53 protein-coding genes and 1 tRNA gene (1 of these 54 running past the window's edge) are annotated in these 57,142 nt (G+C 56.4%); 25 read left to right on the forward strand and 29 right to left on the reverse strand.

The features are described from left to right. Window positions 1-934: the 3' portion of an inosine/guanosine kinase gene (locus AC0TNG_RS12730; RefSeq protein ID WP_024906855.1), read on the forward strand. Its footprint begins 371 nt before the window's first position; 934 of the gene's 1,305 nt are visible here — the last part of the coding sequence; its start codon lies beyond the left edge, outside the window; its stop codon occupies window positions 932-934. A 92-nt stretch (window positions 935-1,026) separates the two neighbouring features. On the opposite strand, the gene ybaL is transcribed toward AC0TNG_RS12730, so the two are convergent. Together ybaL and AC0TNG_RS12740 are read right to left on the reverse strand one after the other, a co-directional pair. Next, window positions 1,027-2,703, reverse strand: a complete 1,677-nt coding sequence (gene ybaL, locus AC0TNG_RS12735) for a YbaL family putative K(+) efflux transporter (RefSeq protein WP_024906856.1) — start codon at window positions 2,701-2,703, stop codon at window positions 1,027-1,029. 229 nt (window positions 2,704-2,932) lie between these two features. Beyond that, a complete protein-coding gene (locus AC0TNG_RS12740; protein ID WP_473713245.1) occupies window positions 2,933-4,144 on the reverse strand; it encodes an MFS transporter in 1,212 nt (403 codons plus the stop codon). 169 nt (window positions 4,145-4,313) lie between these two features. On the opposite strand from AC0TNG_RS12740, the gene ushA reads away from it, so the two are divergent. Further along, on the forward strand, window positions 4,314-5,966 hold the full coding sequence (gene ushA / locus AC0TNG_RS12745; RefSeq protein ID WP_024906858.1) for a bifunctional UDP-sugar hydrolase/5'-nucleotidase UshA: 1,653 nt from the start codon (window positions 4,314-4,316) through the stop codon (window positions 5,964-5,966). A gap of 92 nt (window positions 5,967-6,058) precedes the next feature. On the opposite strand, the gene ybaK is transcribed toward ushA, so the two are convergent. The 3 genes from ybaK to copA all read right to left on the reverse strand — a co-directional run bounded on the left by ybaK (window position 6,059) and on the right by copA (window position 10,081). Further along, window positions 6,059-6,538 (reverse strand): Cys-tRNA(Pro)/Cys-tRNA(Cys) deacylase YbaK, encoded by a 480-nt coding sequence (ybaK, locus tag AC0TNG_RS12750; RefSeq protein WP_023343509.1) that lies wholly within the window; start codon window positions 6,536-6,538, stop codon window positions 6,059-6,061. Window positions 6,539-6,737: 199 nt separating this feature from the next. Beyond that, a complete protein-coding gene (locus AC0TNG_RS12755) occupies window positions 6,738-7,532 on the reverse strand; it encodes a TraB/GumN family protein (protein ID WP_248163508.1) in 795 nt (264 codons plus the stop codon). Between the two features lie 50 nt (window positions 7,533-7,582). Further along, on the reverse strand, window positions 7,583-10,081 hold the full coding sequence (gene copA / locus AC0TNG_RS12760) for a copper-exporting P-type ATPase CopA (RefSeq protein WP_248163510.1): 2,499 nt from the start codon (window positions 10,079-10,081) through the stop codon (window positions 7,583-7,585). Window positions 10,082-10,189: 108 nt separating this feature from the next. Here copA and cueR point away from each other — a divergent pair, with 108 nt between their 5' ends. Further along, the gene (gene cueR / locus AC0TNG_RS12765; protein ID WP_024906861.1) at window positions 10,190-10,600 is read left to right on the forward strand and encodes a Cu(I)-responsive transcriptional regulator; all 411 of its coding nucleotides are present in this window, start codon (window positions 10,190-10,192) and stop codon (window positions 10,598-10,600) included. On the opposite strand, the gene AC0TNG_RS12770 is transcribed toward cueR, so the two are convergent. Genes AC0TNG_RS12770 through AC0TNG_RS12780 form a run of 3 tightly spaced genes read right to left on the reverse strand, consistent with a single transcriptional unit; the run spans window position 10,597 to window position 12,844 of the window. After that, a complete protein-coding gene (locus AC0TNG_RS12770; RefSeq protein ID WP_473713246.1) occupies window positions 10,597-11,049 on the reverse strand; it encodes an NfeD family protein in 453 nt (150 codons plus the stop codon). The genes cueR and AC0TNG_RS12770 overlap by 4 nt on opposite strands. After that, window positions 11,046-11,960, reverse strand: coding sequence for an SPFH domain-containing protein (locus AC0TNG_RS12775; protein ID WP_024906863.1), 915 nt, complete (start codon window positions 11,958-11,960; stop codon window positions 11,046-11,048). Before AC0TNG_RS12775 ends, AC0TNG_RS12770 begins: the two co-directional genes overlap by 4 nt. Before the next feature lie 44 nt (window positions 11,961-12,004). Beyond that, complete coding sequence (locus tag AC0TNG_RS12780) at window positions 12,005-12,844, reverse strand: hypothetical protein (RefSeq protein ID WP_024906864.1); 840 nt, start codon at window positions 12,842-12,844, stop codon at window positions 12,005-12,007. A 143-nt stretch (window positions 12,845-12,987) separates the two neighbouring features. Here AC0TNG_RS12780 and fetA point away from each other — a divergent pair, with 143 nt between their 5' ends. Together fetA and fetB are read left to right on the forward strand one after the other, a co-directional pair. Next, a complete protein-coding gene (gene fetA, locus AC0TNG_RS12785; protein WP_024906865.1) occupies window positions 12,988-13,659 on the forward strand; it encodes an iron efflux ABC transporter ATP-binding subunit FetA in 672 nt (223 codons plus the stop codon). Then, entirely contained in the window at window positions 13,652-14,434 is a 783-nt protein-coding gene (gene fetB, locus AC0TNG_RS12790) for an iron efflux ABC transporter permease subunit FetB (protein ID WP_024906866.1), read from the forward strand. The genes fetA and fetB overlap by 8 nt, the downstream gene beginning before the upstream one ends. Before the next feature lie 48 nt (window positions 14,435-14,482). Here fetB and AC0TNG_RS12795 read toward each other — a convergent pair whose 3' ends face one another. Genes AC0TNG_RS12795 through tesA form a run of 3 tightly spaced genes read right to left on the reverse strand, consistent with a single transcriptional unit; the run spans window position 14,483 to window position 16,818 of the window. Further along, window positions 14,483-15,337, reverse strand: coding sequence for a co-chaperone YbbN (locus tag AC0TNG_RS12795; protein WP_473713247.1), 855 nt, complete (start codon window positions 15,335-15,337; stop codon window positions 14,483-14,485). A gap of 58 nt (window positions 15,338-15,395) precedes the next feature. After that, window positions 15,396-16,166, reverse strand: coding sequence for an SDR family oxidoreductase (locus AC0TNG_RS12800; RefSeq protein ID WP_014882827.1), 771 nt, complete (start codon window positions 16,164-16,166; stop codon window positions 15,396-15,398). 28 nt (window positions 16,167-16,194) lie between these two features. After that, window positions 16,195-16,818 (reverse strand): multifunctional acyl-CoA thioesterase I/protease I/lysophospholipase L1, encoded by a 624-nt coding sequence (gene tesA, locus AC0TNG_RS12805; RefSeq protein WP_047347391.1) that lies wholly within the window; start codon window positions 16,816-16,818, stop codon window positions 16,195-16,197. On the opposite strand from tesA, the gene ybbA reads away from it, so the two are divergent. The 3 genes from ybbA to AC0TNG_RS12820 all read left to right on the forward strand — a co-directional run bounded on the left by ybbA (window position 16,789) and on the right by AC0TNG_RS12820 (window position 21,215). Then, on the forward strand, window positions 16,789-17,475 hold the full coding sequence (gene ybbA, locus AC0TNG_RS12810; protein ID WP_063955353.1) for a putative ABC transporter ATP-binding protein YbbA: 687 nt from the start codon (window positions 16,789-16,791) through the stop codon (window positions 17,473-17,475). The genes tesA and ybbA overlap by 30 nt on opposite strands. Further along, on the forward strand, window positions 17,472-19,886 hold the full coding sequence (ybbP, locus tag AC0TNG_RS12815; RefSeq protein WP_473713248.1) for a putative ABC transporter permease subunit YbbP: 2,415 nt from the start codon (window positions 17,472-17,474) through the stop codon (window positions 19,884-19,886). Before ybbA ends, ybbP begins: the two co-directional genes overlap by 4 nt. Window positions 19,887-20,069: 183 nt before the next feature. After that, window positions 20,070-21,215 (forward strand): porin, encoded by a 1,146-nt coding sequence (locus AC0TNG_RS12820; RefSeq protein WP_024906872.1) that lies wholly within the window; start codon window positions 20,070-20,072, stop codon window positions 21,213-21,215. Between the two features lie 88 nt (window positions 21,216-21,303). Here AC0TNG_RS12820 and mnmH read toward each other — a convergent pair whose 3' ends face one another. The 6 genes from mnmH to ppiB all read right to left on the reverse strand — a co-directional run bounded on the left by mnmH (window position 21,304) and on the right by ppiB (window position 25,770). After that, on the reverse strand, window positions 21,304-22,374 hold the full coding sequence (gene mnmH, locus AC0TNG_RS12825) for a tRNA 2-selenouridine(34) synthase MnmH (RefSeq protein WP_024906873.1): 1,071 nt from the start codon (window positions 22,372-22,374) through the stop codon (window positions 21,304-21,306). An 84-nt stretch (window positions 22,375-22,458) separates the two neighbouring features. Continuing rightward, window positions 22,459-23,526, reverse strand: coding sequence for a 5-(carboxyamino)imidazole ribonucleotide synthase (purK, locus tag AC0TNG_RS12830; RefSeq protein ID WP_024906874.1), 1,068 nt, complete (start codon window positions 23,524-23,526; stop codon window positions 22,459-22,461). Beyond that, complete coding sequence (gene purE, locus AC0TNG_RS12835) at window positions 23,523-24,032, reverse strand: 5-(carboxyamino)imidazole ribonucleotide mutase (RefSeq protein WP_290094546.1); 510 nt, start codon at window positions 24,030-24,032, stop codon at window positions 23,523-23,525. The genes purK and purE overlap by 4 nt, the downstream gene beginning before the upstream one ends. A 171-nt stretch (window positions 24,033-24,203) precedes the next feature. Further along, the gene (locus tag AC0TNG_RS12840) at window positions 24,204-24,413 is read right to left on the reverse strand and encodes a YdgH/BhsA/McbA-like domain containing protein (protein WP_024906875.1); all 210 of its coding nucleotides are present in this window, start codon (window positions 24,411-24,413) and stop codon (window positions 24,204-24,206) included. 136 nt (window positions 24,414-24,549) lie between these two features. Continuing rightward, the gene (gene lpxH, locus AC0TNG_RS12845) at window positions 24,550-25,272 is read right to left on the reverse strand and encodes a UDP-2,3-diacylglucosamine diphosphatase (RefSeq protein WP_463727003.1); all 723 of its coding nucleotides are present in this window, start codon (window positions 25,270-25,272) and stop codon (window positions 24,550-24,552) included. Between the two features lie 3 nt (window positions 25,273-25,275). Next, window positions 25,276-25,770 carry a peptidylprolyl isomerase B gene (gene ppiB / locus AC0TNG_RS12850; protein WP_023334762.1) on the reverse strand — a complete coding sequence of 165 codons (495 nt, stop codon included), beginning with the start codon at window positions 25,768-25,770 and terminating at the stop codon, window positions 25,276-25,278. A 174-nt stretch (window positions 25,771-25,944) separates the two neighbouring features. Between ppiB and cysS the strand changes: the two genes are divergently transcribed. Next, window positions 25,945-27,330, forward strand: coding sequence for a cysteine--tRNA ligase (gene cysS, locus AC0TNG_RS12855; RefSeq protein WP_417927011.1), 1,386 nt, complete (start codon window positions 25,945-25,947; stop codon window positions 27,328-27,330). Window positions 27,331-27,416: 86 nt separating this feature from the next. Here the strand turns inward: cysS and AC0TNG_RS12860 are convergent, their stop codons facing one another. The 5 genes from AC0TNG_RS12860 to folD all read right to left on the reverse strand — a co-directional run bounded on the left by AC0TNG_RS12860 (window position 27,417) and on the right by folD (window position 31,975). Further along, window positions 27,417-27,938, reverse strand: coding sequence for a metal-dependent hydrolase (locus tag AC0TNG_RS12860; RefSeq protein WP_032646207.1), 522 nt, complete (start codon window positions 27,936-27,938; stop codon window positions 27,417-27,419). A gap of 73 nt (window positions 27,939-28,011) precedes the next feature. Beyond that, complete coding sequence (gene malI, locus AC0TNG_RS12865) at window positions 28,012-29,028, reverse strand: Mal regulon transcriptional regulator MalI (protein WP_023310638.1); 1,017 nt, start codon at window positions 29,026-29,028, stop codon at window positions 28,012-28,014. Between the two features lie 83 nt (window positions 29,029-29,111). After that, window positions 29,112-30,611, reverse strand: a complete 1,500-nt coding sequence (locus AC0TNG_RS12870; RefSeq protein WP_024906880.1) for a PTS transporter subunit EIIC — start codon at window positions 30,609-30,611, stop codon at window positions 29,112-29,114. A 283-nt stretch (window positions 30,612-30,894) separates the two neighbouring features. Then, window positions 30,895-31,107 (reverse strand): ribosome-associated protein YbcJ, encoded by a 213-nt coding sequence (gene ybcJ, locus AC0TNG_RS12875; RefSeq protein WP_023310640.1) that lies wholly within the window; start codon window positions 31,105-31,107, stop codon window positions 30,895-30,897. 1 nt (window position 31,108) lies between these two features. Continuing rightward, window positions 31,109-31,975 (reverse strand): bifunctional methylenetetrahydrofolate dehydrogenase/methenyltetrahydrofolate cyclohydrolase FolD, encoded by an 867-nt coding sequence (folD, locus tag AC0TNG_RS12880; protein WP_008499332.1) that lies wholly within the window; start codon window positions 31,973-31,975, stop codon window positions 31,109-31,111. Between the two features lie 309 nt (window positions 31,976-32,284). Between folD and fimA the strand changes: the two genes are divergently transcribed. The 6 genes from fimA (at window position 32,285) to sfmF (ending at window position 38,296) form a co-directional block, all read left to right on the forward strand. Continuing rightward, a complete protein-coding gene (gene fimA / locus AC0TNG_RS12885) occupies window positions 32,285-32,848 on the forward strand; it encodes a type 1 fimbrial major subunit FimA (protein WP_023310641.1) in 564 nt (187 codons plus the stop codon). A 68-nt stretch (window positions 32,849-32,916) separates the two neighbouring features. Beyond that, window positions 32,917-33,462, forward strand: coding sequence for a type 1 fimbrial protein subunit FimI (fimI, locus tag AC0TNG_RS12890; RefSeq protein ID WP_024906881.1), 546 nt, complete (start codon window positions 32,917-32,919; stop codon window positions 33,460-33,462). A gap of 34 nt (window positions 33,463-33,496) precedes the next feature. Next, entirely contained in the window at window positions 33,497-34,189 is a 693-nt protein-coding gene (gene fimC, locus AC0TNG_RS12895) for a type 1 fimbria chaperone FimC (protein ID WP_024906882.1), read from the forward strand. A 14-nt stretch (window positions 34,190-34,203) separates the two neighbouring features. Then, window positions 34,204-36,765, forward strand: coding sequence for a fimbrial biogenesis usher protein (locus tag AC0TNG_RS12900; RefSeq protein ID WP_024906883.1), 2,562 nt, complete (start codon window positions 34,204-34,206; stop codon window positions 36,763-36,765). Further along, complete coding sequence (gene fimH / locus AC0TNG_RS12905) at window positions 36,758-37,765, forward strand: type 1 fimbria D-mannose specific adhesin FimH (protein WP_024906884.1); 1,008 nt, start codon at window positions 36,758-36,760, stop codon at window positions 37,763-37,765. Before AC0TNG_RS12900 ends, fimH begins: the two co-directional genes overlap by 8 nt. A gap of 9 nt (window positions 37,766-37,774) precedes the next feature. Next, the gene (sfmF, locus tag AC0TNG_RS12910; protein WP_024906885.1) at window positions 37,775-38,296 is read left to right on the forward strand and encodes a fimbria assembly protein; all 522 of its coding nucleotides are present in this window, start codon (window positions 37,775-37,777) and stop codon (window positions 38,294-38,296) included. A gap of 51 nt (window positions 38,297-38,347) precedes the next feature. Here the strand turns inward: sfmF and fimZ are convergent, their stop codons facing one another. From fimZ to AC0TNG_RS12925, 3 genes are all read right to left on the reverse strand, one after another. Beyond that, the gene (gene fimZ, locus AC0TNG_RS12915) at window positions 38,348-38,980 is read right to left on the reverse strand and encodes a fimbria biosynthesis transcriptional regulator FimZ (RefSeq protein WP_024906886.1); all 633 of its coding nucleotides are present in this window, start codon (window positions 38,978-38,980) and stop codon (window positions 38,348-38,350) included. 800 nt (window positions 38,981-39,780) lie between these two features. Further along, window positions 39,781-40,509, reverse strand: coding sequence for a helix-turn-helix transcriptional regulator (locus tag AC0TNG_RS12920; protein WP_048991448.1), 729 nt, complete (start codon window positions 40,507-40,509; stop codon window positions 39,781-39,783). A 24-nt stretch (window positions 40,510-40,533) separates the two neighbouring features. Next, window positions 40,534-41,232: an EAL domain-containing protein gene (locus AC0TNG_RS12925; RefSeq protein ID WP_048991446.1), complete on the reverse strand. Its 699-nt coding sequence runs from the start codon at window positions 41,230-41,232 to the stop codon at window positions 40,534-40,536. A gap of 278 nt (window positions 41,233-41,510) precedes the next feature. Between AC0TNG_RS12925 and AC0TNG_RS12930 the strand changes: the two genes are divergently transcribed. Next, a tRNA-Arg gene (locus AC0TNG_RS12930) sits at window positions 41,511-41,587 on the forward strand. 7 nt (window positions 41,588-41,594) lie between these two features. On the opposite strand, the gene AC0TNG_RS12935 is transcribed toward AC0TNG_RS12930, so the two are convergent. Further along, window positions 41,595-42,503: a LysR family transcriptional regulator gene (locus tag AC0TNG_RS12935; RefSeq protein ID WP_417927016.1), complete on the reverse strand. Its 909-nt coding sequence runs from the start codon at window positions 42,501-42,503 to the stop codon at window positions 41,595-41,597. 100 nt (window positions 42,504-42,603) lie between these two features. Here AC0TNG_RS12935 and AC0TNG_RS12940 point away from each other — a divergent pair, with 100 nt between their 5' ends. From AC0TNG_RS12940 to pheP, 7 genes are all read left to right on the forward strand, one after another. Continuing rightward, window positions 42,604-43,602, forward strand: coding sequence for an aldo/keto reductase (locus AC0TNG_RS12940; RefSeq protein ID WP_473713249.1), 999 nt, complete (start codon window positions 42,604-42,606; stop codon window positions 43,600-43,602). A 304-nt stretch (window positions 43,603-43,906) separates the two neighbouring features. Continuing rightward, on the forward strand, window positions 43,907-44,923 hold the full coding sequence (locus AC0TNG_RS12945; RefSeq protein WP_473713250.1) for an iron ABC transporter substrate-binding protein: 1,017 nt from the start codon (window positions 43,907-43,909) through the stop codon (window positions 44,921-44,923). Between the two features lie 24 nt (window positions 44,924-44,947). Next, window positions 44,948-46,522, forward strand: coding sequence for an ABC transporter permease (locus tag AC0TNG_RS12950; RefSeq protein ID WP_473713251.1), 1,575 nt, complete (start codon window positions 44,948-44,950; stop codon window positions 46,520-46,522). A gap of 1 nt (window position 46,523) precedes the next feature. After that, the gene (locus AC0TNG_RS12955; protein ID WP_024906893.1) at window positions 46,524-47,555 is read left to right on the forward strand and encodes an ABC transporter ATP-binding protein; all 1,032 of its coding nucleotides are present in this window, start codon (window positions 46,524-46,526) and stop codon (window positions 47,553-47,555) included. Window positions 47,556-47,705: 150 nt separating this feature from the next. Further along, window positions 47,706-47,981 (forward strand): DUF1471 family periplasmic protein YahO, encoded by a 276-nt coding sequence (yahO, locus tag AC0TNG_RS12960; RefSeq protein ID WP_024906894.1) that lies wholly within the window; start codon window positions 47,706-47,708, stop codon window positions 47,979-47,981. Window positions 47,982-48,166: 185 nt separating this feature from the next. After that, entirely contained in the window at window positions 48,167-50,350 is a 2,184-nt protein-coding gene (locus tag AC0TNG_RS12965) for a TonB-dependent receptor (protein WP_473713252.1), read from the forward strand. A 103-nt stretch (window positions 50,351-50,453) separates the two neighbouring features. After that, entirely contained in the window at window positions 50,454-51,842 is a 1,389-nt protein-coding gene (pheP, locus tag AC0TNG_RS12970; RefSeq protein ID WP_032646221.1) for a phenylalanine transporter, read from the forward strand. 86 nt (window positions 51,843-51,928) lie between these two features. Here the strand turns inward: pheP and AC0TNG_RS12975 are convergent, their stop codons facing one another. Both AC0TNG_RS12975 and AC0TNG_RS12980 read right to left on the reverse strand, forming a co-directional pair. After that, the gene (locus AC0TNG_RS12975; protein ID WP_024906897.1) at window positions 51,929-53,173 is read right to left on the reverse strand and encodes a mechanosensitive ion channel family protein; all 1,245 of its coding nucleotides are present in this window, start codon (window positions 53,171-53,173) and stop codon (window positions 51,929-51,931) included. A gap of 65 nt (window positions 53,174-53,238) precedes the next feature. After that, window positions 53,239-54,675 carry an MFS transporter gene (locus AC0TNG_RS12980; RefSeq protein ID WP_473713253.1) on the reverse strand — a complete coding sequence of 479 codons (1,437 nt, stop codon included), beginning with the start codon at window positions 54,673-54,675 and terminating at the stop codon, window positions 53,239-53,241. 107 nt (window positions 54,676-54,782) lie between these two features. Here AC0TNG_RS12980 and AC0TNG_RS12985 point away from each other — a divergent pair, with 107 nt between their 5' ends. Together AC0TNG_RS12985 and AC0TNG_RS12990 are read left to right on the forward strand one after the other, a co-directional pair. Further along, window positions 54,783-55,652 carry a helix-turn-helix transcriptional regulator gene (locus AC0TNG_RS12985; RefSeq protein ID WP_473713254.1) on the forward strand — a complete coding sequence of 290 codons (870 nt, stop codon included), beginning with the start codon at window positions 54,783-54,785 and terminating at the stop codon, window positions 55,650-55,652. Between the two features lie 150 nt (window positions 55,653-55,802). Beyond that, complete coding sequence (locus AC0TNG_RS12990; RefSeq protein ID WP_473713255.1) at window positions 55,803-56,405, forward strand: hypothetical protein; 603 nt, start codon at window positions 55,803-55,805, stop codon at window positions 56,403-56,405. 27 nt (window positions 56,406-56,432) lie between these two features. Here the strand turns inward: AC0TNG_RS12990 and nfsB are convergent, their stop codons facing one another. Beyond that, on the reverse strand, window positions 56,433-57,086 hold the full coding sequence (gene nfsB / locus AC0TNG_RS12995) for an oxygen-insensitive NAD(P)H nitroreductase (protein WP_157188718.1): 654 nt from the start codon (window positions 57,084-57,086) through the stop codon (window positions 56,433-56,435). Window positions 57,087-57,142 lie beyond the last annotated feature (56 nt).

Raw genomic sequence — 57,142 nt, forward strand, 5'->3', positions numbered from 1 at the left:
CTACGCTTACCGCTATCTGTGCAACACCTCCAGCCGTACCGATCTGAACTATCTTCAGGGCGTCGACGGCCCGATTGGCCGCTGCTTTACGCTGATCGGCGAGTCCGGGGAGCGTACCTTTGCCATCAGCCCTGGCCACATGAACAAGCTGCGCGCCGAGAGTATTCCTGAAGAGGTGATCGCGGGCGCCTCGGCGCTGGTGCTGACCTCCTACCTGGTGCGCTGCAAGCCGGGTGAGCCCATGCCGGAAGCGACCATGAAGGCGATTGAGTACGCGAAGAAATACAACGTGCCGGTCGTTCTGACGCTGGGCACGAAATTCGTTATCGCCGATAACCCGGAGTGGTGGCAGGCCTTCCTGAAAGAGCACGTCTCGATTCTGGCGATGAACGAAGAGGAGGCCGAAGCGCTGACCGGCGAAAGCGATCCGCTGCTGGCGTCTGACAAAGCGCTGGACTGGGTGGACCTGGTGCTCTGCACCGCGGGCCCGGTTGGGCTGTATATGGCCGGCTTCACGGAGGAAGAGAGCAAACGCAAGACCCAACACCCGCTGCTGCCCGGCGCGATTGCCGAGTTTAACCAGTACGAGTTCAGCCGCGGTATGCGCCATCAGGATTGCATCAACCCGCTGCGGATCTACTCTCACATCGCGCCTTATATGGGCGGGCCGGAGAAGATCATGAACACCAACGGCGCGGGCGACGGCGCGCTGGCCGCGCTGCTGCACGACATCACCGCTAACGCCTACCACAAAACCAACGTGCCGAACTCCAGCAAGCACAAATTCAGCTGGCTGACCTATTCGTCGCTGGCGCAGGTGTGTAAGTACGCCAACCGCGTGAGCTATCAGGTACTGAACCAGCACTCACCGCGCTTAACGCGTGGCCTGCCGGAACGGGAAGACAGCCTCGAAGAGGCTTATTGGGATCGGTAAATGTAAAAAGGCAACGTAAGTTGCCTTTTTTAATGTTTGTTCCCTCTCCCCGTGGGAGAGGGCCAGGGTGAGGGCATCAGACCGCACCAAACTTACCCCGTCACCGCCTCTTCAACCGGCGGTTTTTCCAGCAGCGTCAGCATCGTGTTAGCAATCTCGCGCTCGCCCATCACCACCTTATCTGCACCGCGCTCGGTAATGTACTCCACCTCGTCGTCATAGTGCGCCCGGGCGATAATCTCAATTGTTGGGCACTTCGCGCGTGCGGAAGCCACAATCTCACCCGCTTCATAGCCGTTAGGAATGGTCAGCAGCAGCCAGCGGGCGCAGTCCAGATGCGCCAGATTCATGATCTCTTCGTTCGCCGCATTGCCCAGCACCGCACGAATACCGCGCTCGCGCAGCTCGTCGACGCGGGTGCGTGAGGTCTCAATCACCACCAGCGGAATGCCCTGTGCCATCAGCTTTTCACCGAGCAGGCTGCCCACGCGGCCAAAGCCGACCAGCAGAGCGTGGTTGCAAATATCAACCGGGATCTGCTTCTCTTCTTCGATGGCCTCTTCGAGCGTCTGCTCTTCCAGCGTTTCGGTTTTATCGAGGTATTTTTCCAGCAGGGCAAACAGCACCGGGTTCAGCATGATCGACAGGATCGCCCCCGCCAGCACCAGGTTTTGCCCCGCCTGCGGCAGCAGATTCAGAGCCATGCCCAGACCGGCCAGAATAAAGGCGAACTCACCAATCTGTGCCAGGCTGGCGGCAATGGTCAGCGCCGTCCGCGGAGAGTGACCGAACATTCGCACCAGGAAGAAGGCGGCAAGCGACTTACCAAAGATGATGATCGCCAGCGTGCCCAGCACGGCCAGCGGTTGATGGATCAGGACCATCGGGTCAAACAGCATCCCGACGGAGACGAAGAACAGCACGGCGAAGGCATCGCGCAGCGGTAGCGTATCGTGCGCCGCGCGGTGGCTCAGCTCGGACTCGTTCAGCACCATCCCGGCGAAGAACGCACCCAGGGCAAAGGAGACATCAAACAGCTCAACGGCACCAAAGGCGATGCCCAGCGCCAGCGCCAGCACGGAGAGGGTAAACAGCTCGCGTGAGCCGGTCGCCGCGCTGCGGGACATGATCCACGGTACCAGACGGCGGCCCACCAGCATCATGATGGCGATAAACGCCACAACCTTACCAATGGTGATGCCCATATCCAGCGCCAGCGAGGCGAAGCCGACGTTGTCTTTTTCCATCATCCCGGCGACGGCAGGCAGGAGTACCAGCGTCAGGACCATGACCAGGTCTTCCACAATCAGCCAGCCAATCGCGATCTGCCCGCGCTGGCTGTCAATCAGCTGTCTCTCCTCAAGCGCGCGCAGCAGCACCACGGTACTGGCGGTTGAGAGACACAGCCCAAATACGATGCCGGTCATCAGCGACCAGCCCAGTACGGCCGAAAGCGCCATCCCCAGCAGCGTCGCCACCCCTATCTGGGCGATCGCTCCCGGTATGGCAATCGACTTTACCGCCATCAAATCCTTCAGGGAAAAATGCAGACCGACGCCAAACATCAGCAGAATCACGCCCAATTCCGCCAGTTCAGGTGCCAGTTTGGTATCCGCAACGAAACCTGGCGTGAACGGTCCCGCCAGAACACCTGCCAGCAGATAGCCGACAAGAGGAGAAATACGCAGTTTATTGGCAATCATGCCGAGGATAAAAGCGAGCACAAGTCCACCAACAATGGTGGTGATAAGCGGTGTGGCGTGGTGCATTCCGTCTCCTTTCGTTGTGGGTGTTCCTTTTTGGCGAAAACCAAAAAACCGAGTAATAGTTTATGACAATTTTTACCCTTATGTTTATGAATAATTGTTGAAGTTTGAATAAAACAGCAATATGCACGTAAAAAAGCGCATTTTGATAAATTCAGAGAGGGGATGAAGAAGAAACCCTTATGGCATCAGGGTGTCAGGTAGCCAAAGTAAAACTTTGGCTACCCGTAATTCAGGCTTTATGCCGGTTATCAGGCAGGAATATGGTTAACATCCCAAGAAGCGGCAGGAAAGCGCAGATTTTATAAACCAGGAAGATGCTGGTGTGATCCGCAACCATCCCTAACACCGCTGCGCCAAGCCCGCCCATGCCGAAGGCGAAACCGAAAAAGAGTCCGGAAACCATACCGATACGGCCAGGCAGCAGCTCCTGGGCATAAACCAGAATGGCGGAAAACGCAGAAGCGAGGATAAAACCAATAATCACGGTTAAAATCCCCGTCCATTCAAGGCTCGCGTACGGCAAAATAAGGGTAAACGGCGCCACGCCGAGGATAGAGCCCCAAATGACATATTTACGCCCAATCTTATCACCCACAGGCCCGCCAATGACCGTACCGGCCGCGACGGCGAACAGGAAGGCAAACAGATGGATCTGCGCGTTTTGTACCGATAATCCGAATTTTTGCATCAGATAAAAGGTGTAATAGCTGCTGATGCTCGCCATATAGAAGTATTTCGAGAAAATCAGCACCAGCAGCACGGATACGGCCAGGATAACCTTATTGCGCGGCAGGGGATTAATAACCTTCGCTTTAGGTTTCCCTTTGTTCACGCGATGCTGAGCGGCATACCAGCGGCTGATTTGCGCCAGCACGATAATCGCCAGCAGTGCGGCCAGCACAAACCAGGCCACGTTGCCTTTGCCATACGGCGCGATGATCACCGCCGCCAGCAATGGGCCCAGGGAGCTACCAAAGTTACCGCCCACCTGGAAGAGCGACTGCGCCAGGCCGTGACGACCACCGGACGCCATCCGTGCCACGCGGGAGGACTCCGGATGGAACACGGACGAGCCGGTACCCACCAGCGCGGCGGCGATCAGCACGGCTTCAAAACTCCCGGCCATGGCCAGCAGCACCAGCCCGCTTAAGGTAAAGCACATGCCAACCGGCAGCGACCACGGCATCGGGTATTTATCCGTCCAGTAGCCCACCACCGGCTGCAGCAGCGACGAAGCCAGCTGGAAGGTCAGGGTGATCATCCCGATCTGCACGAAGGTGAGTGAGAACTCAGACTGCAGCAGCGGATAAATCGCCAGAATCAACGACTGAATCATGTCGTTGAGCAGGTGCGAGAGACTGATTGCGCCTAAGACTTTAAAGGAGGTGCGCGATGCAGGCGGCGACGCCGGCGCGGGCTGGGTTGATTCACTGATTGCCATAGAGAGAAGTACCACGTCTTTAGTTATTAGAGATGCAGGGTGTAATTATTATCCGACTAACATACCCGCCCGGGACATTTGAAGAAAGTCGCAATTATGAAAACTTATTTGTCTATTCTTATTAGTCACTGTAATTTCTGCCTTTGTCTATTGGTCAGGGAGAGAGAAGATGAAGTTAATGAAGCGGGGCGTCGCGCTGGCGCTCATCGCGGCGTGGGGGCTGGTAAGCCTGCCCGCGCAGGCGTATGAAAAAGACAAAACCTATAAAATTACCATTCTGCATACCAACGACCACCACGGTCACTTCTGGCGCAGTGAATACGGCGAATATGGCCTGTCGGCACAAAAAACGCTGGTGGATGGCATTCGCAAAGAGGTGGCGGCTCAGGGCGGCAGCGTACTGTTGCTCTCAGGCGGTGATATTAATACCGGCGTGCCGGAATCCGATTTGCAGGACGCCGAACCCGACTTTCGCGGCATGAATCTGATTGGTTACGACGCGATGGCCGTGGGTAACCATGAGTTTGATAATCCGCTGACCGTGCTGCGTCAGCAGGAAAAATGGGCCAAATTCCCGTTCCTCTCAGCCAATATTTATCAGAAAAGCACCGGCGAACGCCTGTTTAAGCCGTGGGCGCTGTTTAAGCGTCAGGATCTGAAGATCGCGGTCATCGGCTTAACCACTGACGATACGGCGAAAATTGGTAACCCCGAGTTCTTTACCGATATCGAATTCCGCAAACCGGCAGACGAAGCGAAGCTGGTGATTCAGGAGCTGCAGCAAAACGAAAAGCCGGACGTGATTATCGCCACCACGCACATGGGGCACTACGACAACGGTGAGCACGGCTCCAATGCTCCCGGCGACGTGGAGATGGCGCGCAGCCTGCCGGCAGGCTCGCTGGCAATGATTGTGGGCGGTCACTCACAGGATCCGGTGTGTATGGCCTCGGAGAACAAAAAGCAGGTGGACTACGTGCCGGGCACGCCGTGCGCGCCGGACCGTCAGAACGGTATCTGGATCGTACAGGCGCACGAGTGGGGCAAATACGTGGGTCGTGCAGATTTCGAGTTCCGTAACGGCGAGATGAAGCTGGTCCACTACCAACTCATTCCGGTCAACCTGAAGAAGAAGGTCACCTACCCGGACGGGAAAAGTGAGCGCGTACTTTACACGCCTGAGATTGCAGAGAACCAGCAGATGCTCTCCCTGCTGACGCCGTTCCAGAACAAAGGCAAGGCGCAGCTGGACGTGAAGATTGGCACGCTCAATGGCCGCCTGGAAGGGGACCGCAGCAAAGTTCGCTTCGTGCAGACCAACATGGGCCATCTGGTGCTGGCGGCGCAAATAGCGCGCACCGGCGCTGACTTTGGCGTAATGAGCGGCGGTGGCATTCGTGATTCCATCGAAGGCGGAAACATCACCTATAAAGACGTGCTGAAGGTACAGCCGTTCGGCAACGTGGTGGTGTATGCGGATATGAGCGGGAAAGAGGTGATTGAGTACCTGACCGCCGTGGCGCAGATGAAGCCAGATTCCGGGGCCTATCCGCAGTTTGCTAACGTCAGCTTCGTCGCGAAAGATGGCAAGCTTAACGACCTGAAGATCAAAGGCGAACCGGTTGACCCGGCTAAAACGTACCGTCTGGCGACGTTAAGCTTTAACGCCACGGGCGGCGACGGCTATCCGCATATTGATAATAAACCGGGATACGTGAATACCGGCTTTATCGATGCCGAAGTGCTGAAGCAGTTCATCGAGCAGAATTCACCGATTGACGTGAATGCGTATGAGCCGAAAGGCGAGGTGAGCTGGCAGTAGTGCGGGGATTTTGTGCCGGGTGGCGGCTTCGCCTTACCCGGCCTACATCCGAACCGTAGGCCCGGTAAGCGCAGCGCCACCGGGCAATTTCCTCAATCCCGGCGGGCAATATCCGCAAACTTCGCGTCCAGCATTTTCGCCAGATCGCCCGCGGCCAGCTCAATGTCCAGCCCGCGTTTGCCGCCGGAGATAAAGATGGTGTCAAATTCCTGCGAAGGGGCATCGATCAGCGTCGGCAGGCGTTTTTTCTGTCCGAGCGGGCTGATGCCGCCCACCAGGTAGCCCGTGGTGCGCTGCGCCACCATCGGATCGGCCATATCCACCTTCTTCGCCCCCAGCGCTTTGGCGACCTTCTTCAGATCCAGCTGTCCTGCCACGGGAGTCACCGCGACGGCGAGGTGCTTCATATCGCCGTTCACCGCCACCAGCAGCGTTTTATAAACCTGGTCAGCGTTCAGCCCCAGCTTGCGCACCACTTCATCACCAAAGTTGGTCTCGTTCGGATCGTGATCGTAAGTGTGGATCCGGAAAGAAATGTTGTTTTTTTCGAGTAATTTAACGGCGGGAGTCATAGCTATCCTTCTTACGACAGACAAATCATGCCAACAGCATACGCCTGACGTTTGTCTAAAAAATAGCACCATCTTGCGCAATAGTATTGGCAGTGATGGTCACTTTGAGCGACAATCGGCTCAACCGAAGGTCTCCTTCGGCATAATAAAAACGATGAAATTCCTCTTTGACGGGCCAATAGAAATATTGGCCATTTTTTTATTTTAACAGTGACGGCAAATTCCCTTCTCCGTACAAATGTAACGCCCCAACCGCCACCACGTAATGCCCCGCAGGTAAAGCATGCAGCGTCTGCCGCCAGGCTTTATTGCGCGCATTCATCAGCACATCATACAGCGATTCGCTGAACGTCGACGGTAATGCCAGCTTACCGTCCTCTGGCGGCGCATCCAGCCACCAGCCAATCATGGTCTGCAGCAGGCGAGCGTTGGTGTGCCAGTGGGTCAACGTATCATCCAGCAGCATCAAGCCGTCGTCGGGAAGCTGCCGCAGAAGCGCAATCTGGCTGTCCGTCCCCTCCAGCTCGATGATGGGCAGGCTGCGCGCCCTTGCTGCGTTCAGCAGCTGGTAATCGATGCCGTAATCACCGCGCAGGCCCAGACGCTGCGCCTGCGTAGCCTGTAATACCATCGCGATTTGCCAGAGCGGCAGGGTGTCAATCATAGAGAGCGAGACGCCCGTCTCATCGGCCACGCGCGTCAGTTCCGCAAGCTGGGTTTCATCCAGGCGCTCCGCCAGGGTGAGATCGCTCTCGAGCCCGGCAAACGGTGACTCCTGACCGGAAATGTCCGCCTCAACGACCAGCGCGTCGGCGTGTTTCAGCAGTTTTATCAGGCCGGGTGGCAGGGGAGACATATCCTGCGTTCCCATATGGATGCTGCCGACCAGGTGCAGGTGTTGCCCGCCGGGGAGCGAGATATCCAGACCGGGCCAGGCGTAACGGCGAGGGAAAAGGGCGCGAAACGATGTTTTTATACGATTAAACAGACCCATACGCGCTCCATGAACGGAAAGGTTCATGCTAGCGCGTACGGGTACAAGGTTCAATCCTTCGGTTTAAAGCGCAGCAGGCGGTTGGCGTTGCTCACCACGGTGATGGAGGAGAGCGCCATCGCCGCACCCGCGACCACCGGGTTAAGCAGCGTGCCGGTCAGCGGCCACAAAATACCGGCAGCAATCGGGATGCCGAGTGAGTTATAGATAAACGCCCCCAGCAGGTTCTGCTTCATGTTGCGCAGCGTGGCTTTTGAAATGGCCAGCGCGTCGGCAACGCCCATCAGGCTATGGCGCATCAGCGTGATGGCAGCGGTTTCAATGGCGACATCGCTCCCGCCACCCATCGCAATCCCCACGTCAGCATGGGCCAGCGCCGGGGCATCATTGATGCCGTCGCCGACCATCGCCACCTGACGACCCTGACTTTGCAGTTTCTTGATGGCGTCCGCTTTACCGTCCGGCAGTACGCCCGCAATCACCTCATCAATTCCGGCTTCTTTCGCGATGGCGTTGGCGGTGGTCGGGTTATCCCCGGTCAGCATTACCAGACGGTAGCCGGCACGGTGCAGGCGCTGCAGGGCGTCCACGCTGTCCTGGCGAAGCGGATCGCGCACGGCCAGCAGCGCGGCGGCTTTGCCATCCACCGCCAGCAGAACCGGCGTGGCGCCCTGAGACGCCTGCGCTTTCAGCTCGCTTTCCAGCGCGGTGGTATCAATACCGTTTTCATTGAGCAATGCCTGGTTGCCCAGCAGCAGGGCGTGGCCTTCTGCTTCGCCGCTGACGCCGAGCCCGCGCAGGGTGCGGAAATTGCTGACCTGCGGCAGGGAAGAAGCATTCGCTTTATCGAGAATGGCGCGCGCCAGCGGATGGCTGGACCCTTGCTCCAGCGCGGCGGCGAGACGCAGTGCATCCTCTTCCGTCACGCCCACGGTGTGGACGGCGACCACCTGCGGTTTACCTTCCGTCAGCGTGCCGGTTTTATCAAACACCAGCGTATCGAGGGTGCTGGCCCGCTGCAGCGCGTCCGCATCCCGCACCAGTACGCCAAATTCGGCCGCGCGGCCTACGCCGGAGATGATCGACATCGGCGTCGCCAGACCAAGGGCGCAAGGACAGGCGATGATCAGTACCGTGGTGGCGATCACCAGGGTATAAACAATCTGCGGCGCGGGGCCGAAGACATACCAGATCGCCGCACTCAGCAGGGCAATACCAACCACCACCGGCACAAAAATGGCCGAGATTCTGTCAGCAAGCTGACCAATTTCCGGCTTGCTGCTCTGCGCCTGGCGCACCATGCGGATAATACGCGACAGCGTGGTGTGGCTGCCGACGGCGCTGGCGGTGAACAGCACGCTGCCGTCCTGTACCACCGTACCGGCATGCACGGCGTCGCCGTCTGATTTCTGCTGGGGGATAGGCTCCCCGGTCAGCATCGCTTCATCCAGCCAGGCTTCGCCCTGGGTTATCTTACCGTCAACGGGAACCCGGTCGCCGGTGGTCAGACGCAGCGTCATGCCCGGCTGAACCTCGGCCAGCGGAACACTCTTTTCCCCTTCGTCCGTGACCACGCGGGCCGTCGGTGGGGTTAAATCGAGCAATCTTTCCAGCGCTTTCGAGGAGCGCTGACGGGCGCGGGCTTCCAGCATATGACCTAAGTTAATCAGGCCGATAATCATCGCGCTGGCTTCATAATAGAGATGCCGCGCTTCCATCGGGAACCACTGGGGCCAGACGTTCACGCTCATCGAATAGAGCCATGCTGCGCCGGTACCGAGCGCCACCAGCGTATCCATCGTCGCGGTGCGGTTTTTCAGGCTTTTCCAGGCGCTGGTATAGAAATGTCCGCCTGCAAACACCATCACCGCAAGGGTAATCAGCCCAATCACCAGCCACAGGGTGCGGTTGTCGTCGGTGACCATCATGTTGTCTCCGATCATTCCCCAGACCATCACCGGAATACCGACCAGCAGGGCAACGATGGCCTGCCAGCGGAAGCGCTTCATGGTGGCGATAGCCGTTTCCTGCTGGCGCTCGCGGCGCTCGGCATCATCTTCGATGGCCTCCGCCCCGTAGCCCGCTTTCTCAACGGCTTGCACTAAATCTGCGGCGGAGGCGCTGCCCATCACCAGCGCAGTACGCTCCGCAAGATTGACCCGTGCCTGCGCGACGCCCGGTACGGCCTGCAAGGCGTTTTGTACCCGGGAGACGCAGCTGGCGCAGCTCATGCCGTTGATCAGCAGCTGTTGGCTGTCATCAATATCATCAGCTACCGGAAGCTCAGGAGTGGCCGCTGTCAGTGCTTCCGACGGGGATGATGACTCTGCCAGCGGTTTAGCCTTTGGGTGGCTTAACTCCGCCCCGTAACCGGCCTGCTTGATGGTATCGATCAACGCATCCGCGCTGGCGCTGCCGGTCACGGCGGCATGATCGATAGTCACCTCAGCGCTTTCAACGTCAGGGCGCTGTTCCAGGCTTTCTTTAACGCGTTTGACGCAGTGGCCGCATGAGAGGCCGTCCAGCGTCAGGTCAATAGTGTGAGACATAACAAAACTCCCGTATAATATTTTGGTCAGTTGTTGACCGGAGTAACGCTTTTTACTAACTGTTATGAAGGTTAAACCTTCCATCAAGGGGAAGGTCAAGGGGGAAATGTGAATATCAGTGATGTGGCAAAAAAAACCGGCTTAACCAGCAAGGCAATCCGCTTTTATGAAGAGAAGGGGCTGGTCACGCCGCCGCTGCGCAGCGAAAACGGCTACCGTAGCTATACGAAACTGCATATTGATGAGCTGACGCTACTGCGCCAGGCAAGACAGGTCGGGTTTAATCTGGAAGAGTGCGGCGAGCTGGTTAACCTGTTCAACGATCCGAAGCGTCACAGCGCCGACGTGAAAAAACGCACGCTGGAAAAGGTGGCCGAGATTGAACGTCATATCACCGAGCTGCAGGCGATGCGCGAACAGCTGCTGCAGCTCGCGGAATCCTGTCCGGGGGATGACAGCGCCGACTGCCCGATAATCGACAATCTTGCCGGCTGCTGCCACCGTAAGGCCTCTGCCTAACAGGCTTTCACCCGCAGGGTAATGCCTTCCACCGCAATGACCTCAACCCGCGTGCCGGCGCTGAGGTCGTCGTCGGCGACCACCGGCCACGAGCTGTCGCCCACCCGCATATGCCCCCGCCCGTTTACCAGGGCGGTATCGAGCGTAAAACGTTTGCCGACAATTTGCTGCCCGCGCTGGTTAAGGTGCGCGTCGACCGGTTTCTGCTCGTTAAGCCGCCGGTTGAGCCAGCGCCACCACAGCCACGCGGCCACCAGCGTGAGCACGGCAAACAGTGCGCCCTGCCACGCCCACTCCAGGGGAAGGATCCAGACCAGAAGGCCCGTAATGACGGCGGCAACACCGCTCCAGAGCAGGTAGCCGTTGCCGCCCAGCATCTCCGCCGCCAGCAATAAGCCACCGAGGCTTAGCCAGAAGGCATGAGGATGTGCAACGATCAGCTCAATCATTTTTTACGCTCGTTTCCGCTGTCCTTGATCAGTTCGGCAATACCGGCGATAGAGCCCATCAGGCTGCTGGCATCCAGCGGCATCATCACCACTTTGCTGTTGTTCGCCGAGCCAATCTGTTTCAGGGCGTCGGTATATTTTTGCGCGACAAAGTAGTTCACGGCCTGGATATCACCGGCGGCAATCGCCTCAGACACCATTTGGGTGGCGCGGGCTTCCGCTTCGGCCGAACGTTCACGCGCTTCAGCCTGTAAGAATGCGGACTGACGATCGCCTTCCGCTTTCAGGATCTGCGACTGTTTTTCACCTTCCGCTTTGAGGATCTCCGCCTGACGCACCCCTTCAGCTTCCAGAATATAGGCGCGCTTGGTTCGCTCGGCCTTCATCTGGGCGTTCATGGAGGCGATCAGTTCCGCCGGTGGGCGCACGTCGCGGATCTCGATGCGGGTGACCTTGATCCCCCACGGGTTGGTGGCCTCGTCGACAATGTGCAGCAGGCGGGTGTTGATGCTGTCGCGCTGGGAAAGCATCTCGTCCAGCTCCATCGAGCCGAGCACGGTACGGATGTTGGTCATCGTCAGGTTGACGATCGCCAGCTCCAGGTTGCTGACCTCATAGGCCGCTTTTGGCGCATCAATCACCTGAATAAAGCAGACGGCGTCGATGGTGACGTTGGCGTTATCCTTGGAGATCACTTCCTGGGACGGAATGTCCAGAACCTGCTCCATCATGTTGATCTTGCGACCAATTCTGTCCATGAACGGAACAATCAGGCTTAAGCCAGGCTGGAGTGTGTTGGTGTATCGACCGAAACGCTCAACGGTCCACTGATAACCCTGAGGGACAATTTTGACGCCGGCGCCCACGATAACCAGCGCAACGAAAATAAGGACAGGAACAACGATAAGCATAAAAACCTCCTGTTTTGCATGCTGTGACGAGTGAAAGTGTGTGTTTATTGCTCGTAAGTATAGGTAAAGTCAGAAATGAATCCATCACCCGCTTCGGCAATGGCTTTCGATAATCCCTCGTAGTAATTCTCCAGCCCCAGCGCTTCGATACGCTGGATCTGTTCGCGAATGGGGGCGCAGAACAGTACGGCATTCCCCGCTTCAACGCGTTTGTTATTCGGTGGAAGGTCGCCCGCGATGGCTTTAAACCAGGTTCTGATGCCCTGCTTTAAATTATGCGGCGCTTTTGTCAGATTATCCATGCCCGTCAGGACCTGCAGGGTAGGGAACTCATCGGCCAGCACGGCGGTTTTCATTCGTGCAAAGAACTGACGGAACAATTCAAACGATCCCAGATCGGTCACGCGTGGTTTGGTGGTTTTACCGTTCTTATTGCCGATTTTACCTGCGGCCGGAACCGCATTCACCTTTTCCAGCTCCAGCCCAAATAACAAATTACAGTGCGCGCGGCGTTCTTTCAGCGGGTAGGACATCAGCACGTCAATGAACTGAGTGGCTTTTACATCCGCAAGATTGTGGTTGATAAGCCACTGAGTGCGTGAAAATTCCGCCGGAGAGACGAACCAGTCGGGTACGTCATTGAAACGTTTTGATTTTCCCTTACCGTCAAATTCAAGGAAGTGTGTCCCGTTGTCGAAGGCGAAATAGCAATTTTTGAAGCTGCCGATCGTGGTGTTCACGATGAGCGCCTTCTTAACAAAATCCACCACCTCTGCACCAATGACAAAACGCGTGAGTTCCGACGATTTGATGACTTCCATTAATGTTTCGACATCAGGAACACCAGGCTTCAGGGAGGGAAACTCATAAAAGATATGTGCCATGTCGCATACTTCCTGTAGTGATGGTGGTGACAAATAACAAACAAAAAGTTTAACACTTGCTTTAGCGTGAGGCTATTCGCTCTGTGCGGGCGAAAGGATTATGCTACAGACGGTTATGACAAAAAGCGGTTAACGGAAGCGCAATGAACGATAAAAAAAACGTATTACTTCTCAGGGATGTCGGATTTCGGGTCGGGGAAAACACGATCCTGCAGCACGTCGGGTTTAGCCTGTCGCCGGGCGAGTTTAAATTAATCACGGGCCCCTCAGGCTGCGGCAAAAGCACGCTGTTGAAGATGGTGGCCTCACTCCTCAGCCCGACGGAGGGAACCATTCTGTTTGAAGGGCAGGATATCGCGTCGCTCTCTCCGGAAAGCTATCGCCAGCAGGTCTCCTATTGCGTGCAAACGCCCGTGCTTTTTGGCGATACGGTTTATGACAACCTGATTTTCCCGTGGCAAATCCGCAATAAAACGCCGGAGCCGGAACAGTTTATCAACGATCTGGCCCGCTTTGGCCTGGCGCAGGAGACGCTGACCAAATCCATCAACGCGCTGTCGGGCGGAGAAAAGCAGCGTGTCTCGCTGATCCGCAACCTGCAGTTTTTACCGAAGGTGTTGTTGCTTGACGAAATCACCAGCGCACTTGATGACGTCAACAAGCGCAACGTCAACGAGATTATTCATCGCTACGCCCGGGAGCAAAATATTGCCGTGCTGTGGGTGACGCACGATGCTAACGAAATAACCCATGCGGATGACGTGATTACGCTTCAGCCGCACGGCGGGAAAATGCAGGAGGCAAACCGTGGGTGAACATAACATTACCAACGAATCGCTGGCCTTTTCGATGGTGCTGGTATTGATTGCGATTGTGGTCAGCTACCGCGAAAAGCTGGGGCTGGAAAAAGATATTGTGTGGAGCATCTGTCGTGCGGTGATTCAGCTCATCATCGTCGGCTATGTGCTGAAGTATATCTTCAACGTTAACCACGCGGTGCTGACGCTGCTGATGGTGCTCTTTATCTGCTTTAACGCGGCGTGGAATGCGAAAAAACGCAGTAAATACATTGATAAAGCGTTTATCTCGTCGTTTATCGCCATTACCACCGGGACGGCGCTCACGCTGGCGGTGCTGGTGCTCTCCGGCTCGATTGAGTTTACGCCGATGCAGGTTATCCCTATCTCGGGGATGATTGCGGGGAACGCGATGGTGGCCGTTGGGCTCTGTTACAACAACCTTGGCCAGCGATTCAGCAGCGAACAGCAGCAGCTGCAGGAGAAACTAAGCCTGGGGGCAACGCCAAAAGTGGCCTCGGCGCGGTTGATTCGTGAGAGCATTCGGTCATCGCTGATCCCAACGGTAGATTCCGCCAAAACGGTGGGGCTGGTGAGCCTGCCGGGCATGATGTCGGGGCTGATTTTTGCCGGTATCGATCCGGTAAAAGCGATTAAGTATCAGATCATGGTGACGTTTATGCTGCTTTCCACGGCAAGCCTGTCGACCATCATTGCCTGCTACCTGACCTATCGGAAGTTTTACAACGCGCGTCACCAGCTGGTGGTGACGCAATTAAAGAAAACGGGTTAAGCCTGTTTTGTAGGCCCGGTAAGCGTTAGCGCCACCGGGCATTTTTTGTTAGTAGAGCAACGCGTACAGCTGACGACGATACTTCGACGCCAGCGCGTCTCCGGTGCCCAGCGCGGCCAGGATCTCCTGGAACATCTTACGCGCCTGACCGTCTGCGGCAGCGAGATCCTTTTGCAGATGGCTGAACAGCAGCTCCAGCGCCTCTTCGTTACGCCCTACCTGGTGCAGCTGCAGCGCCAGCTGGCTTGCCAGCGTGGCGTCCGCCGGGTTGTCGGCAACCTGCTGCTGCAGCTGCTGAATTTCCGGGGTGTCCGCCGCCTGTTTCAGCAGCTCAATTTGTGCGACCAGCCCCTGATAGCGGGTATCCTGATCCTGCAGCGGAACGGTCTTGAGTACGGCTTCCGCGTCCTCTGAACGGTGCAGGGCGATCTGCGTTTCCGCCAGCAGCAGGCCAATCTGGCTGTTCTGATTCGACAGCTGCCATGCGTCTTTGAGCAGCGGCAGCGCCTCGTCGTATTTGCCTTCCTGCATCAGCGCCATGCCTTCCTGCGCCTTCAGCTCTTCTTCGCGCGGCAGCACTTTATCCAGCAGGGCGCGGATAGCCTCTTCCGGCTGCGGCCCCTGGAAGCCATCAACAGGCTGACCGTTCTGGAACAGATAGACGGTGGGAATGGCGCGCAGGCCAAACTGAGAGGCGACCATCGGCTCGGCGTCGCAGTCCAGCTTCGCGAGAATGAACTGACCGTTGTACTGGGCGGCAAGGCTTTCCAGCACCGGCGTCAGCTGCAGGCAGTGTTGGCTGCGTTCAGACCAGAAGTAGAACAGGACCGGTTTGGTCATCGACTGTTCAAGGGTCTGTTGCAGGTTAGCTTCTGTAATATTGACGATATTCTGTACGGACATGCGGCTTTCTCTTTTGTCGGTTTGTTCTTTACATGGGGATGCGCGTCGTCGCTTCAACTCAGCCGTGTAAAATTTTGTCCATCATCCGGCCCGGCAGCAGGCGTTTTAACCAGCCTACGGCATGGGTGACCAGCGTCACCGGATAGCGCATTTTGGGATGTTCGCTCTCAAAAGCATGGCGCACTTTGGCCACCACCGCCTCTGGCCCGAGGGTAAAACGTGCGGCAATACCGGGGTTCTCGACCGGTTTATCCGCCTGCGTCTGGTTAACGTTTTCGGTAAAGCGGGTGCGGATCGGGCCGGGTTCAATCAGGCTGACCTTAATGCCGCTGTGGCGTAGCTCCATGCGCAGGGCGTCGGACCAGGCCTCCAGCGCATATTTGCTGGCGGCGTAGGCGCCGCGTCCCGGGGTGGAAATCAGCCCCATCACCGACGACGTCATCACGATGCGTCCTTCACCGTGCGGCAGCATGGCGGGAAGCAGGCGCATGGTGAGCTGATGCACGCCGAAGAAATTGGTCGAAAACTGCTTCTCCAGCGTTTCGCGGGAGAGGGTATCCAGCGGGCCATACACGCCGTAGCCGGCATTGTTAAACAGCCCGTACAGACGATTGTCGGTCAGCGCGATCACCTCATCGGCGGCGCGCTCAACGCTCTCCGGCGAGTCCATATCCAGCAGCACGCCGGTAAAGCCCAGCCCGTTCATGCGTTCGACATCGTCGGGTTTGCGGCAGGCCGCCAGGACCCGAAACCCCTGGCGCTTCAATTCGAGCGCGCTTTCCAGACCGATTCCACTGGAACATCCTGTAATTAAGACCGATTTTTGCATAACTTTACCTGTCAGGATCTCCGCTTAATCAGGAGTCATGTTTAACTAAAGGAGCCAGCCGCGTTGCCATCCAGTCGGCAATAAACGGCTGCGCATCGCGATTGGGGTGGATCCCGTCGTCTTGCATCCACTGGGGTTTGAGATAGACCTCTTCCATGAAAAATGGCAGCAGCGGAATATCAAACTCTTTGGCAAGCTTAGGGTAGATCGCGCTAAAGGCTTCATTATACCGACGACCGTAGTTGGCGGGCAGGCGAATTTGCATCAGCAGCGGCTGGGCGTTTGCCGCCCTGATGTCCTGCAAAATGGTGCGCAGCGTTTGCTCGGTTTGCTGAGGCTGGAAACCGCGCAGGCCATCATTACCGCCAAGCTCAACCAGCACCCACCGTGGCTGATGCTGTTTGAGCAGCGCAGGCAGGCGCGACAGGCCCTGCTGCGAGGTATCACCGCTGATGCTGGCGTTGATAACCGACGTCTTGCTCTGCCATTTGTCATTGAGCAGGGCGGGCCAGGCCGCGCTGGCCGCCATGCGGTAGCCTGCGCTCAGGCTGTCGCCAAGAACCAGTAACGTGTCCGCTGCCGCCGCGCGGAAGGTCATCAGAATCAAAAACAGGAAGGGCAAATGCCAGCGGAAAACAGTGTTGAAGTTCATCATCTTAAGAAGTCCGTCGGTCAGGGGGAACACCAGCTTTCCATCCTTACTGGAGTTGAACTCGTTGTCAAACGCGCTGAAACCATCGCGCTGATTGGCGAATCCGGTTCCGGTAAGTCCACGCTGCTGGCGATTTTGGCCGGTCTGGACGACGGCAGCAGCGGCGAGGTCCACCTTGTCGGGCAGCCGCTGCATCAGCTTGATGAAGAGGCGCGGGCCGCGCTGCGCGCGCGTCACGTTGGTTTTGTTTTTCAATCTTTTATGCTGATCCCGACCCTAAACGCGCTGGAAAACGTCGAACTCCCGGCGCTTCTGCGCGGGGAAAATAGCCGTGAAAGCCGCGCTCACGCGAAGGCGCTGCTGGAACAGCTCGGTCTGGGGAAACGTCTCGATCATCTTCCCGCGCAGCTTTCTGGCGGTGAGCAGCAGCGCGTGGCGCTGGCGCGGGCGTTTAACGGTCGCCCGGAAGTGCTGTTTGCCGATGAGCCTACCGGTAACCTTGACCGTAAAACCGGCGACAGGATTGCCGACCTGCTGTTTTCGCTCAACCGCGAGCACGGCACCACGCTGATCCTCGTGACCCACGATCCGCAGCTCGCCGCCCGCTGCGACCGTCGCCTGCGGCTGGTTAACGGTATTCTTCAGGAGGAGGCATGATTACCCGCTGGTTCTGGCGCGAGTGGCGCTCGCCCTCGCTGCTGATTGTCTGGCTGGCGTTAAGCCTGGCGGTGGCCTGCGTGCTGGCGCTCGGCAGCGTCAGCGACCGGATGGAAAAAGGGCTCAGCCAGCAGAGCCGGGAGTTTATGGCGGGAGACCGGGCGCTGCAAAGCTCCCGCCCCGTGCCGCCGGGCTGGATTGACGAAGCGCGTAAAGAAGGGCTGAAGGTGGGGGAGCAGGTAAGCTTCCAGACCATGACCTTTGCGGGCGACACGCCGCAGCTGGCGAGCGTCAAGGCCGTCGATGATATCTACCCGATGTACGGTGACTTGCAGACCCGCCCGCCGGGATTAAAGCCCACGCCCGGTACGGTGCTGCTGGCATCGCGTCTGATGGCGCTGCTGAATCTGAAACCCGGCGACAGTATCGACGTCGGCGACGCCACCCTCAAAATTGCCGGGGAAGTGGTACAGGAACCTGACTCTGGGTTTAACCCGTTCCAGCTTGCGCCGCGCCTGCTGATGAACACCGCGGACGTAGCAGCAACCCATGCGGTACAGCCGGGCAGCCGCGTCACCTGGCGCTATAAGTTTGGCGGCACGCCTGCCCAGCTTGACGCATATGAAAAATGGCTTCTGCCGCAGCTCAAACCGGAACACCGCTGGTACGGGCTGGAGCAGGACGAAGGGGCGCTCGGTAAATCTCTGGAGCGCTCTCAGCAGTTCCTGCTGCTGTCGGCCCTGTTGACCCTGCTGCTGGCGGTGGCGGCGGTGGCCGTGGCGATGGGGCACTACTGCCGCAGCCGCTACGACCTGGTGGCGATCCTCAAAACCCTGGGGGCGGGCAGGGCGCAGCTGCGCAAGCTGATTGTCGGTCAGTGGCTGATGCTGCTGGTCCTGTCCGCGCTGACCGGCGGAATAATGGGGCTGCTGTTTGAAAAACTGCTGATGGTGATGCTAAAACCGGTGCTACCGGCCGCACTGCCGCCGGCCAGCCTCTGGCCGTGGCTATGGGCAATCGGCGCGATGACGGTAATTTCGCTGCTGGTAGGGCTACGCCCTTACCGACTGCTGCTCGCCACGCAGCCGCTGCGCGTGCTCCGCAGCGATGTGGTGGCGAACGTCTGGCCGCTGAAGTTCTACCTTCCGGTGATTATTGCGGTGGCGGTGGGGCTGCTGGCGTGGCTGATGGGGGGCAGCACGCTGCTGTGGGCGGTACTGGCCGGGGCGGTTGTGCTGGCGCTGCTGTGCGGCGTGCTGGGCTGGATACTGCTTAACCTCCTGAAAAAGGTGACGGTAAAATCCCTGCCCGTGCGCCTGGCGGTCAACCGTCTGCTGCATCAGCCCTGGTCAACGCTCAGCCAGCTGTCGGCCTTTTCGCTGTCATTTATGCTGCTGGCGCTGCTTTTAGTGCTGCGCGGCGATCTGCTCGATCGCTGGCAGCAGCAGCTTCCCCCGGAAAGCCCGAACTATTTCCTGATCAATATTGCCCCAGAACAGGTCACTCCGCTAAAGGGTTTCCTGTCGGAGCATCACATTATCCCTGAGTCGTTCTATCCCATCGTTCGCGCGCGTCTGACGCAGATCAATGGGCAGCCAACGGAGGGGAACAAGGACGAGTCGCTTAACCGCGAGCTGAACCTGACCTGGCAGGAGAAACGCCCTGACCACAACCCGATAACCGCCGGCATCTGGCCGCCGAAAGCGGGAGAGGTGTCGATGGAGGAGGGGCTGGCGACGCGCCTGAACGTGAAGCTTGGGGACAGCGTGACCTTTACCGGCGATACCCAGGATTTTACCGCGAAGGTCACCAGCCTGCGTAAAGTGGACTGGGAAAGCCTGCGGCCAAACTTCTTCTTTATCTTCCCGCCGGGGGCGCTGGACGGTCAGCCGCAGAGCTGGCTGACCAGCTTCCGCTGGGAAAACGGCAACGGCATGCTGACCCAGCTTAACCGGGAGTTTCCGACGGTCAGCCTGCTGGATATTGGAGCGATCCTGAAGCAGGTAGGGCAGGTTCTGGAGCAGGTGAGCCGCGCGCTGGAGGTCATGGTGGTGCTGGTGACGATCTGCGGCGTGCTGTTGCTGCTGGCCCAGGTGCAGGTAGGCATGCGCCAGCGCCATCAGGAGCTGGTGGTCTACCGCACGCTGGGGGCCGGAAAGCGGCTGCTGCGGATGACGCTCTGGAGCGAGTTTGCGCTGCTGGGGCTGGTGGCGGGTCTGGTGGCAGCCATTGGCGCAGAGACGGCGCTGGCGGTGTTGCAGACAAAAGTCTTCGACTTCCCGTGGGAGCCTGACTGGCGTCTCTGGTTGATCCTGCCTCTCTGTGGCGCTGTGCTGCTTTCACTCTGCGGAGGCTGGCTCGGCACGCGGCTGTTAAAGGGCAAAGCCCTGTTCCGTCAGTTCGCGAGTTGATTTAGCACGGTGAAAGTTACGCACCGGTTTCAAATGCCGGTGCGTAGTGTTTAAAAAGCACAAAGTGATAATACCCACTCATTTAGTAGCACAAAACATTAAAAACCCGACCACACAGCCCGATTATTTCCAGTTAATATTCACCCGCTAAATATTTAGCAGCGTGTCTATTAAGGAAAAATAATGACTATAAAAAAATCAGCGCTGGCGGCAACGATCGGCGCGGCAGTGGCATTGACTACCTTCGCTTCTCAGGCGGAAATCACCGTTCTTAAGCAGGATCCTCAGGCGGGTAACCCGCTGAGCCGCCTGAACTTCACTGTGGGTGGGAGTATCCGTCCACAGTTCAACATGATGACCGGTGACGGCGACAAAGGTTCTTACAAGCGTAACGGCTTCGACGGCGGCACCCGTTTCCGTTTCGCAGCAGATTACTACCTGTTTGATGACATCAGTTGGGTAAGCTACTACGAGCTGGGCGTGAACTTCCCTGCAATGTTCAACTGGGACAACCACTACAGCGAAAGCGACCACGACACGACGCGTCGTATGCTCTACACCGGTCTGAAGAGCGACACCTGGGGTACGCTGACCTTCGGTCAACAGAACAGCGTTTACTATGATGTGGTGGGCGCGAAAACCGATATCTGGGACTACGACATGATCGGTCAGGCACCAGGTAACGGGATCAAAGGCGATTACGACGGCTCTTACCGTTCACGTAATATGCTGAAATATAAGAAAACCGTGGGCGATGCTGACATTTATGCATCCTACCTGTTTGAAGACAGCGAATACCTGCCGGGCAACGGCCTGCGCTACAAGCGTAAAGGCGGCGGTTCACTGGGTCTGGATTACCACCTGACCACCGATCTGACCTGGGGTGCCGCGTGGAACTACACCCGTGCGGATATGCGTAACCCGGCCAATGGCGACAGCAAAACCTACGACCAGAACATCCTCGGTACCGCGCTGAGCTGGACCCCGGACAACTGGACATTCTCCGTTGGCGGCGGCTGGTATCAGAACTTCATGACCACCAAAAAAGTGTCTGTTAACGACTACTTCGCCGGTGATGCATGGGGTATTGAATACTTTGCGGGCTACAAGTTCCCAATTGGTCAGTATGCGGTTAAATCTATCCAGCCTTACTTCATGGGCGACCGTATTGACTACGTGAATGGCCGCAACTACCAGCGCATCGACAACGGCGTGGGTATCAGCTTCCAGCTGGATTACGGTTTCCGCGTGGACTACGAGCACGTGTTCACCTCCAGCACCGACGACCTGGGCGACATGAACCTGGTGCGTCTGCGTTACGACTTCTAAGTCGTCTGTTCCCCGGTGGCGCTGCGCTTACCGGGGCTACAAAAGCACGCGTAGGCCGGGTAAGGCGTAGCCGCCACCCGGCTTTCTTTTAGCGACCAAGCCACTCTGCAACGTCTTCAAACGTCCCGCGATACACAATCTTCTCCGCTTTCTTCTCCAGCTGATAGCCGTACATCGGGTCGTAATAGTCGTTCAGGAGCGGTACAAGCCAGCTGAAGTGTGCGTCCGTGCTGCCAGATCGTTGCTGTTCCAGCAGCGCGGAATCTAACAGCACGGTGAATTCTGCATACCGCTGTAGCCCCAGACGGCGGCGAATGGCGAACAGGCCGTGGTGCAGGTACTCGCTGTACGCTTTCCAGCCCGCTTCTTCGCCGTAGGCAGCAGAAAAATCTGCCCACATATGGTCGAAATACTCTTCGCGCAGGCGTTCAAGACGGATCTCAAACGGATCCTCTACCACCACGATAGGCGCTTCAACCATGCGGTCACGCAGGCACTCCGGCAGGTGGTTGGAGCCAATCATCCGGCCTTCATCTTCCAGCACCCAGCGCGCGGCGTCTTTTTTCAATAGCTCAACCGCAAGGTGGTTTTCAAAGCTCGCCTGGGAAAGCTGCGGCGTGAGCGTGCGGCCAAACGACGAACCGCGATGGTGCGCCAGCCCTTCCAGATCGATGCCCTGCGCGTGCTGCTTCACCAGCAGGGTTTTACCGTTTCCGGTACAGCCGCCGATAAGCACTATCGGCTTTTGTGACTGCTCAATGGTCACCTGAATCGCCGTCTGGCGCAGGGCTTTATAGCCGCCGCGGATCAGCGGGTAGTCGATGCCCGCCTCTTTAAGCCAGGCCTGCGAGATATGCGAGCGCTGGCCGCCGCGCGCGCAGCAGAGAAAGCCCTCAGGATGGGCAAGGCTGGCTTCACGCCAGGCGTTAATACGTGTCTCACGCGTCTCGCCGTTCACCAGACTATGGCCAAGCGCCAGCGCGGCCTCGGGGCCCTGGCGTTTATAGCAGGTGCCGACGGCGGCGCGTTCGTCGTCATTCATCAACGGCAGGTTAATGGCGGCGGGCATCGCACCCTGGGCAAATTCAATCGGCGCGCGAACGTCGATTAAAGGGGTATCAGACGCGAGGATCGCGCGATAGTCCGTTCCATCGTTCATGGTTATTCCAGAAGAAAACTCAGCAGCAATGGGCGGGGATTGTACGCCGGGGAAGGGGAAGGTCAACTCCCCGGCGCAGATGTCTTACTTGAGCTTTGACTGTGCCCAGACGATACCGCTCGCATATTCCGGCGGCAGGAGAGGGATCATGGCTTCCAGGGTGGCGCTCAGGCGGCCCGTGTCGCTGTCGTTCAGGTTCAGGTGACCGACCTTACGACCCGCGCGAACCTCTTTGTCATACCAGTGCAGATGCACCAGCGGCAGCTTCAGCCAGTCGTAGTTCAGATCGGTGCCGATCAGGTTGATCATCACCGACGGGCTGTCCACCACCGGCTGCGGCAGCGGCAGGTCGGTGATCGCGCGCAGGTGCAGTTCGAACTGGCTGATGGACGCGCCGTTTTGCGTCCAGTGGCCGCTGTTGTGCACGCGCGGTGCAAGTTCGTTGATCAGCAGACCGGACGGGGTGATAAAGCACTCCATCGCCATGACGCCCACATATCCGAGTTCGTGCATGATGGCAGAAAGCATCTCTTCTGCCTGCGCCTGCTGCTCAGCATTGGCGTGCGGGAAGGCGACGCTGGTGCGCAGAATACCGTCCTGATGCAGGTTATGCGTCAGCGGATAAAAGACGGTATGTCCGTCGTGCCCGCGTGCGCCAACCAGTGACACTTCACCGCTAAAGTTGATGCCCTGCTCAACGATGCATTCGCCGTAGCAGTCGTCCGGCAGCTCGGCAGTGTCGTCTGCGCGCAGACGCCACTGGCCACGGCCGTCGTAGCCGCCCACGCGGCGCTTCACGATGGCCAGCTCGCCCAGCATCGCGAAAACATCATTCCACTCGCTTTTATCGGACAGGAGCTGCCACGGCGCGGTCGGCAGGCCGAGCTTGTCGAACAGCTGCTTTTGCGTCAGACGGTCGGCAATGATCGGGAACACGTCGCGGTTTACGAAGGCGTTATGACGCGCCAGTTCGCGGGTCAGCGCGGTTTCCGGCCAGCGTTCGATCTCGGCGGTGATCACGCTCTGGTGGAACGGTACGGCTTCAGGTTCAGCGTCCAGCCCGACGGGCCAGACGGCAATACCCAGCGGCTCACCGGCCTGACGCAGCATGCGGCCTAACTGGCCGTTACCGAGGACGCAAACCTGCTTCATGCCGCACCCCGCGGGTCCGGATTGTCCAGCACTTCGTCGGTCTGGGCTTTACGCCACGCCGCCAGACGCTGATGTAACGCTTTATCGTGCGTCGCCAGGATCTGCGCGGCCAACAGGGCAGCGTTCGCCGCACCCGCTTTGCCAATCGCCAGCGTGCCGACAGGAATACCGCGCGGCATCTGGACGATGGAGTAGAGGCTATCCACACCGCTTAACGCGGCGCTTTGTACCGGGACGCCCAGAACCGGCACCAGGGTTTTGGCGGCAATCATGCCCGGCAGGTGTGCTGCGCCGCCCGCACCGGCAATGATCACCTCATAACCGTTCTCTTCGGCGCTTTCGGCGAAGCTGAACAGTTTGTCCGGTGTACGGTGCGCGGAGACCACTTCGACGTGGTGCGGAACATTCAGGATTTCAAAGATTTCGGCGGCGAACTGCATGGTAGCCCAGTCGCTTTTGGACCCCATCACGATGGCGACACGCGCCGGATTATTGCGGGAAGACATGCGTCTTAAAACTCCTGTGGTGCGAAACACACTGCTTTCGAGGGCACAGAGAATAGCATGTTATACGGGCAAGGAAAACGGTTGCGCGGTTAAATCTTGAGCCGTTGTTGCCATCAATTCATAACAAAACAGACCGCATTCTGGCGGTCTGTTTTTGTCGAAGGGCAATCATTATTTCGTCAGTTCTGCGGTCATATACACGCGGTTGTCGACCTTCGCGCTGGTGATTTTGTAAGACGCGCCCTGTTCAGCAGCCTGTGCAGCAATTTTCGCTTCTGCGCGGTCAAGGGTTGAACCGGTTGCGCTGACGCTCTGCGCGAAAGCGCCGAAGGAAGCCAGGGAAAGAGCGGTAACTGCAACGAAAGTTTTGATGGATTTCATGGTCGTATTCCTTAAGTAATTTATCTTGGATAGGGCGTGATGCCCTGATGTGATAAATAATAGGCCGACCACGGGCTGATTAAAATCGAAACAATTTGCCAATATTGTTCAAAAAAATAGAATGAGCTGTAAGGGGTTAAAACGGAAAAGCGATCAGCTCCACGCCCTGTGGCGTGACTTTGACCATGGATCCTTCTGAGTGCCATGCACCCAACACCACGCGATGGGCCGGTTCGCCGTTGGCTATAAGGGAATGCACGTCAGGACGATGAGTATGCCCGTGGATCAACCACTGAACGCCATGTTTTTCCATCACGTTGACCACCGCTTGAGGATTAACGTCCATGATGGTCATGGATTTGCTGCTGTTGGCGGCTTTACTGCCCGCGCGCATTCTGGCGGCGATGCGGTTGCGGATAAACAGCGGCAGGGCGAGGAACAGCGTTTGGATCCACGGGGTGTGGACTTTGGCGCGAAACGCCAGGTAGCCGGTATCGTCGGTGCAGAGCGTGTCGCCGTGCATGATCAGCACCTTGCGGCCGTAGAGGTCGAGCACCTGCTCTTCCGGCAGCAGCGTCATGCCGCTTTCGCGGGCGTAGCGCTTGCCGATCAGGAAATCACGGTTGCCGTGAATGAAATAGCAGGGGACGCCGGAATCCACCAGCGCTTTAATGGCCGAAGCCATTTCACGGTGCAGCGGGTTAGGGTCATCGTCGCCAATCCAGGCTTCAAAGAGGTCGCCCAGGATGTACAGCGCATCGGCGCTTTTCGCTTCACCGCGTAAAAAACGCAGAAAACCGGCGGTTATCGCCGGTTCTTCTGTTTGCAGATGAAGATCCGCAATAAAGAGTGTCGCCACGAATTACTCGCTGACGGTCACGCTTGTAATCACAACGTCTTCTTTAGGAACGTCCTGGTGCATACCGCTGCGGCCAGTAGAGACGGCTTTGATCTTGTCAACCACGTCCATACCTTCAACCACTTCTGCGAATACGCAGTAGCCCCAACCCTGCAGGCTTTCGCCGGAGAAGTTCAGGAAGTCGTTGTCAGCCACGTTAATGAAGAACTGCGCGGTTGCAGAGTGAGGTGCCTGAGTACGCGCCATCGCCAGCGTGCCGCGGGTGTTTTTCAGGCCGTTGTTCGCTTCGTTTTTGATCGCTTCTTTAGTGGCTTTCTGGTTCATGCCAGGTTCGAAACCGCCGCCCTGGATCATAAAACCGTTGATCACGCGGTGGAAAATGGTGTTGTTGTAGAAACCTTCGCGGCAGTAGTCCAGGAAGTTTTTAACTGTTTCAGGCGCTTTGTCATCAAAGGTTTTGATTACGATATCGCCATGATTAGTGTGGAAAGTAACCATTTTTGCATCCTGTTCCGTTATTGTGGTACGTCGACCCGCGTTCGGGTCATCTATAGGGGCTTGTTATAGCATAACCACAGGATGCGATCACCTTGCATTGTGTGCTGCTTCGGGTTTGAATTACGGGTAGAATAGCCGGTTTTCAACCACACACGTGTTTACATGGAATCTTCGATGTTAAAAATCTTTAATACAATGACGCGCCAAAAAGAGGAATTTAAACCTATCCATGCCGGGGAAGTCGGCATGTACGTGTGTGGTATTACGGTTTACGATCTCTGTCACATTGGCCATGGCCGTACCTTTGTCGCCTTCGACGTGGTGTCACGCTACCTGCGTTTTCTGGGGTACAACCTGAAATACGTGCGCAACATCACCGACATCGACGATAAGATCATCAAGCGCGCGAATGAAAATGGCGAAAGCTTTGTCGCGCTGGTCGATCGCATGATCGCTGAGATGCACAAAGACTTCGACGCCCTGAATATTCAGCGCCCGGACAGCGAGCCGCGCGCGACCCACCATATTCACGAAATCATCGAGATCACCGAAAAGCTGATCGCACGCGGTCACGCCTACGTTGCCGACAACGGTGACGTGATGTTCTCGGTGCCAACGGACCCAACCTACGGTTCGCTTTCCCGTCAGGATCTGGATCAGCTCCAGGCCGGCGCGCGCGTTGACGTGGTTGACGTGAAGCGTAACCCAATGGACTTCGTGCTGTGGAAAATGTCCAAAGAGGGCGAACCAAGCTGGCCATCCCCGTGGGGCGAAGGCCGCCCGGGCTGGCACATTGAGTGTTCCGCGATGAACTGCAAACAGCTGGGCAAGCACTTCGACATTCACGGCGGCGGTTCAGACCTGATGTTCCCGCACCACGAAAACGAAATCGCGCAGTCCACCTGCGCCCACGGCGGCGAGTACGTGAACTACTGGATGCACTCCGGGATGGTAATGGTTGACCGCGAGAAGATGTCGAAATCGCTGGGTAACTTCTTTACCGTGCGCGACGTGCTGAAGTATTACGACGCGGAAACCGTGCGCTACTTCCTGATGTCCGGCCACTATCGCAGCCAGCTGAACTACAGCGAAGAGAACCTGAAGCAGGCGCGCTCGGCGCTGGAGCGTCTGTACACCGCGCTGCGCGGTACCGACAGGTCTGTTCCTGCTGCAGGTGGCGAAGCGTTCGAAGCACGCTTTGTTGAGGTGATGAACGACGACTTCAACACCCCGGAAGCTTACTCCGTGCTGTTCGACATGGCGCGCGAAGTGAACCGCCTGAAGTCAGAAGATATGGCGGCGGCGAATGCGCTGGCGTCCCATCTGCGTAAGATCTCTTCCGTGCTCGGCCTGCTGGAGCAGGATCCGGACGTGTTCCTGCAGAGCGGTGCGCAGGCGGATGACGGCGAAGTGGCGGAAATTGAAGCGTTGATCAAAGCGCGTCTGGAAGCGCGTCAGGCGAAAGACTGGGCGGCGGCCGATGCGGCGCGTAACCGTCTGACCGAGATGGGCATCATTCTGGAAGACGGCCCGCAGGGTACCACCTGGCGCCGTAAGTAAGTCTGTAACGCCCGGTGGCGCTTACGCTTACCGGGCCTACGGGTAAAAGTAGGCCGGGTAAGGCGCAGCCGCCACCCGGCTTTTTTTTACCTTCTTCTCCACCACAACATTCCCATTAGCACAACCCCCGGCAGCCACACCCACAGCAGTTCTGAAATAATCACCTGATGCCCGTACGGCGTGGTATAGCGTGAGAGCGCAAACGGCGCGACCTTAATCACCTGCCACGGCGCAAAGAAGCGTTCATCTGACCACGGCCACAGCCAGCCGACGCCTTTTCCGCCTGTGGTAATCGAATCCAGCAGGCTGTGCGACAGCAGTGATACCGTTAAAAACAGCCAGCACCGCGTCAGGCTGGCCCTGAACCATCGTCGTCCAGTCAGCACGCAAAGTATCGGCACCACAAAGGCGAACAGCAGGGAGTGGGTAAAGCCGCGATGGCCGAAAACATTTCCATACGCGACGCCGAACTTAAACGCCAGCACGTCGGCGTCCGGCAGCATGGCGAGAACAATCCCGGCAAACAGCAGGCGGGGAGGAATCACTTTGGTTCCCAGGCCCAGGCCCAGACAAAGCGGAACAGCAGCGTGCGTAATAACGGTAGGCATTGATATTATCCATGGCAAATCATGGAAATATAGCAGTAATCTCGCCTTAACAGACCTGTTCTGAATTCTGATTTTACGCCGACTCGCGCGCGATAAGCTGCCCGGAAAGCGTAATGCGCTGGGTTTGCAGCGTCGGCTCCTTTAGCGTGCGAATAATCAGCCCGGCAGCCTGACGCCCCGTCTCTTCGCTGGCGGATGAGACATAGGTAAATGACGGCGAGGTGAGGTTTACGTGGAGCATATCTTCGAAACCGACCAGCGCGACCTGCTGTGTTAAAAACACATCTTTACCCACCGTACGCCCGACCTGATGAATACCGGAGATGGAGCCGATCATGGCATCCGGCGAGTGGCAGAGCAGGGCGGTGATAGTATTGTTTTTTTCCAGCAGCTGGCGGGTGGCGAAACCCGCAGCCAGGGTGTCATCGCTGCAGGCCGGAGAGTATTCATCGCGCCAGACCAGCCCGTTTTGCGTCATCGCGCTGCGAAAACCGAGCAGGCGCTGCTCGCGGATAAGGCAGCCTTCACGTCCGCCAATGTAGGCGATATTGCGATGGCCGCGCTCGATAAGATAACGCACCGCCAGGTTTGCCGCCTGACGGTTGTCGCGCATCACCAGATTGCATTTTTCATCCAGCAGCGACTGAGAGACCACCACCAGCGGTAGCGGGCAGCGGCGAATCTGTTCCGGTAGGGTAGAGGTGCGGGTATCCGAGGCCAGATAGATCACCCCGGCGACGCCCTGCTGCTTAAACGACAGCAGGCAGCGCTCAAGATGGTCATGGTCGTTCTGGGGCTGTCCGAGAAAAACCATATACCCCTGTTTTTCAAGATCCTGAACGATGCTCGCCATCACCTTGATGGAGAAACTGTCGCTAAAGTCACGGAGGATCAGGCCAATCAGATTGGACGTATTGGCGCGGAGGTTGGCAGCGGCAACGTTATGAACATAGCCCAGCGTATTGATGGCAGCGTTGACCTTCTCGATCGTTGCCTCTGAGATTTTCCCTTTCTGGCGCAGCACCAGCGAGACGGTTGAAACTGACACACCCGCGTGCTTTGCGACATCAATAATGCTGACTTTCTTCAAAACCGCTCCCTGAAATTTGCCGATTATCAGCCAGATAAAACACGTCTCCCAGCGTACAGGAGACGTGTCGCTCAGGCATCTTATTATTTGCCGATCATGGTGGACATGGTCTGGGCGATAAACTGTGCTCTGGCACCGAAAATCACCTGAATACCGTTATCGCCGACGAAGACCACGCCGCGCGCGCCGAGTCCGTTCAGGCCGTCTTTATCCACCACCTCGCTTTTTGTCACTTCCAGGCGAAGACGGGTGATACAGGCACCGACGGAGTCGATGTTATGCGCCCCGCCCAGCAGGGTGATGATCTCGGTCGCGAGTTCAGAATCCGATTTCTCATCCGCGTTGGCGGTCACTTCAGTGCGGCCCGGCGTTTTCACGTCGAAGCGACGGATCACAAAGCGGAACGTGAAGTAATAAATCAGGCCCATTGGAATGCCGATGATAATGGCGCTCAGGAAGTGGGTCTGGTAGCCGTTAAACGACGGCAGGATCCCGAATGACAGATAGTCGATAAAGCCCGCAGAGAACGACTTGGCGATATGCGCATGCAGCAGGTACATGGTCATGTAGGCCAGACCCGCCATGATGGCGTTAAAGACGTACAGAATCGGTGCCACGAAGATAAAGGTAAACTCAACCGGTTCGGTGATCCCCGTCAGGAAGCAGGTCAGCGCCGCGGAGAACAGAATACCGGCCGCGATTTTCTTATTCTTCGTATGGGCTTCGTGATACATCGCCAGGCACGCCGCAGGCAGCGCGAACAGCATCAGCGGGAATTCACCCTGCATGAACTTACCGGCGTTCTGGTAGGTGTCGCTGCTGAAGGATTTCACCCCTTCTTCCAGCATCTTGAACCAGATGGTCTGGTCGCCATGGATCACCTGGCCTGCCTGGGTGGTGTAATCGCCAAACGAATACCAGAACGACGGATACCAGATATGGTGCAGACCGAGCGGGATCAGTGCGCGCTCCACCAGACCGAAGATAAAGGTCGACGCCGCCTGATTATCGCCGTTTACCACCACGGAGAGCGCGTCGATACCGGCCTGGATATGCTGCCAGACGTACGGCAGCAGCAGCCCCATCAGGAACGAGAGGAACGCCGTTGCAATCGCCACGAAGCGCTTGCCGGAAAAGAAGCCGAGGAACTCCGGCAGCTGCATGGTGTGGAAGCGGTTATAGCACCAGGCCGCGAGAATACCGCAGATCAGGCCGCCGAAGACGCCCATCTGCAGCGTCGGAATGCCCACCACCATGGCGTATTTCCCGCCCTGGGAGGCCATTTCCGGCGTGATGCTTAGCACGGTGCTGATGGTGATATTGGTGACAAACACCGAAACGGCCGCAGACAGCGCCGCGATGCCGGATTCTGACGCCAGACCCACGGCGGAGCCAATGGCAAACAGCATTGGCAGGTTATCAAAAATAACCCCGCCTGCGTTCATCATCAGCGGCAGGTGGAACTTATCGCCGAAGGCCAGCAGCAGGCCCGCAGCGGGAAGCAGTGAAATTGGCAGCATTAAGGCGCGACCAATCATCGATAACTTAGACAGCGATTTAACAAACCCTGATATCAGACTCATGCTGATTTCCCCCGAATAGCGCTTTTTTTGGCGCTGTTATTGTAAGTAGAACGTTTTAGTAGAACGTTCTACTTATCGTGGGCAAAGAGTGAAAAACGCGCAACTGAATTTTCACGTTTCAACAGATGAAATAGCGATTATTTGAAGTGGATCGATAAATAACCGTGATGGGTGTGAGGGGATAGTGAGAGAAATTGCCGGGTGGCGGCTTCGCCTTACCCGGCCTACAAACGGAGACCGTACGTAGGCCCGGTAAGCGCAGCACCACCGGGCATCAAAGGGCTCAGGCCGTAACGGTTACGCTCTGTCCTTCAAAGCTCACGGTCTGGCCCGCGACAATCTTGCAGCGCTTGCGCGTTTCTACCACGCCGTCGACTTTCACCCGCCCGTCGGCGATAACGATTTTCGCCTGCGCGCCGCTTTCGCTCCAGCCTTCCAGCTTGAGCAGATCGCACAGCTCAACGTGCGGATGTTTACCTAATGAAAAAGTCGCCATCTTACGCGTCCTCTACGTCGTGATATTCTTCGCATGCCTGCAAAGTATTCTGAATCAGCGTTGCGACGGTCATTGGACCTACGCCGCCCGGTACGGGGGTAATGTAAGAGGCGCGCGCGGCGGCATCTTCATACACCACGTCGCCAACCACTTTGCCGTTTTCCAGACGGTTAATCCCGACGTCCACGACGATCGCACCCTCTTTAATCCACTCGCCCGGAATAAAGCCCGGCTTACCGACCGCGACGATCAGCAGATCGGCATTTTCGACGTGATGACGCAGGTTCTTGGTGAAGCGGTGGGTCACGGTGGTGGTGCAGCCGGCCAGCAGCAGCTCCATGCTCATCGGACGGCCCACGATGTTAGAGGCACCAATCACCACGGCGTTCAGGCCGTAAGTATCGATGTTATAGCGCTCCAGCAGCGTCACGATGCCGCGCGGGGTGCACGGGCGCAGACGCGGCGCACGCTGGCACAGGCGGCCAACGTTGTACGGATGGAAACCGTCCACGTCTTTATCCGGTGCGATACGCTCCAGCACCTTAACGTTGTCGATACCTGCTGGCAGCGGCAACTGAACCAGAATGCCGTCGATCTCTTTATCGGCATTCAGAGTGTCAATAAGTTCCAGCAGTTCTGCTTCGCTGGTGGTTTCCGGCAAATCGTAAGAGCGGGAGACGAAGCCGACCTCTTCACACGCTTTGCGCTTGCTGCCGACATAAATCTGCGATGCCGGGTTGCTGCCAACCAGCACAACGGCCAGCCCGGGGGCGCGTTTTCCGGCGGCTTTACGCGCCTTCACTTTTTCCGCGACCTCAGAGCGCACCTGCTGCGCAATCGTTTTACCGTCAATAATCTTTGCTGCCATCAGAGAGAAGATTCCGTCTGTAACGTTTGAAAGGGGGGATGCGTGTATTTTGTCAGAAGCGAGCCTCGCTGTCAGTCACCCTTTACGCGTTTTTATCAGCAAGACGCAAAAACCCTTCTTAAGGGATGGTCAATTTCTTAGGCGGGATTAGGATGTGACCTGGCGAAATGGCAGCGTTTTGACATATTTAAAAATCGCCTCCTGAGCTACTTTGTCTCCTCCGAAATAAGCTTTCAATTACTCAATTGAACGTATTTCTTATTCCCGATTATTCGCGGGAAGGGTTATTTACATTTTAAAGGAATAGACATGAAACTCAGCAACATTGCTTCTACTGTTATTGCAACTTTGGCCCTGGTTGCGGGTGCCGCAAATGCAGCAGATCCTGCTGCGCCGGTTTCCGTAAATGGCGGTACCGTACATTTTAAAGGTGAGCTGGTTAATGCCGCTTGTTCAGTAAATACGGATTCTTCCGAGCAGACCGTTAATCTGGGTCAGTATCGCACCGCGAAATTTACTAAAGTGGGCGACACCACCTCTAATATTCCATTCAACATTGAACTGAATGATTGCGATCCGCTGGTTGCCAAAACTGCAGCTGTTGCGTTCACCGGTCAGATCGACCCAACCGACAAAACCCTGCTGGCCGTGACCTCCGGTAACAACGACAACACCGCGAAAGGCGTGGGTATCGAGATCCTCGACAGCAAATCCAGCGTTCTGACCCCAGACGGCGCGACCTTCTCTGCTGCGCAGACGCTGATCGAAGGGACCAACACCCTGAAGTTCACCGCGCGTTATAAATCAACGGCTGCCACCACCGAGCCGGGCCAGGCGAATGCTGACGCCACCTTCGTAATGAAATACGAGTAATTCCTCCGCACAGGGATGTTCAGGCCTCAGGGATGAGGCCCGTCATACGCTATTGCCAGGAACGAAGGATGACAAGGACTGGAACACTACTGCTGTTAACCCTTGCGATGGCTTGCCCGGCATCGGCGCATACCGTGGTGATCGAAGGTGGCAAGGTTCATCTTCGGGGTGAACTGGTGAACGGCGGCTGCGCCGTGGCGCCCGATAGCCAGAATATGCGCATCGACATGGGGCAGTACCGAACCAATTCATTTTCCGGCGTGGGCAGTTTTTCTACGGTGAATGTGCCTTTCACCGTGCGGCTGCTGGACTGCAGCGTGGATGTTTCGCGCACCGTGGGGATCCAGTTTCAGGGCGTCACACCCGCAGAGGATCCGCAGGTCTTTCTGGCGACATCGCGGCCGGGTGAAACACCTGTCAGCAGCGGCGTCGGGCTGGCGCTCTTTGACGAGCAGCAGCGTCAGATTATCCCAAACGCCACGGCCGTCAGCTGGCTGCCGATCGAAACCCGCGAGCTCGCGTTCCATTTTAGCGCCCGCTATCGGGCTATTTCCGAACATCTCGAGCCAGGCAAAATTCAGTCGGATGTCTGGTTTACGTTGATTTATCCATAACACCTGCGAACACATTATTAAAGGTACGGTTGTGATGAATACCCTAATTAAACCAGGACTTTTTTTATCGTTTATTTTGATGATGGTTTCTTCCTGCGCAAATGCATCCGGCGGTATTGCGCTGGGGGCCACCCGCGTTATTTATCCGGCAGAGGCGAAGCAAACGTCGCTGGCGATCACCAACAGCAACAAACAGGAACGCTATTTAATTAACGCGTGGATCGAAAATGCGAACGGGCAAAAAGAAAAAACCTTTGCCGTCACGCCGCCCCTGTTTGTTAGCGAGCCGAACAGTGAAAACACGCTGCGTATTATTTACGCCGGGCCGGCGCTGCCTGCCGACCGCGAATCGCTGTTTTACATGAACGTGAAGGCGATCCCGTCAGTGAACAAAGCCAAAACGGAAAACAATAACGTGCTGCAGCTGGCGATCCTCTCGCGCATCAAGCTGTTTGTACGCCCTAACAACCTGGCGATGCAGCCGGAAGAGGCGCTTTCCCAGCTGCGGTTCGAACGCGCGGGTAACCATCTCAAAGTTAGCAACGCGTCCCCGTATTACATCACCCTCGTCAATTTGAAGCTGGGCGGGCAGCAGCTGGATAACCTGATGGTTGCGCCGAAAAGCTCGGCTCAGCAGGTGCTGCCAGCCGGTGCCAGCGGTACGCTTTCCTGGCAGAGCGTGAATGACTACGGTGCCATCACCCCGGCGCGTAGCGTCAACCTGTGAGCAGAGTCAGGGCGATGAAAAACCACCAGAGACGTTACTGCCCGGTTGCGCTGGCGCTGATGGCTGCGCTCTGGCCGCAGGCTGGCTGGAGCGAAAGCTATTTCAACCCGGCCTTTTTGTCCGACGACACCGCCAGCGTGGCGGATTTGTCGCGTTTTGAACAAGGACACCAGCAGGCACCCGGCGTTTATCGCGTGGATATCTGGCGCAACGATGAGTTTATCGGTACCCAGGACGTGCGTTTTGAGCAGGCCGAGAACACGCCGCCGGTGGCGGGCGGTTTATCGGCCTGCATTACGCGCGCGATGCTTGACCGCTTTGGCGTCAACGTTGCGGCGTTTCCCGAGCTGGCTAAGGTGCAGGGCGAGACCTGCGTTCCGCTGGCTACGGCCATACCCGGCAGCGAAACGGTATTCAACTTTGCCTCACAGCGTCTGGACGTCAGCCTGCCGCAGGTGGCATTGCAGAACAGCGCCCGGGGCTATATTCCGCCCGAACAGTGGGATGAAGGCATCCCCGCCGCGCTGGTGAACTACAGCTTCACCGGTAACCGGGGAAGCGAAGACGACAGCTATTATCTGAACCTGCAAAGCGGGTTGAACTATGGCGCCTGGCGTTTACGTAACAACGGCGCATGGCGGTACACGCAGAATAACGGGCAGCGTCACAGCGAGTGGCAGAATATTGGCACCTGGGCGCAGCGCACCGTTATCCCGCTGAAAAGCGAACTGGTGCTGGGCGACAGCAATACCGGGAATGACGTTTTCGACAGCATGGGGTTCCGCGGCGGGCGGCTCTTCTCGTCTGACAGCATGTACCCGGACAGCCTGCAGGGCTACGCGCCGACCGTGCGCGGGATCGCCCGTACGCCCGCCAAAGTGGTGGTTCGCCAGAATGGCTACGTTATCTATCAAAGCTATGTCCAGCCGGGCGCATTTGCCATTACCGATCTTAACCCGACCTCCTCAAGCGGTGACCTGGAGGTCACGGTCGAAGAGAAAGACGGCACCCAGCAGCGCTATACCGTGCCGTACTCCACCGTGCCGCTTCTGCAGCGTGAAGGGCGCTGGAAGTACGACCTCGTCGCGGGGGATTACCGCAGCGGTAACAGCGATCAGGACACGCCGTTCTTCACCCAGGGAACCCTGATTACCGGTCTTGCCAACGGTTACACGCTCTACGGCGGGACACAGCTGGCGTCACGCTATACCGCGGTGGCCGTCGGAGCCGGAAAAAACCTGGGCGACTGGGGCGCGGTCTCGCTCGATATCACCCACGCCCGCAGCCAGCTTGCGGACGACAGCAAGCATGAAGGGCAGTCTCTGCGCTTCCTCTATGCGAAATCCCTTAACGGCTTCGGCACCAACTTCCAGCTGCTGGGCTACCGCTACTCCACGAAAGGCTTTTACACCCTCGACGATGTCGCCTGGCGCTCAATGGAAGGCTATCAGTATGCCGATAGCCAGAACGATAACGATGTTCCAGACGTGCAGAGTTATCACAACCTGACGTGGAATAAAAAAGGCCGCTTCCAGCTCAACGTATCTCAGTCGCTGGGGGACTACGGCTCGGTCTATATCTCCGGTAGCGAGCAGACCTACTGGGGAACCGATGAGACGAACCTCTGGTACCAGTTGGGCTATGCGGGCGGCGTGAAGGGGATCAACTACTCCGTTTCGTGGTCGTGGAACAAATCCGTTGGGATAGACGGCACCGATCGGATCGCGTCATTTAACGTCTCCGTGCCGTTCAGCCTCTTTACCCGTCAGGGCTATCGCAGGGACAGCGCGATTGACCGCGCCTACGCTACGGCATCCGCCAGTCGAAACAGCGATGGCGACACAAGCTGGCAAACCGGCGTCAGCGGAACGCTGCTGGAGGACCGCAACCTGAACTACAGCGTGACCCAGGGACACACCAGCACCAACGGCGCAAGCGGAAGCGCCAGCGCCAACTGGCAGGCGACTTACGGCACATTGGGCGTGGGCTACAACTACAGCGACGATCAGCACGATCTCAACTGGCAGCTCTCCGGCGGGGTGGTCGGACACGCCGACGGCGTGACCTTCAGCCAGCCGCTGGGCGACACCAACGTGCTGATCAAAGCGCCGGGGGCATCAGGCGTCAGCATTGAAAACCAGACCGGGGTGAAAACCGACTGGCGAGGCTACGCGGTGATGCCGTATGCCACCGTCTATCGCTACAACCGCGTGGCGCTGGATACCAACACCATGAGCAACAACACCGATATCGAAAACAACGTGAGCAGCGTGGTGCCGACGAAAGGCGCGCTGGTGCGCGCCAGCTTTGATACCCGCATTGGCGTACGCGCTCTGCTGACGGTGATGCGCGGTAACCAGCCCGTGCCGTTCGGCGCGGTGGTCCGTGAAACCCGAAGCGGTGTCACCAGCATGGTGGGGGATGACGGGCAAATTTACCTGAGTGGGCTGCCGCTGGAAGGCGAACTGCTGATCCAGTGGGGCGACGGGGCGCAGTCCCAGTGTCGCGCACCTTACAGCTTGTCTGAACAGAGCCTGCAACAGGCAATCACACTTAAGGGGATCAGCTGTGATTAAAACCCAAATCTTTGCCTTGTCGCTGCTGGCGTTACTGCCCGCGACAAACGCATTCGCTACCGTGTGCGTCAATGAGAAAGGCGTGCCGACGGAGGTGCATTACGACCTGACGGATAAATTCAATAGCTCGAATAACCAGATTGGACAGGTCGTGACGCTCAGCGAAAAATCGCAGTGGGTAGGGGTGAATGCCGTCTGCCCGAAGGGCACGACCGGGAACACCACCAAGCGCAGCTATGTGACGGATTATCCAATCACCGGGACCAGCGATGGCTACCAGTATCTGAAGCTGAACGACTATCTGGACGGGGCCATGAAAATCACGGACAGCTATGCTGGCGTGTTTTACCCGCCAAAAAGCTATATCCAGATGGGGAGCCATCCTAACGTCTCCAAAAACAAACCGTTTGGCGTTCAGGACTCCAGCCTGGTCTTCCGTCTTAAGGTGACCCGGCGTTTTATCAACATGGTGGTGATCCCGCGTGCCACCATGTTCCGCGTCTACGTCACCACTACCTCCTCCGATCCGCTAACCACGCCGGTCTATACCATTAGCTACAGCGGAACCATTCAGGTGCCGCAAAGCTGCGCCATTAATGCCGGTAACGTGGTGGAGTTTGATTTCGGTGACATTGGCGCCTCTTTGTTCAGCAAGGCGGGCGTGGGTAACAAGCCGGAGGGCGTCTCATCGCAAAGCAAAACCATTGCGATCAAATGCACCAACGTGGAGGCGAACGCCATGCTGACGATGCGCGTCGAGGCGGAAAAAGTCTCTGATAATGTGCTGGTGTCGGATAACCCGGATGTGGGGTTCATCATTGCCAACGAGAGCGGAGCGCCGCTCACGCCTAACAACCTGACAAGCAAAATTCCGTTCCGCCTTGACGACAGCGCGCAGGCGCAGGTGGGGATCCGGGTCTGGCCGGTGAGCGTGACGGGCAATAAGCCAGCGGAAGGGCGTTTCACCTCGCGCGGGTACTTGCGCGTGGATTACGACTAAGGAGCCAATATGCGAAACGGGATCCGTTTTATCACCGTGGCGCTTCTTGCGCTTTGCACACAGGCTCAGGCGGACACCGCGTTGGGCGAAATTAACATTCGGCTCTACGGCAATATCGTCGATTTTACCTGCGTTGCCGAGGGCAGCGACAGCGACAAGACCGTCACGCTGGGCACCTGGCCCACGAAACAGCTCAGCACCACCGGAAGCCGCACGCAGCCCATGCCGTTTACGCTGAAGCTGACCGGCTGCCCGCCGGGCGCGGCGTCCATTACGTTTTCGGGTAAAGCTGACGGGAGCAATAACGGTTTGCTGGCGCTCAATGACGCCAGTACAGCAAGTCATGTCGCGGTAGAGATCAGGGATGCGGATAAAACGCGTCTGGCTCTCCAGCAGGCCAGCCAGCCGGTGTCGGTTGATGCGCAGGGGAATGCGACATTGTCGTTTTATGCCAATTATATTGCCACCGCAGATAATCCTCAGCCCGGACGAGCCGATGCGGATGCCACCTTTATGATTAACTATAATTAGCACTGACCGCACTCCCTGCAGCTCAGATAAGCTGCAGGGAGTGAATTCAGGTTAAAGCAGTTCGTGCGCTTTGGCGTAATCAATTAATTCTACGATGCTTTGCACACCCAGCTTGGAATAAATATTGGATTTATGCGCGCTAATAGTTTTGTTGCTTAATAGTAGCTGTTCAGCAATTTCCTTATTGGATAATCCATTCGCCAGATACCGTAATACCGTGACCTCACGATTCGATAATGGCATATCTACTGCCATCCCTTTCCCTGAACCCAGGTGGTTTATAAAGTTCAGCGTTTCCGACGGGAAAAAGGAATAGCCCATCAGGATCATTTCTACGGCGTTGTAGATCTCACCCAAATCTTTCCGTTTGCTGACGAAGCCATTTGCCCCGGCGCGAATGGCGCGACCCGCGTAAAATAGCTCTGATTTAGACGAGAGGAACAGAACCTTAATCTCTTTGTTTAAGTTTCTGATTCTCTTAAGTAAAGCGAAAGCATCCGTGCCCGTGAGTTCAATGTCAAGGATCACCAGATCGATAGGGTGATTGCGGATACAGTCAAGGACTTCATGGCTATCGCCAGACTTGAGCTTGACTGCGATATTCTTATTTTTCTGTAGCAGGACTTCTATCGACATTCTGACGATAGGATGTTCGTCCATAATGATAACGGATGCCGGTTTCATTTTTAATGCCTCAGATTGTTAAAAGCGTTATGCAGAGTTTGGTAAAACTCTCGAAATGCCGGAAGGATATAATGTGCAGATCCCTATACCGTAGTATTTCCCTGGAAAGAGCGAAAGCATCCTTGTTTACGTAATGAAAAGAACTATGCCTCAGCGCGGTCATCTCATTAGGCTGGTGTTGGCAAAAAGGTTTTTCTTATTCAAATTTGGTACGCATCTTATTATACAGGGTAAGTTTTTTCCGAAAACCCTGTAAATTAATATCCGCGTATGGGTTTGTATTATCTTCTGGATCTGAATCACTATTTTTTTAAAATTAGCGGAAATATCCTATTATCTCATTTACCGCATATTTTCATCTTTATGTAATAACAAAAAATAACAGATATCTCTGTATGTTGATCAATTGTTAACAAAAATAGACATCATTTCTGGGGGCGAACCCGCGACGCGGAGGTTAAAAATTGCCCTCGCAGGCCGGTAGACCTTCATCCGAAAGTGCTTGCGTTGACCACGATAACGGCGCCAGGTCCGCAGGAGAACATGCTACCCGCTTCGCTTTTTACTCCTGGACGTTGTCGCTAAGCTGCTTGTTTTTACATCATTATCATCTTGTTAACGCTATCTGCATTCGCTTAACGGATGGAGGAAAGTGCTGCCGTTCATTCAATTTATGGCATTTCACAAGGTTTACGCCCATAAATTAGGAATAGTTATAAATTCGATTTTATTGTTAAAAATTAACATTTATGTAACGCAGTTGGTAAGTAAATTCCTAAACCGCTTTAGGAAATAAGGGGTTAGGACGTGAGTGAAAACGTGCAGTCTGAGAGGTTATTAAGAAGATGAAGCAATTCCTGGCGATGGCTCAGCCCCAGCTTCAGCAGGATGCAGCTGAGACGATAGATAATGCGGCTATAGGGGCGATTCTGCATCAGGGCAATCTGACGCAGCGTCTTGCCCCGTGAGAGCTCCTGCAGGATGGGCCATTCATTGCGTGAGAACCAGTCTTTGTCGGAACCCTGCGGGGGGCGGGTATCCAGCAGGCTGTGCTGGAGCGCGGCGGCGTTCAGTTGGCGTTCGAGCACATGAAAGGGACCTGCCGCTTTGCAGAAGAGGCGGGTGTCGTAATTATCGGCCCGGACTAACAGCCAGGGCGTCAGGTACGGAGGAAACAGGCTATGCCTTCTCAACTGATCCAGTTTCTCCAGCAGCCCCGTGGACCGGCTTTCTATATCCACGACCAGACGGGCGGAGGGCCACTGTGTCTGCGCGATAAGGGCGTCGTCCAGCGTGGCGTAGTCGCAGCAGCTGCTCAGAGGAAACTGCCCGTTGAGAAAGCCGGTGCGCAGGTAGTGATCCTCCGTCACCAGAAGGATAAAAGGGGCGTCTGTTTTGCGGGGCTGGCTGATGGACTGGCTCAAAAATTCGAGTCGGTCGAAAAAGGGGGGAGCAAAAGGTGAGCGCGTAAATCCCAGTGCATCACTTCCTGTACGCCGCCGCCGGTAACGGCGCACTGTCATTCGCATGGTCTCCCTCCTGGAAATGGCGTTTTAATCCTCCGGCCATGTCCAGGACGGCCAGTAATATCCCTGGCCGAGGTCTGCGCCTGCCTGCAGTGCCCAGGTACGATCGCGTTCAGTCTCAATACCTTCAATAAGCACTTTCCCGGCCAGCTGAAAGCAAAGGGAAACCAGTTGCCTCAGCGCAGGGGTGTCGCGTAAACGCCAGAATGCTTCCTTATCTATTTTGACGCCGCTTAACGGGAGTCGACAGGATAAAAACGACTGCACTAAGACGTCGTCCACGTCATCCAGCCAGATAGCGTGTCCCTGTCTGCTAAGTTGCTGCAGATTCTGAACCACATGCTGCTTCTGTGCGACGGTTAGCGCCAAAAAGGACGCGAGGTCGACAATCTCAATATTGAGCTGCACGCCAGGTAACCTGATAAGTCGCTGAAAAGACGCAGGCTCCGTCAGGACGGTTATCGGCAGATTAATAAAAAGGTTATGTCCGTGCGGCGTATTTTTTAGCGTGGCAAGCTGCGCTTCAAGCAGGGTTATCGACCACTCAGCGGACCGATCGCAAAAAAAGTCCTCGCTGTGGCGCGTGTCGGACAGAACGCTAAGTACCTCCACGCCAACCTGGCGCAAGGAGGTGAGGGCGACGATAGGCTCAAGCTTAATGCCGACGATGTCCTGAGAAAGGTACTGTAACCGGGGGGGCGTATCGATCAGGTTTTGCGCTGTCACTCCATTGTCCTGTTGTCTGTCAGCCTCCAGGCGGCCGGGATATCTGACTCTAGTGTGACGAGCTGACGTTCAGGAAAACAGCAGGCGTTACTTAAATGCAACTAGGCCTTTTCGCAGCGCTAAATTTTACGGTGAAACAGGGAGAAATGTTGAGAAAATAGCCGTATTTACAATCGGCTAGCGGTAATTGCCCTGGAAAGCGGAAAAGGCATTGACTCACCTGCCATTGACCGTATAATTCTTCGCGTTTCACCACCGCGAAGCACACGCTTCTCAGTGCGCCCTTAGCTCAGTTGGATAGAGCAACGGCCTTCTAAGCCGTAGGTCGTAGGTTCGAATCCTACAGGGCGTGCCATTTCCTCTCAACGCACGTCTTTATTCATCGACATCACCCACGCTATGAAGGTTCTCAGCGGTGCTGGCAGATGTTTTCGGCTCGGGTAGTAAACACAAAAATTATCAGCGGGATAGGTATAATCAGGTAGCAAACGGACAAGTTTGTTTTCGCTAATTTTATCCTCAACCAGATTCTCATAAACAAACGCAATCCCTAACCCATATTCAGCAGCCTGGATCATTGCCGCGTCTGAATCGACAACCAGATCGCCATTAACAGATACCTCCATTGTTTCCCCTTGTGGATCCATAAACTCCCAGCGATACAGCTTTCCATCAGGAAAACAGCGATTTATACACCTGAAATTGACCAGATCTTTTGGTGAGTCAGGCGTGCCTGATTTCTTCAGAAAATCGGGGCTGGCAACGGGAATAAGAGCCATCTTGCCACCAAAAGGAATGGCAACCATATCTTTAGGAACATCTTGTGTATAACGTATTCCGGCATCGAAACCTGAATCGATAATATTGATTTTTCTGTCAGTGGTGAACAACTCTAATTTAATACCCGGGTAATCATTTTTGAACGTAACGAAATGGCTTTGAAAAAAGAGATCAACCACGATCCGGGGTAAGTTGACTTTGATGACGCCTTCTGGCTTTTCTTTGTGGTCATTGAGATTATCAATGACGCGTTTGTAGTCATTCAGGACGGGCGTCACGTCATCAAGAAACGCTTTACCGACGGCAGTCAAAGACAAGCTTCGGGTGGAGCGATTCAAAAGTCTAACCCCAAGTTTTTCTTCAAGATTATTTATGGCGACAGTTAACGTCGGCGCTGAAACATTTAATTCTTTTGCGGCCTGACGAAAACTCCCGTGTTTTACAATAAGAAGTAATATTTCTATATGTTGTAACTCTGGTGCATTTTTCATTGTTAATTCTCATAAAATACTGCATTAAAAATATACTAATTGTTATGCGTTAAGAATGAAAGTATATATTTCCTGTCATTTATCAAAACAGGAATATAAGATGAAAACACGTTATCTGGGAAAAGATAAATTCCAGGTGTCAGCACTGGGGTTGGGTTGTATGGGGATGAGTTTTGCCTATGGTGGCGCCGAAGAATCGGAGGCGATCAATACCATTCACGCTGCGGTCGATTTGGGCGTTACCTTCCTTGATTCAGCGGAAGTCTATGGCCCCTATGATAATGAAGTCCTGGTCGGGAAAGCGATTAAAGGCATTCGCAACAAGGTACAGATTGCGACTAAATTTGGTTTTCGCATCCTTCCCTCCGGACGCGGGCTTGAACGTATGGCTGGTGTTGACAGCCGCCCTGAACATATTCGTGAAGCGGTAGAAGGTTCACTTAAACGTCTCAATATTGAGACTATCGATCTGCTTTATCAGCACCGCGTCGACCCGTCTGTACCTGTTGAAGACGTTGTGGGAACAATGGCTGATTTAATCAAGGAAGGGAAAGTTCGCCATATCGGGCTTTCAGAAGTCTCAGCCGACACGTTACGCCGGGCCTGCAAAGTTTATCCGATTACCGCAGTGCAAACGGAATATTCGCTCTGGACTCGCGAGCCGGAGGAAAGCATTCTCAACGCTTGCCGCGAGCTGGGCGTTGGGTTTGTGCCCTACAGTCCGCTGGGTCGCGGATTTTTAACCGGGAAAATCACGGACAGCTCCGGCTTTGGCGAGGATGATTTCCGGCGGAACCTGCCCCGCTTCCAGAAAGCAGCGATGCAGAAAAACCAACAGCTGCTCGGCCAGCTACAGGATGTCGCGGATAAATACAGCTGTTCCCTCGCGCAGCTGGCCCTCGCATGGGTGATGAGTAAAGGAGATGACATTGTTCCTATTCCCGGGGCTCGAAAAATAGCGCATTTGCAGGATAATGCGGGGGCGGTCAGCCTGAATCTTTCCGATTCTGATATTAAGTTCGTTGACCATGTCTTTACGCCTGACAATATCCATGGGCAAAGATATAACCAGGGTGATTTTAATTTAATCGATAAATAACACACTGCATTACATTCTCCCGCCTCTCTGGCGGGAGAGTTGTTCATCTGTGCATTAAATGTCGCAATAATAAATAGAAGGCTAATGAATTCTTCTTCCGTTCAGTCTTAAGGTTTTCTTAATTTTGAATTGAACTATCTTTCCCATCTGGATTTTTATCATTTCAAACCACGCAATAATGAAATTTTACACTTTTACGCGTAAACTGGATTGATACTAATTATCATTAGCGTTGTTGTGTGCTTTAATCCTGTCCCACAAAGCTATGAGTGGTTACTCCCGTTGGTCTATTAAGGATATGTTCATGAATTCTCGCCTGCTGTCCTGCTTCTCGCTTGCCTTGTTGTCGTCATCTCTTTTCCTTTCCACACAATCAGTTGCCGCCGATAACAACGAAGGTATCGTTGTGTATAACGCGCAGCATGAAAACCTGGTGAAGTCGTGGGTTGACGGTTTTACCAAAGAAACCGGCATTAAAGTGACTTTGCGCAATGGTGATGACAGCGAGCTGGGTAACCAGCTGGTTCAGGAAGGCAGCGCATCGCCGGCCGACTTATTCCTGACGGAAAACTCACCGTCCATGGTGCTGGTGGATAACGCTAACCTGTTTGCGCCGCTGGATGCAGACACCCTGAAGCAGGTACCGGCAGAGTATCGTCCGGCGCACGGTCGCTGGATCGGCATTGCCGCCCGCAGCACGGTATTCGTCTATAATCCTGCAAAACTGAGCGAGCAGCAGCTGCCTAAGTCGCTGATGGATCTGGCGAAACCCGAGTGGAAAGGCCGCTGGGCGGCATCACCGTCAGGCGCGGATTTCCAGGCCATCGTGAGCGCGATGCTGGCTCTGAAAGGCGAAAAGGCCACTCTGGAATGGCTTAAGGCGATGAAAGCCAATTTCGTTGCCTATAAAGGCAACAGCACGGTGATGAAAGCCGTCAATGCCGGCCAGATTGATGGCGGCGTGATTTATCACTACTACCGCTTTGTCGATCAGTCTAAAACCGGTGAAAACAGCAAAAACACCCAGCTCTACTACTTCAAACACCAGGATCCGGGCGCGTTTGTGAGCCTTTCCGGCGGTGGCGTGCTGGCGTCCAGCAAGCACAAAGCCCAGGCGCAGGCCTTCATCAAATACATTACCGGCAAAGAAGGTCAGGAGAGTCTGCGTACCAACAACGCCTTTGAATACGCTGTGGGCGTAAACGCGGCCTCAAACCCGAAACTGGTCCCACTGAAAGATCTTGATGCACCGAAAGTTGAACCTTCAACGCTCAACAGTAAAAAAGTTATCGAGCTGATGACGCAAGCCGGTCTGCTGTGATCCTGAGAGTGAAGTGAACGTCTTATGTCTGGTCTGAGTCTCGACATCGGAAAAAACAGAGTGCAGGAGCCTGCCCGCAGGCGTCCTGCACTGCCGATGGTTGCGTTAGCTGTGTTGTTTTCATTAATGGCGCTTCTGCCTTTGGGTTTTATCATTGCCATTGGCATTGAGACCGGCTGGGAAACCATTAAGGCGCTGGTGTTTCGCCCGCGTGTTGCTGAGCTACTCAGCAACACGCTGTGGCTGACGGCTTTAGCGGTTCCGCTGTGTATCGTGACGGGCGTGGCGATAGCCTGGCTCACCGAGCGCACGCAGCTTGCCGGGCGAGGGATCTGGTCTGCACTGGCGGTCGCCCCGCTGGCGATCCCCGCGTTTGTGCAAAGCTATGCCTGGGTAAGCGTTGTCCCCTCCATGCATGGGCTCTCCGCGGGCGTGTTCCTCTCCGTTCTGGCCTACTATCCGTTTATCTATATGCCGGTTGCGGCGGTGCTGCGTCGTCTTGACCCGACGCTTGAAGATGTCGCCGCATCGCTCGGCACGCCGCCCTGGCGGGTCTTTTTCCGCGTGGTGCTGCCGCAGCTCAAGCTGGCTATCTGCGGCGGCGCGCTGCTGGTGGCGCTGCATCTGCTGGCGGAATATGGCCTGTACGTGATGATCCGCTTTGATACCTTCACCACGGCAATCTATGACCAGTTCCAGTCTACCTTCAGCGGCCCGGCGGCGAACATGCTGGCGGGCGTGCTGGCCTTATGCTGTCTGGCTATCCTGGTGCTGGAAGGCGTAACGCGCGGAAAAGCACGCTACGCGCGCATTGGCGCCGGGGCCGCGCGCGAACAGAAACGCTGGCCGCTGAAGCCTGCGGCTGCCGCGCTGGGCCAGCTGTTTTTCATCGTGCTGATCGTGCTGGCGCTGGGCGTGCCGTTGATTGTCCTGTGCCGCTGGATTTGGCTCGGGGGCGTGCAAAACTGGATGAGTCCCGATCTCTGGCACTCCCTGCGCCAGACGCTGATGCTCGGCGTGGGCGGTGCGCTCCTGACAACGGCGTGCGTGATCCCCATCGCGTGGCTCGGTATCCGCTATCCGCACCGTATCTTCCGGATGCTGGAAGGGTGCATCTATATCACCAGTTCACTGCCGGGCATTGTCACGGCGCTGGCGCTGGTCACCGTCACTATTCATTATGCCCGCCCCATTTACCAGACGGAAATTACCCTGTTCCTGGCCTACCTGCTGATGTTTATGCCCCGAGCGCTCATCAACCTTCGGGCGGGGATTGCGCAGGCGCCGGTCGAGCTGGAAAACGTGGCGCGCAGCCTGGGCAGCACGCCCGCGAAGGCGCTCTGGAGCGTTACGATGCGGCTGGCCGCGCCCGGTACTGCGGCGGGTGCCGCGCTGGTTTTCCTCGGCGTCAGCAACGAGTTGACCGCCACGCTGTTGCTCTCTCCGCTGGGCACGCGCACGCTCTCTACCGGATTCTGGGCGCTGACCAGTGAAATTGACTATGTGGCCGCCGCGCCTTACGCGATGCTGATGATCCTGATTTCACTCCCGCTGACCGCCATTCTCTATATGCAGTCGAAAAAAATTGCAGGGCTATGACATGCTTGAATTAACCGCCATTTCTAAATCGTTTGCTGATGTGCAGGTGCTCGACAGCTTAAACCTGAGCGTTGCGCCGGGGAGCAGGACGGCGATTGTCGGGCCGTCCGGGTCGGGGAAAACCACGCTGCTGCGTATTCTTGCCGGTTTCGAAACGCCTGACACCGGGCGTATTGTCATGCAGGGGAGAACGCTGTTTGATGAAAACCGTTTTGTCCCTGCCCACCAGCGCGGGATCGGTTTTGTACCTCAGGAGGGGGCGCTGTTCCCGCACCTCAATGTGGCAGACAACATTGCCTGGGGGCTGGACGGCACCCGCCACGAGAAACGCCAGCGCGTTGAGGCGCTGATGGAGATGGTGTCTCTGGACAGGCAGCTGGCAACGCACTGGCCCCACGAGATTTCCGGCGGGCAGCAGCAGCGCGTGGCGCTTGCCCGTGCGCTGGCCCAGCGTCCTTCACTGATGCTGCTGGATGAACCGTTCTCGGCGCTGGATACCGGCCTGCGCGCCATGACGCGTAAGGCAACGGCCGATCTGCTGGCCGAAGCGGGCGTGGCTTCGATTCTGGTCACCCACGATCAGAACGAAGCGTTGTCCTTTGCCACGCAGGTTGCCGTGATGCGCTCCGGACGCTTCACACAGGTCGGTACGCCTTATGAGGTTTACACCCGTCCCGTTGACGAAGAGACTGCGCTGTTTCTTGGCGACGCCGTGATCCTGCCAGCTCAGCTCGCTGCCGGGTATGCCGTGTGCGCGCTGGGTGAAGTGCCGACGGACAACGCGCATGCGACAGGACAGGGCAGGGTGATGATGCGCCCTGAACAATTACGCGTGACGGCATGTGCCTCACATGAAAGCCCGATCTCGATTCTTGATGTGGACTTCACCGGACAGCTATCGACGCTCACCCTCGGATTAGCCGGGCAGCAACAGCCCGTGATTCTGAAGACCGTCAGCCAGCCAGGATGGAACCCGGGCACGGCGGTACGCATTGATATTGCTGGCACCGCGCGGGTATTCGACTATTCTTAATATTCGTTAGTAATTTCATGCAACGGGTTGTTATAAAAGAATTTTCCCGAACGTATGGCATTTCCTGAGATTCTCTACCATGCTCATAAAACCTCACCACAATGCGTGAGGTTTTTCGTAGTTGCTGATTAATCTCAAGGAAAAAAGGTTATGAAAAAGACGACTGCTATTTTGTTGGGAACGGCGTTACTGTTTACGACCAATGCTTTTGCTGCTCAGTTGCTGACAAAAAATGAGTTCAAGAAAGTTGCGTCTCAGTATCAAAAAATCGGTACGGTAAGTACCTCGAATGAGGTATCGGTTGATGATGCAAAAAAAGAACTGATTGAGAAAGCCGATAAGAAAGGCGCAGATGTCCTGGTGCTCACGTCAGGGAACACCAACAATAAAATTCACGGTACGGCCAATATCTACAAGAAAAAATAACGTCACTGCAGCCACCCCGAAACGGGGTGGTTGTTCCTCACCCTGTCTCCCCATCTATTCATGTTGTTCGCGGTTACGCTTGCTAACGCATAGATAATGCGTATAGTTCTCATTTGCATTGCTATCAATACATTCTAAGGCCCGACAACGGGTCATTTTTGCGCGCACGTTTAAATGAGTTAACGATGAACAACACCAACATACACAAAACGCTACTGGCGCTCGCCGTTGGCGCGGTAACACATTCCGCCTTCGCGGCGGACGATAAAAAAGAGGACACCCTCGTTGTCCAGGCTGCGCCAGCCAGCGATTTCAAACCCGGTGGCGACCAGTTGGTACCGGCCTTCCTTGACGGGCAGATGGCGAACGGCGGGCGCATGGGGATGCTGGGCCAGCAGAACGCCATGGACGTGCCGTTCAACATCATCAGCTACACCTCGAAGCTGGTGGAAGATCAGCAGGCGAAAACCATTGCCGATGTCGTCGCTAACGACGCGGGCGTGCAGTTCGTCCAGGGGTTCGGCAACAGCGCGGAAACCTACCGTATTCGTGGCCTGAAGTTCGACGGTGACGACATGACCTTTGGCGGGCTGTCCGGCGTGCTGCCGCGCCAGGTGGTGGATACCCAGATGGTTGAGCGCATTGAGATCTTCAAAGGGGCAAACGCCCTGATGAACGGCGCGGCGAGCTCCGGCGTGGGCGGGATGATCAACCTTGAGCCAAAACACGCGGGCGAACTCCCGCAGGCGAAAGTGGGCGTGGACTACACCTCAGATTCTCAGATTGGCACCACGCTGGATGCGGGCCGTCGCTACGGCGACAACGACCAGTTTGGCGCGCGGGTGAATCTGGTGCACCGCGAAGGGGAAACCGGCATACCGAACGATCGCCGCCGCACCACGCTGCTCTCTACCGGCCTGGATTACAGCGGTGACCGCTTCCGCACCTCGCTTGATCTGGGCTATCAGAAGAAAACCTTCCACGGCAGCCCAACCAGCGTCAATATTTCGGCGGTGGATTTCGTGCCCGAGCCGCCGAAAAACGATCGCAACTTCTCGCAGAAGTGGGCCTACAGCAACATTGAAAACGAGTTCGGGATGTGGCGCAGCGAGTACGACATCACCGACGGCTGGACCGCCTATACTGGCCTGGGCGCGCAGCACGCGCATGAGGAAGGGATCTATAGCGCGCCGAAGCTGGTAGATAAAAGCGGCAAGGCAACGGTCAGCCGCCTTGATACCAACCGCATCAGCGATTCCGTCAGCGGCATGGCGGGCATTCGCGGTAATTTCAATACCGGTTTCGTCTCGCATAAGGTCAACGTCGGCTACTCGGCGATGACCAAAAACGAAAAAATCGCGTGGAAAATGTCGGCGACGAAGGATAACCCGACGACCAACATCTACCACAATACCGGCGTGGATATGCCGGATAGCAGCAACCTCAACGGCTCAGGCGGGAAATACAGCGATCCGCTGACCAGCGGGCGCACCCGTACTCAGGGCTGGCTGCTGAGCGATACGCTGGGCGTACTGGACGATAAGCTGCTGTTCACCGCCGGGGCGCGCCATCAGAAGGTGGTCGTTCGCGGGTATAACAAAATTACCGGTGCGGAAAACGCGGCAGACGGCTTCGACGGCAGCCGCTGGATGCCAACCTACGGCGTGGTCTACAAGCCGTGGGAGGAAATCTCCCTCTATGCTAACCATACCGAAGCGCTGCAGCCGGGCAAAACCGCGCCTAATACCGCCACCAACTACGGCCAGAGCACCGGTATCGTGCACTCTAAGCAGAACGAAGTGGGCGTGAAGGCGGACTTTGGCCGCGTGGGCGGATCGCTTGCGCTGTTCGAAATCAAGATGCCGTCGGCGATCCTCGACGACAGAGGCCACTACGGCCTTGACGCCGAGCAGCGTAACCGTGGCGTGGAGCTGAACGTCTTTGGCGAGCCCCTGCTGGGGATGCGCCTCAACGCCAGCGCCACCTGGCTGCAGGCCGAGCTGACCAAAACCAAAAATGGCGTCAATCAGGGGAACGATGCGATCGGTATTCCGAACTTTTACGCCGTGCTGGGCGCAGAGTACGACATCAAGCCGATTGACGGCCTGACCGCCACCGCCCGCGTGAACCACTCCGGCGCGCAGTACGCTGACCTGGCAAACACCAAAAAGCTGGACAGCTACACCACGCTGGATCTGGGGATGCGCTATCGCTTCGCGGTGAACCACAATGCAAACCAGATGACCGTGCGCGCAGGCATCGATAACGTGACCAATGAAAACTACTGGGCCAGCGTGGACGATTCCGGTACTTACATCACGCAGGGCGAACCGCGCACCTTTAAGATCTCGGTTGGCTACGAATTCTAAGCGTTCCATCTCGTTATCCGGGGCAGGGATGCCCCAATCCCTTGCTACCTCCAGCATGAAGTGTTAAAACGTGCCCCTTCTAAAAAAGAGACAGGGGTAGGACGTGAAAGACGCGTCATCCGCTTCAGGCCATGGTAGCGCCGAAGCCTCGTCGGATCAGAATCCGACGCTGCAACGTGGTTTGCAAAATCGACATATTCAGTTAATTGCCCTTGGCGGCGCGATCGGTACCGGGCTGTTTCTTGGTATCGGCCCCGCTATTCAGATGGCTGGCCCGGCGGTACTGCTGGGGTATGGTATCGCCGGGATTATCGCCTTCCTGATCATGCGCCAGCTTGGCGAGATGGTTGTTGAAGAGCCGGTTTCAGGCTCCTTCGCGCACTTTGCTTATAAATACTGGGGCCCGTTTGCAGGCTTCCTGTCCGGCTGGAACTACTGGGTTATGTTCGTGCTGGTGGGGATGGCGGAGCTGACCGCCGCAGGCATCTACATGCAGTACTGGCTGCCGGATGTCCCGACGTGGATCTGGGCGGCGGCCTTCTTCATCATTATTAACGCCGTTAACCTCGTCAACGTCCGCCTGTATGGCGAAACCGAGTTCTGGTTTGCGCTGATCAAGGTACTGGCGATTATCGGCATGATCGGCTTTGGCCTGTGGCTGCTGTTCTCCGGCCACGGCGGCGAGCGCGCCACGATCGATAACCTCTGGCAGCACGGCGGCTTCCTGGCGACCGGCTGGAAAGGGCTGATCCTCTCGCTGGCAGTGATCATGTTCTCCTTCGGCGGATTAGAGTTGATTGGCATCACCGCCGCGGAAGCGCACGACCCGCATAAAAGCATTCCAAAAGCGGTTAACCAGGTGGTATACCGTATTCTGCTGTTCTACATCGGCTCGCTGGTGGTGCTGCTGGCGCTCTATCCGTGGGTGGAAGTGAAATCCGACAGCAGCCCGTTCGTGATGATTTTCCACGATCTGAACAGCAACGTGGTCGCCTCGGCGCTGAACTTTGTCATTCTGGTGGCGTCTCTGTCGGTCTATAACAGCGGCGTTTACTCCAACAGCCGTATGCTGTTTGGCCTCTCCGTGCAGGGCAACGCGCCGAAGTTCCTTACCCGCGTCAGCCGTCGCGGCGTGCCGGTAAATTCCTTGTTCCTTTCCGGTGCCATTACGTCGCTGGTAGTGCTAATCAACTACCTGCTGCCGAAAGAGGCCTTTGGCCTGCTGATGGCGCTGGTTGTCGCCACGCTGCTGCTTAACTGGATCATGATCTGCCTGGCGCACCTGCGCTTTCGTGCCGCGATGCGCCGCAAGGGACGCGAAACGCAGTTCAAAGCGCTGCTTTACCCGGCGGGGAACTACATCTGTATCGCTTTCCTGGGGCTAATTCTGGTGCTGATGTGCACCATGGATGAAATGCGTCTTTCGGCGATGCTGCTGCCGGTGTGGGTGGTGTTCCTGTTTATTGCTTTTAAGCTTTCCCGCAAAAAGTAGCACGTTTTTCACCCTCTCCCTGTGGGAGAGGACCGGGGTGAGGGCACCAGACCGCACTTACCTTCACGCCCGGGTGCCTACACAGATTACCTGGCAATGACCCCCGACAGGGCGCGAATATCGTTCCCGGTCGGGGACTGGTGAATACGCAACCCAAATTCATCCACCACCGCGAAAATATGGTCGAAGATGTCAGCCTGAATCTCCTCATATTCTGCCCAGACCACCGTATTGGTGAAGGCATATATTTCAATCGGCAAACCATTCGCGTCAGGTGCTAGCTGACGCACCATCAGCGTCATATCTTTGCGAATGCGCGGGTGGTTGCGCAGATATTCGTTCAGGTAGGCGCGGAAGGTGCCGATATTGGTCATCTTGCGCAGGTTTAGTACCGATTCCCCTTCACCGTTCTGCTGATTCCACAGGTTAATTTCCTCATGACGTGCGGCCAGATAAGGCTTCAGCAGTTTCGCCTGAATGAGTTTCTGCTGCTCCTGCTCGTCGAGGAAATGAATACTGGTGGTATCAATATTCAGGCTGCGCTTAATACGTCGCCCGCCGGAGGCCGACATGCCGCTCCAGTTGATAAAGGCGTCGGAGACCAGGGCCCACGTCGGAATGGTCGTAATCGTATTATCGAAATTGCGTACTTTCACGGTGGTCAGGCCGATATCCGTCACCGTGCCGTTGGCGCCGTATTTAGGCATCTCCAGCCAGTCGCCGAGCTTGAGCATGTCGTTGGCGGAAAGCTGAATACCCGCCACAAGTCCGAGTATCGGATCTTTAAACACCAGCATCAGCACGGCGGCCATGGCGCCCAGACCGCTTATAAGAATCGCCGGGGACTGGCCGATGAGCAGGGAGATAATCAATATCCCCACCAGGATGGCGCTCACCAGCTTGATGCCCTGGAAGATCCCTTTCAGCGGCAGCTGTGACGCGGTGGCCATTTTCTGCGACAGATTGAAAATCACGTCCAGCAGCGAGAAGAAGGAGAGCAGGGCATAAACCATTACCCACAGCCTGGCGCAGGTAGTGAGAATTTCCGCCGCTTCGCTGCCTTTTTGCAGCCACAGTACCGCCTGGACGTTGACAATTATCCCCTGCAGGGTAAAGGCCAGACGGTGAAATAATTTATTCTGGGTGATGATCTGCAGCCATAAATGGCTGCTGGCCTGCGCGCGTTTTTCGAATGCGCGAAGCACCCCTTTGTGCAGAATAAAATGAACGATGATGGCGGTCAGAAAAATAATACCAAAGATAATCACTAAAGAGGTGGTGTGATTAATTTCAATGCCTAACTCTTCAACCTGAGCAATCAATTCCTGCATAACGTCTCCTGTATTTTTGCAGCCCCATAATGGCGGCTGCGGATCTATTATGCAAATTCACGAACTTATTTGGCGGCCTGGCAGACCTTTACCACCGGCAGGCACAGGCTATGGCGGATGCGCAGCGTCGCCAGAGCCAGCACCACCATCATGGCCGTTTCCACCATCAGGAAAACGTTAATCGCCTGGGTGTAATCCCCGTGATGGTTTTGCAGCGCGTGCGGCAAGATTGCGCCAAAAATGGCCGGGCCAAGACCCAGCGCGGCCTGCTGCAGCGTGCTTAAAATAGCGCTCGCGGCCCCCGCGTCGTCAGGCTGAATGTCGCGCATCCCGATGCGGTAGAAGCTGTTCACGATCAGCGCCTGCCCGTAGCCCACCAGTCCGGTGGCGGGTGCCAGCGTCAGGGCGGTATTCTCCATGCCCCAAACGCGGAACGTGGCGATCAGCGCCAGCAGGCCGGTAATCTGGATCGCCAGACCCGTCAGCAGGATAGTGCTGGTGCTGTAGCGGGCAATCAGCCGCGGTGCGAACCACGCCGACACAAAGTAGGTCACGCCCAGGGCGATAAAACTGTTCCCGGACTGCCACGGCGCCATCCCCAGACCGGTTTGCATGGTCAGGGCCATACAGAACATAAACCCGGACCAGACGCTGAAAAAAAGCATCGCAATCAGAATGCCAAAGCGCACGCTGCGAAGCGCAAGCAGGCGCGGCGGGATCAGCGGGTGGGCATTCTCACGCTCTTTTTTGCGCGCATTCAGCGCCATCAGCCAGGCCAGCGGGACCAGGGCGAGCAGCATCGTCTTCAGCGGCCAGGACCAGTGCCACTGCGGGCCGAGCGCCATCGGGAACAGCAGGCAGCAAAGCATGATGGCCAGCAACACGGTACCCGGCCAGTCGATGCGTGACGGCGTCTCGCGACGGGTTTCCGGTACGAAGCGGCGGCTCAGCGCCAGCACCACCAGACAGATCGGCACGTTGATAAAGAAGGCGTTACGCCAGCCCAGTCCGGCGATATCCGCCGACACCAGCCAGCCCCCGCCCATCTGCCCGACGATAAACGCAATCCCGCCGATGCCGCCGAACAGGCTGATGGCTTTTGCATGCGCCGTACCTTTCAGCGTCACGTGCAGCGTGGCAAGAATTTGCGGCATGATCAGTGCGGCACCCGCGCCCTGAACGATGCGCGCGGCGAGCAGCTGTTCAATGTTCCCCGCCATTCCGCACAGCAGCGAGGCCAGACCAAAGCTCGCCACACCCCACATAAACAGACGGCGACGGCCAAAATTATCCCCCAGCTTGCTGCCGAGCGCGAGGCAGACGGCAAAGGCCACGCCGTAGAGCGCGACGATCAGCTCCAGCTCGGTGGCGGTAGCGTGCAGTGAATGGGTAATGGCGTCCAGCGCCACGTTGGTGATTGAGGTATCAATCATCGGCAGCATCTGGCCGGTTAACAGCAATATCAGGCCAGCGCGACCCGGTGAAACAACTGACGTATTCATGGTAACTCCATTGCGTCATTCAACAGATGGTCGTAGCATCTACCATCAGATAAACGGGTACCAGTTCTTGCTTATACTGGTACTGGCACTACCATGCAGGGGGATTTATGGCGCTGATGTCTGAACCCGTCGTCTCACTTCAGGATGACACCCGAAAACAGCTGGGGGCATTTTTACGCGCGCGGCGTGAAAGCCTCGATCCGCAGCGCTTAGGCCTGCCGCGCAGCGGTCGCCGCCGCACGCCCGGTCTGCGTCGGGAAGAGGTAGCGATGCTCGCTGAAGTGGGCGTAACCTGGTACACCTGGCTTGAGCAGGGCAGGGACGTCAATCCGTCCAGCGCGGTGATGGCGGCCGTGGCAAAAGCGCTGCAATGTACCCCGACCGAGGCCCGGCATCTGTTTGTATTAGCGGGTTTGCCGCCGGGTGAAGCACCCCAGGCGGTCTGCTGCGAGGGCATCAGCGAGGGCACACGCCGCCTGCTCGACACCCTGCTGCCAAAACCTGCCAGCATCCAGAAACCCAATTTCGACATCGTGGCGTGGAACGACAGCTTCGGCCACCTGATGGGGGTGGATTTCAATGAAATCCCACCGGAAGATCGCAACTGTATTTACCTGTTCCTCACGCATCCGGCGTGGCGCGCGCGCCTCGGCAGACGCGACGACGTGCTGCCCATCTTTGTCTCCTATTTCCGCGCGGCGATGGCCGAGCACCGGGGTGACCCATTGTGGGAGGCCAAACTGGCGCGCTTCTTTGCGGTGTCCGAAGAGTTTAAAACCCTGTGGCACCAGCGTAACGACGTGCGCGGCGTGGAGAACCAGCTCAAGCTGTTTACCCATCCCGAGCTGGGAGAGTTTACGCTGCAGCAGATGTACTGGTATTCCGCACCGCGAAACGGGTCGCGTCTGCTGGTGTATCTGCCGGTAGATGAGGCAGGGGAGAGGGCGATGGCGTGGCTGGCGGCGCAGGGGAAATAGTTTTTTGCGAGGGGCTTTCAGGGAGTAAGAGCCGATTCTGCTAAGTGGATGAGACAGGTGTAAGGTGGGTTTAACTTAATCCAGTCGACTGAATCGACATCATTTCGATGAGGTGTTAAGTCGTCTATACTCACGCCATGAGAAACCACCATGTCGCCACTGATGATTGATTCCGCAGATTTCAGCCAAAAATTAGGCCTTATCTCCCGAAACGTGGAACATACTGAAGCGTTTCTTGCGCGGGGCACGGTGGATTTTCATCTGCCAGGATTTATGCTGCCGGTGGGATATCGCCTGTTAAAATCGCGCAACGGTGATGAATATCGTCTCGTCACCACCGACGACGGAAAACCCTATACGGCGTATGCCGTTAAGTTGACGTTTCATAAAGAAATTACCTTTCCCCACGGGGCTGCGACACAGGTTATGGTCTGGCGTACGCCACGCGCTGTCCATCAGCGGGTAATCAGTGGATTACCCCAATCCTTCTTCCAGTGGGTGCTAAGCGAATACGACATTGTGGTTTCTGACAGCGAACAAACCGGTGACGGACAGCGGTTTTGGTTACGCATGATCGACTGGGCATTCAGCATGAATTATCGGATAAGCGTGGCGGACGGTACGGTAGGGGAAGAGTGGCACTTAACACCGGTGAGTTCATACGCCGAGCTGGAGGAGCGCTGGATTGCGTTTGCCTGGGGATACGATCGCGACGTGCATCCACATCGCAGGTTAGTCATCAGTAAAGCGTAACGGGCCGCACAGAGCGGCCCGTGTTGATTAGCACTCAGTAAGAATCGTGCTCAGCGGCAGGCGAGATTTCGGCAGCGTGGCGTTGAAATCTTCCACGCTGTGATGCCCAACCGGCACCACCACCAGGCTGGTGAAGCCCTTCTCTTTCAGGCCAAACTCTTCGTCGAGGATCGCAGCGTCGAAACCTTCGATCGGTACCGCGTCCAGGCCCATTGCACCCACGCCCAGCAGGAAGTTGCCGACGTTCAGGTAAACCTGCTTCGCCATCCACTGGTCGTCATCTTTTAGATCCACGCGGTGCATGTCGGCAAAGTAGGTACGGCCCTTATGGTTCGCGGCTTTGGCTTCCGGGGTGTTGAAGCGACCGTCGGCTTCTTCCTGATCGACAACGCGCTCCAGCCAGGCATCGTCCATCGCGGTTTTCGCGCAGAACACCACCACGTGAGATGCATCCAGCATTTTGCGTTCGTTGAACACATAGGTGCCTGCCGCGGATTTCGCCACCCGCGCTTTTCCTTCCTCGGTGCTGGCCACAATGAAGTGCCACGGTTGGGAGTTGGTGCTGGACGGGCTGTACTGCAGCAGGGTTTTGATTTTTTCCGCTTCTTCCGCGGTCAGTTTTTTGCTTGCGTCGAACGCCTTGGTGGAGTGGCGTTTCAGGGCGACAGAAATGATATCCATAACAACTCCTGGTGATGAAATTCGCCCGCTCGCGGGCGCGAAAGGAAAGCAGATTA

It is taken from the genome of Enterobacter sp. PL_is514 (assembly GCF_055816715.1).

Bases quoted from the DNA above. Each gene is read 5' to 3' on its own strand.
- fimA (WP_023310641.1), top strand. From the start codon at position 32,285: ATGAAACTCAGCAACATTGCTTCTACTGTTATTGCAACTTTGGCCCTG.
- AC0TNG_RS12935 (WP_417927016.1), bottom strand. From the start codon at position 42,503: ATGAAAAATGCACCAGAGTTACAACATATAGAAATATTACTTCTTATT.
- ppiB (WP_023334762.1), bottom strand. From the start codon at position 25,770: ATGGTTACTTTCCACACTAATCATGGCGATATCGTAATCAAAACCTTT.
- fetA (WP_024906865.1), top strand. From the start codon at position 12,988: ATGAACGATAAAAAAAACGTATTACTTCTCAGGGATGTCGGATTTCGG.
- AC0TNG_RS12920 (WP_048991448.1), bottom strand. From the start codon at position 40,509: ATGCGAATGACAGTGCGCCGTTACCGGCGGCGGCGTACAGGAAGTGAT.
- AC0TNG_RS12900 (WP_024906883.1), top strand. From the start codon at position 34,204: ATGAAAAACCACCAGAGACGTTACTGCCCGGTTGCGCTGGCGCTGATG.
- yahO (WP_024906894.1), top strand. From the start codon at position 47,706: ATGAAAAAGACGACTGCTATTTTGTTGGGAACGGCGTTACTGTTTACG.
- purK (WP_024906874.1), bottom strand. From the start codon at position 23,526: ATGAAGCAGGTTTGCGTCCTCGGTAACGGCCAGTTAGGCCGCATGCTG.
- ushA (WP_024906858.1), top strand. From the start codon at position 4,314: ATGAAGTTAATGAAGCGGGGCGTCGCGCTGGCGCTCATCGCGGCGTGG.
- AC0TNG_RS12840 (WP_024906875.1), bottom strand. From the start codon at position 24,413: ATGAAATCCATCAAAACTTTCGTTGCAGTTACCGCTCTTTCCCTGGCT.
- ybaK (WP_023343509.1), bottom strand. From the start codon at position 6,538: ATGACTCCCGCCGTTAAATTACTCGAAAAAAACAACATTTCTTTCCGG.
- sfmF (WP_024906885.1), top strand. From the start codon at position 37,775: ATGCGAAACGGGATCCGTTTTATCACCGTGGCGCTTCTTGCGCTTTGC.
- mnmH (WP_024906873.1), bottom strand. From the start codon at position 22,374: ATGAACGATGGAACGGACTATCGCGCGATCCTCGCGTCTGATACCCCT.
- AC0TNG_RS12740 (WP_473713245.1), bottom strand. From the start codon at position 4,144: ATGGCAATCAGTGAATCAACCCAGCCCGCGCCGGCGTCGCCGCCTGCA.
- AC0TNG_RS12770 (WP_473713246.1), bottom strand. From the start codon at position 11,049: ATGATTGAGCTGATCGTTGCACATCCTCATGCCTTCTGGCTAAGCCTC.
- AC0TNG_RS12870 (WP_024906880.1), bottom strand. From the start codon at position 30,611: ATGAGTCTGATATCAGGGTTTGTTAAATCGCTGTCTAAGTTATCGATG.
- AC0TNG_RS12755 (WP_248163508.1), bottom strand. From the start codon at position 7,532: ATGGGTCTGTTTAATCGTATAAAAACATCGTTTCGCGCCCTTTTCCCT.
- AC0TNG_RS12990 (WP_473713255.1), top strand. From the start codon at position 55,803: ATGTCGCCACTGATGATTGATTCCGCAGATTTCAGCCAAAAATTAGGC.
- copA (WP_248163510.1), bottom strand. From the start codon at position 10,081: ATGTCTCACACTATTGACCTGACGCTGGACGGCCTCTCATGCGGCCAC.
- AC0TNG_RS12780 (WP_024906864.1), bottom strand. From the start codon at position 12,844: ATGGCACATATCTTTTATGAGTTTCCCTCCCTGAAGCCTGGTGTTCCT.
- purE (WP_290094546.1), bottom strand. From the start codon at position 24,032: ATGTCTTCCCGCAATAATCCGGCGCGTGTCGCCATCGTGATGGGGTCC.
- fimC (WP_024906882.1), top strand. From the start codon at position 33,497: ATGAATACCCTAATTAAACCAGGACTTTTTTTATCGTTTATTTTGATG.
- AC0TNG_RS12940 (WP_473713249.1), top strand. From the start codon at position 42,604: ATGAAAACACGTTATCTGGGAAAAGATAAATTCCAGGTGTCAGCACTG.
- AC0TNG_RS12980 (WP_473713253.1), bottom strand. From the start codon at position 54,675: ATGAATACGTCAGTTGTTTCACCGGGTCGCGCTGGCCTGATATTGCTG.
- ybaL (WP_024906856.1), bottom strand. From the start codon at position 2,703: ATGCACCACGCCACACCGCTTATCACCACCATTGTTGGTGGACTTGTG.
- fimI (WP_024906881.1), top strand. From the start codon at position 32,917: ATGACAAGGACTGGAACACTACTGCTGTTAACCCTTGCGATGGCTTGC.
- tesA (WP_047347391.1), bottom strand. From the start codon at position 16,818: ATGAACTTCAACACTGTTTTCCGCTGGCATTTGCCCTTCCTGTTTTTG.
- ybbP (WP_473713248.1), top strand. From the start codon at position 17,472: ATGATTACCCGCTGGTTCTGGCGCGAGTGGCGCTCGCCCTCGCTGCTG.
- AC0TNG_RS12800 (WP_014882827.1), bottom strand. From the start codon at position 16,166: ATGCAAAAATCGGTCTTAATTACAGGATGTTCCAGTGGAATCGGTCTG.
- AC0TNG_RS12950 (WP_473713251.1), top strand. From the start codon at position 44,948: ATGTCTGGTCTGAGTCTCGACATCGGAAAAAACAGAGTGCAGGAGCCT.
- AC0TNG_RS12795 (WP_473713247.1), bottom strand. From the start codon at position 15,337: ATGTCCGTACAGAATATCGTCAATATTACAGAAGCTAACCTGCAACAG.
- AC0TNG_RS12955 (WP_024906893.1), top strand. From the start codon at position 46,524: ATGCTTGAATTAACCGCCATTTCTAAATCGTTTGCTGATGTGCAGGTG.
- AC0TNG_RS12945 (WP_473713250.1), top strand. From the start codon at position 43,907: ATGAATTCTCGCCTGCTGTCCTGCTTCTCGCTTGCCTTGTTGTCGTCA.
- AC0TNG_RS12820 (WP_024906872.1), top strand. From the start codon at position 20,070: ATGACTATAAAAAAATCAGCGCTGGCGGCAACGATCGGCGCGGCAGTG.
- AC0TNG_RS12860 (WP_032646207.1), bottom strand. From the start codon at position 27,938: ATGCCTACCGTTATTACGCACGCTGCTGTTCCGCTTTGTCTGGGCCTG.
- AC0TNG_RS12975 (WP_024906897.1), bottom strand. From the start codon at position 53,173: ATGCAGGAATTGATTGCTCAGGTTGAAGAGTTAGGCATTGAAATTAAT.
- folD (WP_008499332.1), bottom strand. From the start codon at position 31,975: ATGGCAGCAAAGATTATTGACGGTAAAACGATTGCGCAGCAGGTGCGC.
- ybbA (WP_063955353.1), top strand. From the start codon at position 16,789: ATGCCAGCGGAAAACAGTGTTGAAGTTCATCATCTTAAGAAGTCCGTC.
- AC0TNG_RS12985 (WP_473713254.1), top strand. From the start codon at position 54,783: ATGGCGCTGATGTCTGAACCCGTCGTCTCACTTCAGGATGACACCCGA.
- nfsB (WP_157188718.1), bottom strand. From the start codon at position 57,086: ATGGATATCATTTCTGTCGCCCTGAAACGCCACTCCACCAAGGCGTTC.
- AC0TNG_RS12775 (WP_024906863.1), bottom strand. From the start codon at position 11,960: ATGCTTATCGTTGTTCCTGTCCTTATTTTCGTTGCGCTGGTTATCGTG.
- fimZ (WP_024906886.1), bottom strand. From the start codon at position 38,980: ATGAAACCGGCATCCGTTATCATTATGGACGAACATCCTATCGTCAGA.
- AC0TNG_RS12965 (WP_473713252.1), top strand. From the start codon at position 48,167: ATGAACAACACCAACATACACAAAACGCTACTGGCGCTCGCCGTTGGC.
- cysS (WP_417927011.1), top strand. From the start codon at position 25,945: ATGTTAAAAATCTTTAATACAATGACGCGCCAAAAAGAGGAATTTAAA.
- ybcJ (WP_023310640.1), bottom strand. From the start codon at position 31,107: ATGGCGACTTTTTCATTAGGTAAACATCCGCACGTTGAGCTGTGCGAT.